At 66.4% G+C, this 57,671-nt stretch carries 50 protein-coding genes, 1 tRNA gene and 1 pseudogene (1 of these 52 only partly in view); 13 read left to right on the top strand and 39 right to left on the bottom strand.

Annotated elements, in window-relative coordinates:
* On the bottom strand, positions 1-695 hold the 5' end (the start) of the coding sequence (locus tag WEF05_02800; protein ID MEX1100829.1) for a nitrite/sulfite reductase. 1,015 nt of this gene lie to the left of the window's left edge; only the first 695 of its 1,710 coding nucleotides appear in the window; the start codon lies at positions 693-695; its stop codon lies off the left edge, out of view.
* Between the two features lie 344 nt (positions 696-1,039).
* Here WEF05_02800 and WEF05_02805 point away from each other — a divergent pair, with 344 nt between their 5' ends.
* Positions 1,040-1,468: a CoA-binding protein gene (locus tag WEF05_02805; GenBank protein MEX1100830.1), complete on the top strand. Its 429-nt coding sequence runs from the start codon at positions 1,040-1,042 to the stop codon at positions 1,466-1,468.
* 11 nt (positions 1,469-1,479) lie between these two features.
* On the opposite strand, the gene WEF05_02810 is transcribed toward WEF05_02805, so the two are convergent.
* From WEF05_02810 to hisG, 9 genes are all read right to left on the bottom strand, one after another.
* Entirely contained in the window at positions 1,480-2,673 is a 1,194-nt protein-coding gene (locus WEF05_02810; GenBank protein ID MEX1100831.1) for a peptidoglycan DD-metalloendopeptidase family protein, read from the bottom strand.
* A gap of 251 nt (positions 2,674-2,924) precedes the next feature.
* Positions 2,925-4,373, bottom strand: coding sequence for a trimethylamine methyltransferase family protein (locus tag WEF05_02815; protein ID MEX1100832.1), 1,449 nt, complete (start codon positions 4,371-4,373; stop codon positions 2,925-2,927).
* Positions 4,360-5,001: a DUF1638 domain-containing protein gene (locus WEF05_02820; protein MEX1100833.1), complete on the bottom strand. Its 642-nt coding sequence runs from the start codon at positions 4,999-5,001 to the stop codon at positions 4,360-4,362. The genes WEF05_02815 and WEF05_02820 overlap by 14 nt, the downstream gene beginning before the upstream one ends.
* Positions 4,998-6,857, bottom strand: a complete 1,860-nt coding sequence (locus WEF05_02825) for an ASKHA domain-containing protein (GenBank protein ID MEX1100834.1) — start codon at positions 6,855-6,857, stop codon at positions 4,998-5,000. The genes WEF05_02820 and WEF05_02825 overlap by 4 nt, the downstream gene beginning before the upstream one ends.
* The gene (locus WEF05_02830) at positions 6,854-7,759 is read right to left on the bottom strand and encodes a dihydropteroate synthase (protein ID MEX1100835.1); all 906 of its coding nucleotides are present in this window, start codon (positions 7,757-7,759) and stop codon (positions 6,854-6,856) included. The genes WEF05_02825 and WEF05_02830 overlap by 4 nt, the downstream gene beginning before the upstream one ends.
* Entirely contained in the window at positions 7,756-8,421 is a 666-nt protein-coding gene (locus WEF05_02835; GenBank protein MEX1100836.1) for a corrinoid protein, read from the bottom strand. The genes WEF05_02830 and WEF05_02835 overlap by 4 nt, the downstream gene beginning before the upstream one ends.
* Positions 8,422-8,634: 213 nt before the next feature.
* On the bottom strand, positions 8,635-9,558 hold the full coding sequence (mmuM, locus tag WEF05_02840; GenBank protein MEX1100837.1) for a homocysteine S-methyltransferase: 924 nt from the start codon (positions 9,556-9,558) through the stop codon (positions 8,635-8,637).
* A gap of 35 nt (positions 9,559-9,593) precedes the next feature.
* Positions 9,594-10,940: an isocitrate lyase gene (gene aceA / locus WEF05_02845; protein ID MEX1100838.1), complete on the bottom strand. Its 1,347-nt coding sequence runs from the start codon at positions 10,938-10,940 to the stop codon at positions 9,594-9,596.
* A 248-nt stretch (positions 10,941-11,188) separates the two neighbouring features.
* A complete protein-coding gene (gene hisG, locus WEF05_02850) occupies positions 11,189-12,064 on the bottom strand; it encodes an ATP phosphoribosyltransferase (protein ID MEX1100839.1) in 876 nt (291 codons plus the stop codon).
* A gap of 126 nt (positions 12,065-12,190) precedes the next feature.
* Between hisG and WEF05_02855 the strand changes: the two genes are divergently transcribed.
* Positions 12,191-12,472: a hypothetical protein gene (locus WEF05_02855; GenBank protein ID MEX1100840.1), complete on the top strand. Its 282-nt coding sequence runs from the start codon at positions 12,191-12,193 to the stop codon at positions 12,470-12,472.
* A 70-nt stretch (positions 12,473-12,542) separates the two neighbouring features.
* Here the strand turns inward: WEF05_02855 and WEF05_02860 are convergent, their stop codons facing one another.
* The 3 genes from WEF05_02860 to WEF05_02870 form a co-directional block, all read right to left on the bottom strand.
* Positions 12,543-13,142 (bottom strand): hypothetical protein, encoded by a 600-nt coding sequence (locus WEF05_02860; protein ID MEX1100841.1) that lies wholly within the window; start codon positions 13,140-13,142, stop codon positions 12,543-12,545.
* A gap of 73 nt (positions 13,143-13,215) precedes the next feature.
* Positions 13,216-14,649, bottom strand: a complete 1,434-nt coding sequence (locus WEF05_02865; GenBank protein MEX1100842.1) for an ATP-binding protein — start codon at positions 14,647-14,649, stop codon at positions 13,216-13,218.
* Positions 14,646-15,347: a response regulator transcription factor gene (locus tag WEF05_02870; GenBank protein MEX1100843.1), complete on the bottom strand. Its 702-nt coding sequence runs from the start codon at positions 15,345-15,347 to the stop codon at positions 14,646-14,648. Before WEF05_02870 ends, WEF05_02865 begins: the two co-directional genes overlap by 4 nt.
* A 118-nt stretch (positions 15,348-15,465) precedes the next feature.
* Between WEF05_02870 and WEF05_02875 the strand changes: the two genes are divergently transcribed.
* Positions 15,466-15,867 carry a hypothetical protein gene (locus tag WEF05_02875; GenBank protein MEX1100844.1) on the top strand — a complete coding sequence of 134 codons (402 nt, stop codon included), beginning with the start codon at positions 15,466-15,468 and terminating at the stop codon, positions 15,865-15,867.
* A 69-nt stretch (positions 15,868-15,936) separates the two neighbouring features.
* Here WEF05_02875 and hisI read toward each other — a convergent pair whose 3' ends face one another.
* The 8 genes from hisI to WEF05_02915 are packed head-to-tail and all read right to left on the bottom strand — an operon-like array spanning position 15,937 to position 21,515.
* Positions 15,937-16,296 (bottom strand): phosphoribosyl-AMP cyclohydrolase, encoded by a 360-nt coding sequence (hisI, locus tag WEF05_02880; GenBank protein ID MEX1100845.1) that lies wholly within the window; start codon positions 16,294-16,296, stop codon positions 15,937-15,939.
* A 13-nt stretch (positions 16,297-16,309) separates the two neighbouring features.
* Positions 16,310-17,083 (bottom strand): imidazole glycerol phosphate synthase subunit HisF, encoded by a 774-nt coding sequence (gene hisF, locus WEF05_02885; GenBank protein ID MEX1100846.1) that lies wholly within the window; start codon positions 17,081-17,083, stop codon positions 16,310-16,312.
* Positions 17,080-17,787 carry a 1-(5-phosphoribosyl)-5-[(5-phosphoribosylamino)methylideneamino]imidazole-4-carboxamide isomerase gene (gene hisA, locus WEF05_02890; protein ID MEX1100847.1) on the bottom strand — a complete coding sequence of 236 codons (708 nt, stop codon included), beginning with the start codon at positions 17,785-17,787 and terminating at the stop codon, positions 17,080-17,082. Before hisA ends, hisF begins: the two co-directional genes overlap by 4 nt.
* Complete coding sequence (gene hisH, locus WEF05_02895) at positions 17,784-18,395, bottom strand: imidazole glycerol phosphate synthase subunit HisH (protein MEX1100848.1); 612 nt, start codon at positions 18,393-18,395, stop codon at positions 17,784-17,786. Before hisH ends, hisA begins: the two co-directional genes overlap by 4 nt.
* Complete coding sequence (hisB, locus tag WEF05_02900; GenBank protein MEX1100849.1) at positions 18,392-18,985, bottom strand: imidazoleglycerol-phosphate dehydratase HisB; 594 nt, start codon at positions 18,983-18,985, stop codon at positions 18,392-18,394. The genes hisH and hisB overlap by 4 nt, the downstream gene beginning before the upstream one ends.
* Positions 18,985-20,040 carry a histidinol-phosphate transaminase gene (hisC, locus tag WEF05_02905; protein ID MEX1100850.1) on the bottom strand — a complete coding sequence of 352 codons (1,056 nt, stop codon included), beginning with the start codon at positions 20,038-20,040 and terminating at the stop codon, positions 18,985-18,987. Before hisC ends, hisB begins: the two co-directional genes overlap by 1 nt.
* On the bottom strand, positions 20,037-21,332 hold the full coding sequence (gene hisD / locus WEF05_02910; GenBank protein ID MEX1100851.1) for a histidinol dehydrogenase: 1,296 nt from the start codon (positions 21,330-21,332) through the stop codon (positions 20,037-20,039). Before hisD ends, hisC begins: the two co-directional genes overlap by 4 nt.
* Positions 21,333-21,515, bottom strand: a complete 183-nt coding sequence (locus tag WEF05_02915) for a hypothetical protein (protein MEX1100852.1) — start codon at positions 21,513-21,515, stop codon at positions 21,333-21,335.
* 179 nt (positions 21,516-21,694) lie between these two features.
* Between WEF05_02915 and WEF05_02920 the strand changes: the two genes are divergently transcribed.
* On the top strand, positions 21,695-24,256 hold the full coding sequence (locus tag WEF05_02920; GenBank protein MEX1100853.1) for a M14 family zinc carboxypeptidase: 2,562 nt from the start codon (positions 21,695-21,697) through the stop codon (positions 24,254-24,256).
* A gap of 2 nt (positions 24,257-24,258) precedes the next feature.
* On the opposite strand, the gene WEF05_02925 is transcribed toward WEF05_02920, so the two are convergent.
* From WEF05_02925 to WEF05_02955, 7 genes are read right to left on the bottom strand one after another with little or no spacing between them, the layout of a single operon-like run.
* Positions 24,259-25,872, bottom strand: coding sequence for an FAD-dependent thymidylate synthase (locus WEF05_02925; protein MEX1100854.1), 1,614 nt, complete (start codon positions 25,870-25,872; stop codon positions 24,259-24,261).
* Between the two features lie 50 nt (positions 25,873-25,922).
* Positions 25,923-27,749: a Stk1 family PASTA domain-containing Ser/Thr kinase gene (gene pknB, locus WEF05_02930; protein MEX1100855.1), complete on the bottom strand. Its 1,827-nt coding sequence runs from the start codon at positions 27,747-27,749 to the stop codon at positions 25,923-25,925.
* Between the two features lie 9 nt (positions 27,750-27,758).
* A complete protein-coding gene (locus tag WEF05_02935; protein ID MEX1100856.1) occupies positions 27,759-29,282 on the bottom strand; it encodes a penicillin-binding protein 2 in 1,524 nt (507 codons plus the stop codon).
* On the bottom strand, positions 29,275-30,651 hold the full coding sequence (locus WEF05_02940) for an FtsW/RodA/SpoVE family cell cycle protein (protein MEX1100857.1): 1,377 nt from the start codon (positions 30,649-30,651) through the stop codon (positions 29,275-29,277). The genes WEF05_02935 and WEF05_02940 overlap by 8 nt, the downstream gene beginning before the upstream one ends.
* Positions 30,648-31,901: a Stp1/IreP family PP2C-type Ser/Thr phosphatase gene (locus tag WEF05_02945; protein ID MEX1100858.1), complete on the bottom strand. Its 1,254-nt coding sequence runs from the start codon at positions 31,899-31,901 to the stop codon at positions 30,648-30,650. The genes WEF05_02940 and WEF05_02945 overlap by 4 nt, the downstream gene beginning before the upstream one ends.
* The gene (locus WEF05_02950; protein ID MEX1100859.1) at positions 31,898-32,365 is read right to left on the bottom strand and encodes an FHA domain-containing protein; all 468 of its coding nucleotides are present in this window, start codon (positions 32,363-32,365) and stop codon (positions 31,898-31,900) included. Before WEF05_02950 ends, WEF05_02945 begins: the two co-directional genes overlap by 4 nt.
* A gap of 1 nt (position 32,366) precedes the next feature.
* Positions 32,367-33,125: a DUF3662 and FHA domain-containing protein gene (locus WEF05_02955; protein ID MEX1100860.1), complete on the bottom strand. Its 759-nt coding sequence runs from the start codon at positions 33,123-33,125 to the stop codon at positions 32,367-32,369.
* A 152-nt stretch (positions 33,126-33,277) separates the two neighbouring features.
* Here WEF05_02955 and WEF05_02960 point away from each other — a divergent pair.
* Positions 33,278-33,361 (top strand) — tRNA-Leu (locus WEF05_02960).
* A gap of 294 nt (positions 33,362-33,655) precedes the next feature.
* On the opposite strand, the gene WEF05_02965 is transcribed toward WEF05_02960, so the two are convergent.
* The 3 genes from WEF05_02965 to WEF05_02975 form a co-directional block, all read right to left on the bottom strand.
* A complete protein-coding gene (locus WEF05_02965; protein ID MEX1100861.1) occupies positions 33,656-34,330 on the bottom strand; it encodes a DUF3800 domain-containing protein in 675 nt (224 codons plus the stop codon).
* A gap of 786 nt (positions 34,331-35,116) precedes the next feature.
* A complete protein-coding gene (locus tag WEF05_02970; GenBank protein ID MEX1100862.1) occupies positions 35,117-36,133 on the bottom strand; it encodes a restriction endonuclease in 1,017 nt (338 codons plus the stop codon).
* 151 nt (positions 36,134-36,284) lie between these two features.
* Positions 36,285-36,512 (bottom strand): hypothetical protein, encoded by a 228-nt coding sequence (locus WEF05_02975; protein MEX1100863.1) that lies wholly within the window; start codon positions 36,510-36,512, stop codon positions 36,285-36,287.
* 1,211 nt (positions 36,513-37,723) lie between these two features.
* On the opposite strand from WEF05_02975, the gene WEF05_02980 reads away from it, so the two are divergent.
* The 3 genes from WEF05_02980 to WEF05_02990 all read left to right on the top strand — a co-directional run bounded on the left by WEF05_02980 (position 37,724) and on the right by WEF05_02990 (position 41,344).
* Positions 37,724-38,815, top strand: coding sequence for an adenine-specific methyltransferase EcoRI family protein (locus WEF05_02980; GenBank protein ID MEX1100864.1), 1,092 nt, complete (start codon positions 37,724-37,726; stop codon positions 38,813-38,815).
* Position 38,816: 1 nt separating this feature from the next.
* Positions 38,817-39,953 (top strand): DUF262 domain-containing protein, encoded by a 1,137-nt coding sequence (locus WEF05_02985; GenBank protein MEX1100865.1) that lies wholly within the window; start codon positions 38,817-38,819, stop codon positions 39,951-39,953.
* Between the two features lie 713 nt (positions 39,954-40,666).
* Positions 40,667-41,344: a hypothetical protein gene (locus WEF05_02990; GenBank protein ID MEX1100866.1), complete on the top strand. Its 678-nt coding sequence runs from the start codon at positions 40,667-40,669 to the stop codon at positions 41,342-41,344.
* A gap of 438 nt (positions 41,345-41,782) precedes the next feature.
* Here the strand turns inward: WEF05_02990 and WEF05_02995 are convergent, their stop codons facing one another.
* Positions 41,783-42,793 carry a PD-(D/E)XK nuclease family protein gene (locus tag WEF05_02995; GenBank protein ID MEX1100867.1) on the bottom strand — a complete coding sequence of 337 codons (1,011 nt, stop codon included), beginning with the start codon at positions 42,791-42,793 and terminating at the stop codon, positions 41,783-41,785.
* A 117-nt stretch (positions 42,794-42,910) separates the two neighbouring features.
* On the opposite strand from WEF05_02995, the gene WEF05_03000 reads away from it, so the two are divergent.
* From WEF05_03000 to WEF05_03015, 4 genes are all read left to right on the top strand, one after another.
* Positions 42,911-44,416, top strand: coding sequence for a HEAT repeat domain-containing protein (locus WEF05_03000; GenBank protein ID MEX1100868.1), 1,506 nt, complete (start codon positions 42,911-42,913; stop codon positions 44,414-44,416).
* A gap of 157 nt (positions 44,417-44,573) precedes the next feature.
* Positions 44,574-45,392, top strand: a complete 819-nt coding sequence (locus tag WEF05_03005; GenBank protein ID MEX1100869.1) for a hypothetical protein — start codon at positions 44,574-44,576, stop codon at positions 45,390-45,392.
* 551 nt (positions 45,393-45,943) lie between these two features.
* Positions 45,944-47,146 carry a hypothetical protein gene (locus WEF05_03010; protein ID MEX1100870.1) on the top strand — a complete coding sequence of 401 codons (1,203 nt, stop codon included), beginning with the start codon at positions 45,944-45,946 and terminating at the stop codon, positions 47,144-47,146.
* A gap of 608 nt (positions 47,147-47,754) precedes the next feature.
* Positions 47,755-47,916, top strand: coding sequence for a hypothetical protein (locus WEF05_03015; GenBank protein ID MEX1100871.1), 162 nt, complete (start codon positions 47,755-47,757; stop codon positions 47,914-47,916).
* A gap of 632 nt (positions 47,917-48,548) precedes the next feature.
* On the opposite strand, the gene WEF05_03020 is transcribed toward WEF05_03015, so the two are convergent.
* Positions 48,549-50,861, bottom strand: coding sequence for a DUF3631 domain-containing protein (locus WEF05_03020; protein ID MEX1100872.1), 2,313 nt, complete (start codon positions 50,859-50,861; stop codon positions 48,549-48,551).
* A 303-nt stretch (positions 50,862-51,164) separates the two neighbouring features.
* On the opposite strand from WEF05_03020, the gene WEF05_03025 reads away from it, so the two are divergent.
* Positions 51,165-51,590: a hypothetical protein gene (locus WEF05_03025; protein ID MEX1100873.1), complete on the top strand. Its 426-nt coding sequence runs from the start codon at positions 51,165-51,167 to the stop codon at positions 51,588-51,590.
* A gap of 32 nt (positions 51,591-51,622) precedes the next feature.
* Here WEF05_03025 and WEF05_03030 read toward each other — a convergent pair whose 3' ends face one another.
* The 6 genes and pseudogenes from WEF05_03030 to WEF05_03055 all read right to left on the bottom strand — a co-directional run bounded on the left by WEF05_03030 (position 51,623) and on the right by WEF05_03055 (position 57,231).
* Positions 51,623-52,348, bottom strand: a complete 726-nt coding sequence (locus WEF05_03030) for a site-specific integrase (protein MEX1100874.1) — start codon at positions 52,346-52,348, stop codon at positions 51,623-51,625.
* Between the two features lie 51 nt (positions 52,349-52,399).
* Positions 52,400-52,624 (bottom strand): hypothetical protein, encoded by a 225-nt coding sequence (locus tag WEF05_03035; GenBank protein MEX1100875.1) that lies wholly within the window; start codon positions 52,622-52,624, stop codon positions 52,400-52,402.
* A gap of 146 nt (positions 52,625-52,770) precedes the next feature.
* Positions 52,771-53,055 (bottom strand): hypothetical protein, encoded by a 285-nt coding sequence (locus WEF05_03040; protein MEX1100876.1) that lies wholly within the window; start codon positions 53,053-53,055, stop codon positions 52,771-52,773.
* Positions 53,056-54,544: 1,489 nt separating this feature from the next.
* Positions 54,545-55,055: pseudogene (locus WEF05_03045) on the bottom strand (transposase).
* Positions 55,056-55,543: 488 nt separating this feature from the next.
* Positions 55,544-56,095: a hypothetical protein gene (locus tag WEF05_03050; GenBank protein MEX1100877.1), complete on the bottom strand. Its 552-nt coding sequence runs from the start codon at positions 56,093-56,095 to the stop codon at positions 55,544-55,546.
* Positions 56,096-56,688: 593 nt separating this feature from the next.
* Complete coding sequence (locus WEF05_03055; GenBank protein MEX1100878.1) at positions 56,689-57,231, bottom strand: hypothetical protein; 543 nt, start codon at positions 57,229-57,231, stop codon at positions 56,689-56,691.
* Positions 57,232-57,671: the final 440 nt, after the last annotated feature.

A 57,671-nucleotide genomic window follows, 5' to 3' on the forward strand; every position in this document is an offset into this window, starting at 1 on the left:
TTGACCTCGTGTTGCGCGCACTGCTGGCGGCACCCGGAGATCGACGTTTTGTACTTGCGAGGCAGGTTGCTGAACGCCGGGTCCCCGACGAAGCGCGCCTCGGTCTGCAGGATCGCGGGCGTCGCGTCGAGGATCTCGGTGCGATCGACGCCGGCGAGTGGGCAGCCGAGCATCACGCGGGGCGTGTCACCACACGCCTCCTGCGTCGAGAGCCCGACGCCCTCGAGTCGTTCCCAGATCGCGGGAACGTCTTCGATCCGGATCCAGTGCAGCTGGACGTTCTGACGGTCGGTGACATCGGCGACGTCCCGGCCGAACCGCGTAGAGATCTCGCCGATCGCGCGCAGCTGCTCGGAGGTCAGCAGGCCCCCGGAGATCCGGATCCGCAGCATGAAGAACTCGTCCTCGAGCTCCTCGGGCTCGGCCATCCCGGTGCGGCCGCCCGGCACCCCCTGGCGGCGCTGCGTGTACAGGCCCCACCACCGCATCCGGTTGCGCAGATCCTGCTTCGTGATCGATCGGAATCCCTGCTGCGCGTAGATCCGTTCGATCCGATCGCGGACGTTGAGGCCATCGTCCTCTTTCTTGATCTGCTCGGCCGGGTTCAGCGGCTCGCGGTAGCCGAGCGCCCACTGCCCCTGCCCGCGGGGGCGCGGCTTCTTCGGTGTGCGCTTGGGCTGCTGGTCGTCGGCCATGGAGATCGTTCCGCCTCGGTGTCCTCGTCGGTTCGGGCTGGTCGGGCAGGTGCGGGTGGTCCGGGGAACGCGAAAGGGCCGCTCGCGCGGCCCCACGTGGTTCCCGGTCGGATCGAGGTGGCTACCGCACGTGCCCCCCAGCGTCCCGCATCGGGACGCCGGACGCGAGCACACAACAGAGGCGACTGGGCATCATGGCGCCCACCAGGCCTGCCGTGCGTGTGCAGATCATCGCGATTCCTATCCTTCCGATCGGATTTGCAGATGCAAACCCTACTGCTGACCTGCAAGAACCGTCAAGGCGGGTCGTGACGTTGCGCGCCGTCGGTGAGACCCTCGCGGTGATGGCGACCGTCGAGACGGATCCGGAGCTGACCAAGAAGATCCTCGAGCGCGCGACCACGATCGCCGTGGTCGGCGCCTCCGCGAATCCGAACAAGCCCGCTCACACCGTGCCGGCCCGGATGCAGCAGGCGGGGTTTCGCATCCTCCCGGTCAACCCCACGGTCGAGGGGGAGTTGTTCGGCGAGAAGGTGTACGCCTCGCTCGCCGAGGTCCCGGAAAAGGTGGACGTCGTGGACGTGTTCCGGCGCTCCGAGGACACGCCGGAGGTCGCCCGAGCCGCCGTCGAGATCGGCGCCGGCGCGATCTGGCTCCAGCAGGGCATCGTGTCCGAGGAGTCTCGGCGCATCGCCGAGGAGGCCGGCATCGACTACGTCGAAGACCACTGCGTCGCGGTCGAGCGCGCCCGGTACCGGATCGACAAGTCGTAGCGGCGTGTCCGTCAGCAGACTGCCATCAAGTACGGGTAGGGGTTGACCGCCCCACCGAGTACCGACTGTCCGTAGGGGCTGACCGGCACGTTCGAGGGGATCGAGGCCGGGTGCCACTCGAAGTGGTTGTGCGGGCTGGTGCCGGCGGCATTCCCGGTGGTGCCCACGTAGCCGACCACGTCTCCTGCGCTCACCGAACCGAGCTGCCCGATCTTCGACAGGTGGGCGTTGTAGACGTAGCCCTTGCCCTCGTTGCTCGTGACGTTGACGGCGAGTCCGCCGAGGGAGTTCGAGGAGCTCGACGCGGTGCCTGAGAAGGGCGCCACGATCGGCGCGCCGCTCGAGGCGAAGATGTCGACGCCCATGTGCAGGTGGCCGACCCGGGCGGCGCCGAAGCTGTTCGATATCCCACCGCTGGGAACGGGGCACGCGTCGAACGGGCTGGACCCCGCCGGAACCGAACCTCCTCCGGTCGATGGGGCGGCCTGGGCGGCGAGCTCCGCCTGGTGTTCCTTCCACTCGTCGTAGCGCTTCTGGCTGTCGGCGAGGATGTCCTCGGCCTCGGCCTCGAGATCGGCGAGACGGTCGCGTGCCGCCGCGGCGGCGTCGAGCTGAGACTGGAGCGCGTCGCGCTGACGGCGGCGTTCCTCGACCAAGGCCTTCTGCCGCTCCCGGATGCCTTGCATCTCCGCTCGGTCTTCCTCGAGCAGGGCGCGCTCGTTCTCGACGGCCACGACGAGATCCGAATCGTCACCGGCGATCGCGTCGAGGAACTGCACGCGATCCGACAGCTCGGCCATCGAGTTCGATTCCAGGATCACGCCGAGTTCGGTGGTCCCGCCGCCCTCCATGAATCCGATCGCCGCGCGCTCGTCGAGCCGGGCGCGGAGCCGCTCGTACTCGGCACGGGCGATGTCGATGTTCTCCTGGATCAGGTCGATCCGCGCCTCGATGTCCTCGAGCTCGTTCTCGGCTTCGCCCAACGCGGTCGCGGCACGGGTGAGCTCGGTCTCGATCCTGGCCAGCTCGGACTGCTGCGCGGCCAGCTCGTCTTCGATCTCCGAGAGCCGGCTCTGCGCCGCCTCGAGCTCCTCTTTCGGGGTCGCGGCGCCCATCGCCGGCAGGGCGACGAGGAACGCGAGGATCACGGCCAGCGCAGCGGCGAAGCGGAACCGATTGTCGATCGCCGGGGAAGTCAACGACATCACCTATCTGTGGGGTTGGTGGGGGGTGCGAACCGACACACGGTACGTGCGGGGCCCCACAGGACTATCGTGCTGGGTGGGAAGTGTCAACGAGTGTTCGATAGAGGTGTCACTCTCCGCAGGAACTCGTACGACTCCGTCATACAGCGTCAGGCACGCCCCGTCAGGCGGCTGACGGATCATCCAGAGCCGGACACCGCCCAGATCGTCAGGCGGTTGACGACTCCCCTCGGTTCACGGCCTCGCCGCGGCTAGTCCTCCGGATCGGGCGGATCGGCCTTGCGCTTCTCCATGTACGCGACCAGCTCGGCGTCCACGTCCGCATCGATCCCGGGATCCTCGTACCGCTCGAGCAAGGCCTTCCACGAGGCGTTCGCGCGCTCGGCAACGGTCGGCGACCCCATGCCCTCCCACGTCGCGAAGTCCTGCGTCTGGAACAGCGGCGACATGTACAGCCACTCCTTGAAGTGCTCCATCGTGTGCGGCGAGGCCAGGAACATCCCACCCGGCCCCAGCTCGGCCAGCGCGTCGAACCCGAACTCCTCGTCGCTCAGCCCGATACCCTCGCGCAGCGTCGAGAAGATCGACAGCAGCTCGAGGTCGAGCGCGAACTTCTCGTACGACGCGCACAGGCCTCCCTCGAGCCAGCCGGCCGCGTGCAGAACGAAGTCGGTCCCCGCGAGCAGGGTCGCCCACAGCATGTTCTGGGTCTCCGCCGCCGCCTGACCGTCGACCGAGTTCGCCGACGCGAGTCCGCCGCCGCCGCGGAACGGCAGCCCGTAGCGCCGCGCGATCTGTGCGCCCGCGAGGATCCCGATCACCGACTCCGGCGTCCCGAACGCCGGGGAACCCGTCCGCATATCGGTTGCGGTGAAGAACGATCCGTACAGGCACGGCGCCCCCGGCCGTACGCTCTGCGCGATCGCCACCCCGCTGAGCGCCTCGGCGACCTGGATCGCGAGGGCGCCGGCGACGCTGACCGGCGAGGTCGCCCCCGCGAGCAGGAACGGCGTGATCACCGTCGGTTGGTTCTCGGCCGCGGTCTTCGTCAAGGCGTCGGCCATGCGCGTGTCCCAGATCAACGGCGAGTTCGGGTTGATGATCACCATCGTGACGGCGGCGTCGCCCACCTTCTCCTCGCCGCCATGCGCGATCCGCGCCATCCGGATCCCGTCCACGGCCTTCGGCCCGCTCGTTCCGTACGCGGCGAACGGCTTGTCGGTCCATCGGAGCACCGAGTAGTCCATGTCCAACGACCGCGACTCGACCGGCAGCTCCACCGGTTCCACCGCCCCGCTCTGCACGGCGTTCAGCAGGTCCGCGGCCTGCGTGAGCTTCACGAGCCGTTCGTGATCCTCGATCGTGCCGCTTCGCCGGCCGCCGTCCAGATCCGAGCAGAACGGCGGGCCGCCGACATTGGTCCACACCGGCTCGCCCTCGCCGATCACGACGTCGCGCTCGCGGTTCCGCCCGAGCAAGGTGAACGACGAAGGTGCCTGCGCGACGCGTTCGGCGATCCAGCCGCGGTCGAACCGGACGCGCTCGCCGTCGACCTTCTGTCCCTCCTTCACGAGCAGCTCGCGAGCCTCCTCATGGATCACGTCCATCCCGATCTCTTCGAGTATCCGCATCGCCTCGGTGTCGATCCGATCCAGTTGTTCCTCGGTCAGCACCTTCGGGTTGTTCTCACGCTCGAACATCGGCGGCCTCCGCGTCGGTCTGGCTCTCCGGATCGATCAAGGGGGCGAACAGGGACTGCAGGGGCGAGAGCCCCGTGTCGCGGATCTCCAACGGCCGGTCGACGTACGCCGCGATCTCGCGCGCCTTCCGCTCGAGCGCCCCGTCCTCGTCGGGGTCCTGGCGGAAATAGATGATCCGCGTCAGGTGCTCGAAGTAGGTCTCCTTCAACCACGGGAACCGATCGAGGCCGAGCCCGCGGATCACCGCCGACTCCCACGCGCGCACGAGCCAGTCGGTGAGGAAGTACACGCCGATGTCCTCGCTGATCTCGTCGAAGGCGTCGGCGGCGAACCACTGGTAGCAGTGCACGCCCTCGGGACGCTCCACGGTCGGGTAGCGATCGAGCACCTCGTCGAGGCGTCCGCCGGTGCCGCAGTCGCCGTAGACGACGATCACCTTGTCGTAGCGCTCGACCAGATCGGCGAGCTTGCGTTCCACGTCCTCGACGATCTTCGGCGGCGTCAGGTGGTGGACCGCCGACACGCCGTGGATGTCGGCGTCCCAGCCGTTGATCGCGATCAGCTGCTTCGTCTCGCGGGCGAGCGCCCCACACGCGAGGAACGCCGTCCGCGCGCCCGTCGCGGTCACGAGCGCCACCCCACGATCGAGGGCTCCACGCCGACTGCCTCCAGCTCGGGGAAGGCCACGTTACGGATATAGCGGTCGTTGAAGTCCTCGACCGCCGACAGCTCCTCGTACTCGACGAACGCCGGGAGCTCGAACGCGACCTCACGTTCTCGGAACGACATCAAGGCCATCTTCGCACCCTCGCTCGCAGCGTTGCCGACCGCCGAGATCCGCTCCACGGGCACGGCGGGCACGAGCCCGATCACGCGCGCGCTCGCCGGGTTGATGTAGGTGCCGAACGAGCCCGCGAGCATCACTTCGTCCAGGTCGCTCGCGCCCAGGCCCAGCCGGTCCATCACGACCTCGATCCCCGTGGAGATCGCCGCCTTCGCCTCCGCGAGCGCGCGGATGTCGAGCTGCGTGAGCACCACGTCGTCGGTCAACGCGAACGCGCGGATCCCCTCCCGGTCCACGACGCGATCGGCCAGCGGGTGTCCGGCGAGCTCCTCGGCCGGCAGGAAGATCCCGTTGGGGCGGATCAGGCCCGTGAGTCGGAGCTGCGCGACGATGTCGATCAGCGCGGAGCCGCAGATGCCGCGCGGCGTCACGTCGCCGCCGATCACCTGCAGGTGCACACCCTCGTCGTCAAGCACGACGCCCTCGATCGCTCCCTCGGTCGCGCGCATCCCGTGCAGGATCTGGCCACCCTCGAAGGCCGGTCCGGCGGGCGCGGAGGTCGCGAGCACGCGGTCCGCGTTCCCGACGGCGATCTCACCGTTCGTCCCGACGTCGACGAGCAGGCGCCGCTCCCGATCGCGGGCGAGTCCCGTCGCGACGATGTCCCCGACGATGTCCGCGCCGACGTAGGCCCCGATCGAGGGGAACAGGTCGACCCGTCCCTCCGGGTGGATCTGCAGGCCGAGGTCGGCCGCGCGAGCCTCCTGCGCCTCGAGGAACGTCGCCACGAACGGCGAGAGCGCGATCGAGCGCGGGTCCACCCCCAGCAGCAGATGCAGCATCGTCGCGTTCCCGACCGCGACGAGCTCGTAGACCTCATCGCGCACGACGCCCGCCGTGGAGCACACGCTCTCGATCAGCCCGTTCACCGTGTCGACGACCGCATCGCGCAGTTCCTCGATCGCGTCCTCGCCGGTCATCGCGTGTCCCATCCGCGCGATCACGTCGGCGCCGTACGGAGCCTGCCGGTTGATCGTCGACTCGACGGCCGCAGCCGCGCCGGTGCGCAGATCGATCAACGTCGCGACGACCGTGGTGGTGCCGATGTCCAGGGAGATCCCGAACACCCGCTCGCGCGTGTCGCCGGCCTCGACGTCGACGAGATGGTCGCCGACAACGGTCGCCGTCACCCGGGTGTTCTCGTCGGCCGTCGCGCGGGCGAGGCGCGGGAACACGCTGGGACCGGCGACGACCTCGAGTCCCTCGGCGTCCAGGAGCGCGTCACCGACGCGCCGCAGATGGCTCCGCGCGTCATCGAGCGTCGGCTCGGGCAGGTCCAGGAACACCTTCTGCACGTTGGGCTCGAGCAACACGAACCGGTTCACGCCCATCGTCGCGGCCTTCGGCGAGCGGAGCAGGGCGGGGACCTCGCACACCGTGTCCTCGTGGATCTCCTGTTGGCAGCTCAGCCGCCAGCCGTCGGTCATCTCCGGGCTCGACAGGTGCCGATAGTCCGCCACGGTCCGCTCGCCGGCGCCCTCGACGATCCGCACCTTGCACTTGCCGCACGTCCCGCGGCCGCCGCACGTCGAGTCGATCGGCAGCCCCGCCCAGTGCGCGGCGTTGAACACGCTCGTGCCGCCGGGCACGTGCGCGGTCTTGTCGCTCGGCAGGTACCTGATCTCGAGCTTCCGGCTCATCGTGTCGTTCCCTGCGTCGCGGCCGTTTCGGCGCGATGGGCGGCGATCCAGGCCATCGACATCGCGTCGCGGCCGAGCAGCACGTCGGCCGCGAGGATCGCCTTGCGAACCGGACGGTGCAGCGGGTTCGTGATCGCCGCGTTCATCCCCGCGAGGATCGCGTGGGGAACGAACACCGCATCGATCGCCTGGCGATCCGGCATCCCGAACGAGATGTTCGACGCCCCACACGAGCTGTTCACACCGAGCTCGGTACGCAGCAGACGCACCGTCTCGTACATCGCGGTCGCGGCGTCGGGCGCGGCGCCGATCGGCATCGCGATCGGGTCGATCACGACATCCTCGCGAGCGATGCCGTGGCCGGCCGCGGCCTCGACGATCTTGCGCGCGCACGCCAGGCGCACCCGCGGATCCATCGAGGGGCCATCCTCGTCGTTCGCCATGCCGACGACGGCGGCGCCGTGCTTCGCGACCAGCGGGAGCAGGCGCTCCAACGACTCGGCCTCGGCCGTGACGGAGTTCACCAGGACCTTTCCCCGGGCGGCCGGGATCGCGGCTTCGAGCGCCTCGGGCGTCGACGAGTCGATGCACAACGGCACGTCGACCACCTCGTGCACCGCCTGGACGAGGCCCGTCAGCATCGCCGCCTCGTCGTACCCGGGGATCCCCGCGTTGAGGTCGAGCACCCGCGCCCCGACCTCGACCTGCGCCACCGCGTCCGCCCGCGCGAGCGTGTAGTCGCCGGCGATGAACCCCTCCGTCAGCTTGGCGCGGCCGGTCGGGTTGATCCGCTCGCCGATCATGACGAACGGGTGCGTGTCACCGATCCGGACCTCGCCGCCCGGACCGGACAGGACGGTGTCGCCGACCGTCCCGAGCAGCGCCGTTGCCGGCTCGCTCACTGCGCGAGTCCCACGAGCTTCTTCGCGATCTCGACCGCCTCCGGCGCGTTGTTCGCGTATCCGTCGGCGCCGATCTTCTCCGCCCACTCCGGCGTGACGGGCGCTCCCCCGACCATCACCTTGACCTTGTCGCGCAACCCCTCCCGCACGAGGACCTTGATCACGGTCTCCTGGTAGGGAACCGTCGTGGTCAGCAGAGCGGACAGTCCGACGATGTCGGGCTGCATCTCGTTGATCGTCTGCACGATCGTGTCGGCCGAGGTGTTCTTGCCGAGATCGTGCACGTCGAAGCCGGACGTGCGGAGCATCGCGCCGACCATGTTCTTGCCGAGGTCGTGCAGATCGCCCTTCACGGTGGCGAGCACCACGAGCTTGTTCGCCTCCTCGTCGCCGGTCTTCTGAGCGAGCAGCACCGGCTCGACGATCGCGTTGCACTGCTTGAAGACCTCCGCGGACGCGACGACCTCCGGCAGGAACACCTCCCCCCGCTTCCACATCTCGCCGAGGATGAACATCGCCGCGGCCATGCCCTCCTCGAGGATCGTGGTCGGGTTAACGCCGTCGTCCACCAAGCGGTTCGTCGCGGCGAGGGCGAGATCGCGGTCGGCGCCGATCAGCGCCCGCTTCAATACCTCGAGGTCTTCCTGGCTGGACTGCTCCATCGCTGGACTCCTGTCGAACGCGGACCGGACGAGGTGAGCCGCTGACGTGACTTCCGGTCAACAACGGCAACGGTTCGGGACCCCCCGAAGTGTAGAAGACCCAGCCCAATGGCGGAATCCCCCCACAGAGCCGGTAGCGTGACCTGCGGTCATGACGTCGTGCCTGGGAGGCATCCCTCGTCGGCCTAAATGACGCTCTATCTGCTGTCGACGTCACCCGCGAACGGACGTCGCGACTGCGTTGATGCCCGCCGCTCCGATCCCGCAGCAGCCTCCCACCACGTCGGCGCCCGCATCGACCCACGAACGGATCTCGTCGCGGTCGAACCGGTCCCGGGTCGCGGCCGCCCACGACCGCGTCGATGCGTCCCAGACACCTCCGGCGTTCGGGTAGGCGATCAGCGGCTTGCCAGAGGCGCGTCGGATCGTCCGGAGCAGCCCGGCGACCTGATCCGGGGGCGTGCAGTTGACCCCTACCGCCACGATCTGATCGGCCCGGTCGGCGAGGCGCACGGCGTCCTCGATCGGATCGCCGCCGGCCGTCCGACCGTCGCGGCACGTGAACGACAGCCACGCGCGACCCTCGGGGCGCGTCCGCAGAGCGTCGACGATCGCCCCGGCCTCGTCCACGCGGGGAAGGGTCTCGGCGGCCAGCAGATCGGCTCCCGCGTCGAGCAGCACGTCGATCTGCGGCTCGTGGAACGCCGCGAGCTCGGCTCTTCCGATCCCGTCCCCGTAGTCGCCGGTGAACTCCTGACCGCCGGCGAGCATGGCTCCGTACGGGCCGATCGACCCGGCGACGAGGATCGTGCCGGCAGCCGGGCGCTCGTCGAGGAACCGTGCACGCGCCTGGGCGGCGAGCTCGACGCTTCGCCGTAGCAGCAGTTCGGCCCGATCGGCGTCGATCCCCGCGCGGCCGAGCCCTTCGATCGAGGCCTGGTAGCTCGCGGTGATCACGACGCGCGCGCCGGCGCGCAGGAAGTCCAGGTGGGCGGCGACCACCGAGTCCGGGTCGTCGGTGAGGGCGCGGGCGGTCCACAGCGGGCCGCTGAGGTCGGCCCCGTGATCCCGCAGCGCCGTGGACATCCCGCCGTCGAGGATGACGGTCGAGCGCCCGATCATCTGCCGAATGTCCACACCTCGATGGTGGCAGAGTCTCGGAACCAGCGACGCTACTCGCGGGGTTCGATGTCCTTACGGTGGCTCGTCTTCTCCTCTTCGAGGAACTGCGCCTCTTCGGTCGAGCCCTTGAGTGCGAGCGTGGACGACGTTCCGCCGGTGATCACCTGGGAGACCTGGTCGAAGTAGCCGGTCCCGACCTCGGCCTGGTGGCGCGTCGCGGAGTAGCCGTCGCTCTCCATCTCGAACTCGCGTTCCTGCAGCTCGACGTACGCCGTCATCCCCTCGCGGGCGTACCCGTACGCCAGCTCGAACATGCTCGCGTTCAGCGCGTGGAACCCCGCGAGCGTGATGAACTGGAACCGGTAGCCCATCGCGCCGAGTTCCTTCTGGAACTTCGCGATCGTCGCGTCATCCAGGTGCGAGCGCCAGTTGAACGACGGCGAGCAGTTGTAGGCGAGGAGCTTGCCCGGGTACTTGTCGTGGATCGACTCTGCGAACCTCCGCGCCTCGTCGAGGTCGGGCGTGCTCGTCTCGCACCACAGCATGTCCGCGTACGGGGCGTAGCTCAGACCGCGATCGATCGCGGCGTCGATGCCCTCGTTCACGTAGTAGAAGCCCTCGGGTGTCCGCTTGCCCGTGGTGAATCGCTTGTCCCGGGGGTCGACGTCGCTCGTGAGCAGCGTCGCGGCCAGAGCGTCGGTCCGCGCGACGAGCAGGGTCGGCACGTCGAGCACGTCGGCGGCCAGGCGTGCGGCGGTCAACGTGCGGACGAACGCGTCGGTCGGCACGAGGACCTTCCCGCCGAGGTGTCCGCACTTCTTCTCGCTCGCGAGCTGGTCCTCGTAGTGCACGCCCGCCGCTCCGGACTCGATCATGCTCTTCATCAGCTCGAAGGCGTTCAGCGTTCCGCCGAACCCGGCCTCGGCGTCGGCGAGGATCGGCGCCATCCAGTGGGTCTCGGCGTTCTTCGACTCGCTCCACGCGATCTGGTCGGCGCGCTGGAGAGCGTTGTTGATGCGGCGCACGACCTGCGGAACCGAGTTGGCCGGGTACAGCGACTGGTCGGGATAGGTCTGTCCGGCGAGGTTCGCGTCCGCCGCGACCTGCCAGCCCGACAGGTAGATCGCCTTCAGGCCGGCCTTCACGGTCTCGACCGCCTGGCCGCCGGTCAGGCACCCGAGCGCGGCGACGAAGTCGTCGGAGTTGAGGAGATCCCAGAGCCGCTCGGCACCCCGGCGAGCGACCGTGTGCTCGACGGTGAACGAGCCACGGAGGCGAACGACCTCCTCGGCCGAGTAGTTGCGCTCGATGTCGCCCCAGCGAGGCTCGGTCTCCCAGCGCTTCTCGAGTCCGTCCGCCGCACGGCGGATCCGCTCTTCGTTCCCCTGGCTCGTCATCTCGGTGGTCCTTTCCCTCTGATCGCGGTGGCATGCTCGGTAACGAGAAAGACCCCCCGCCGTGGCGAGAGGTCCGGGCGTGCTCGGGCGAGGGGCCCGGCACGCCTAGGCGATGGCTACGAAGCCCCGTCGGACCGCGAGTGCGCTGAACGACGGTTCAAACATGGGTCGATTGTGCAGCAAGGACACCCTGCCTGTCAATCCGACCTTGGGTGGTCGAGCGTCCTTGCGACTGAACGCGAGTCAGCTCAGGGGACGATCTTCGAGATCGGGAGCTCGAGGATGTCGGTGGCGCCGGCCGCCTTCAGCTCGGGGATCAGCCTGTTCACCGAGCGCTTCTCGGCCACGGTCTCGATCGCGAAGCCTCCGTCGGACAGCTCGCTGACGGTCGGCGCCTTCATCGAGGGAACGAGCTCCAGCACCTTGTCGAGGTCACCCTTCCCGACGTTCAGCTTGATCAGCACCTTGCCTTCGGCTCGCAGGGCGCCGAGCAGCAGCGTGACCAAGTCGTCCATCGCTGCCTTCTTGGCGGGGTCGGCGACGGCGTCTCCGTTGGCGATCAGCAGGACGTCCGACTCCAGCAGCGTCTCGATGATCTTCATCCCGTGTGCGCGAAGGGTGCTGCCCGTCTCGGTGATGTCGACGATCGCGTCGACGATCTCCGGCACCTTGGCCTCGGTCGCGCCGTAGCTCCAGACGACATGTACGGAGATCCCGAGGTCGTCGAAGTAGCGCTGGGTGAGGTGCTCGAACTCGGTCGAGATCCGCGTCCCGGCGGGCAGCTCCGCGGCGGCGTTCGCCGGGTGGTCTTTGGGAACGGCGAGCACCACCTTCGTGCCGTGGCCCGTCCCACTCTTCGCGTAGGTCAGGCTCGCGAGCTCGACGACGTCCGATCCGGTCTCGGCGACCCAGTCCCGGCCCGTGATGCCGATGTCGAACAGGCCCTCCTCGACGTAGGCGGGGATCTCCTGGGGACGCAGCACGCTGACGCGGTCGATCCGATCGTCCTCGATCGTCCCGTGGTAGTCGCGGGAGCTCGACCGGCGCACCGTCAGGTCCGCAGCCTCGAACAGCCGCAGCGTCTGCTCCTCGAGGGAGCCCTTGGGGATGACCAGCTTCAGCACGTGGTGACCTGCCTCACAGACGCGATCCGAGGACACAGGCAGTGTATAGGCGGGGCCCGAAGGCTCCGGGACTCCCCGGGGCATACGGATACCGAGTTGACGGGTGAGGTAGGAATCCCACTAACGGTGATCAACCGGCGGGAGACCCGCAGGCTGGCGTGGACGGAGGTCGACGGGTTCGAGGTCGGCGCCTCGTGGGATCCCGCGCAGGGTGGATCGCCTGCCCTCGTCCGGCTCCGAACCGGCTCCAGCGTCCAGCTCCAGGCCGCCGGGAGCCGGTCCGACGCGGCCGCGTTCATCGCACCCCTGCGTGCGGAGTTCGAGACCGCGCTCCGGAGGACTGCCCCGCCGGCTCCGCCGACGTCCAGTGGCTCCGAAGGGGAGGGAGGGCCGAGGCCGCGGAAGTAGCACGATCGTTCGCCCATGTGACAGGCGGCGACCGTCTGGTGGACGCGGGCGAGCCACGCCATCCCTCTGTTCAGTCGTCGCCCGAACCCGGTCCCGAGCTGTCGCCGTCGCCTGAGCCACCGGAGCCGGATCCGCTGGATCCCGAACCGGAGGAGTCGTCATCGTCGCCTCCAGACCCCGACCCAGAGCTGTCGTGGTCGGATCCCGAACCGCTCGAACCAGAACCCGACGAATCCGAACCCGGTCCCGAGTTGTCGTCAGGGTCGTCGCCCGACCCCGGTCCCGAGTTGTCGTCACGGTCGTCCCGGTCGTCGCCCGACCCCGGTCCCGAGTTGTCGTCCCTGCCGTCTCGGTCGTCGCCCGACCCGGGCCCGGAGTTGTCGCCGCGGTCGTCTCGGTCATCGCAGTCCTGGTGGCGCGGCGTTCCGGGCGCGTCTCCCGACCCCTGATCCGGGGTCCCGTCGTCGTCGACACGGCACTCGCCTGGGGAGGGCGTGTCGCTCGGCGAAGGCGTCTCGGTTGCTTCGCTCGTTGGTGAATCCGACGGTCGATCGACCGTCTGGGCGGAGGCGTCGAAGGTTCCCGCCGACGCCAGATACACGACCAGCGCGAGCGCGACCGGGATCGCTATCCCGATCGCCCCGAACAGCAAGACCTTGAGTCTGCTCATCGTCCCGATCCTTCCTCTTCGTCGGACGAACCCAACGTAGAGGGGCCTCTGCAAGCTCCGGGCTGCGCCAAGGTTAAGACTCGGTTCGTTCCTGGAACACGGCCTCGAAAACGGCGCCCGTGCCGGGAACGGGTCGCGCCAGGCCCAGCTCCCCGCCCCACCGACGCACGAGATCCCGGGCGATCGGCAGCCCGAGACCGGATCCTTCACCTGCCGCATGCCCGCTCGCTCCTCGGGCGAACCGCTCGAAGATCTTGCCGCGCTCGGCCTCCGGGATACCCGGGCCGGTATCGATCACGGCCAGCAAGGCCCGGTCGTCGCGGTGGCCGGTCGTCAGCGTGACGCGCCCGCCGGGGGGAGTGGATCGGACGGCGTTCGAGACGAGGTTGTCCAATACCTGTGCGAGGTCGCCGGGATCCGCGTCGATCCGGGCGGGACGACCGTCCGTGTGCGAGACGAGGGCGACATCGGCACGATCGGCGGCGTCCCTCCACCGCTCGATCGCCGCGACGACGCAGGCTCGGAGGTCGACATTCTCCGGCGTGCCGCCCGGCTCGGACGATCGCGCGAGTCGAAGGAGGTCTTCGACCAGGCGTTGGAGTCGATCCACCTCGCGTTGAGCCTTCGCGACGTCCGCCTCTGCGCCGGGGACGCGTTCCAAGGCTTCGAGCCGGAGCCGAAGTCCGGTGAGCGGTGTGCGGAGTTGGTGCGAGGCGTCGGCCGTGAACTCCCGCTGTGAGGTGACGAGCTCTTCGACGGACGCCGCCATCCGGTTGAACGACTCGGCGAGCGATCGAACCTCGCTGGGTCCCTCAGGGACGGCGCGACGATCGAGATCGCCGGCCCCCAAGCCCGCGGCGGCCGATTCCAATCGGCGTACCGGACGCGCCAGCGAGGTCGCGAGCAGCCACGCGACCCCGAGCCCCGCGCCGATCACCGCGATGCCCACCAGCCCGATCGCGAGCCAACCGCGCGATACCCGGTCGTCGACCGCGGCGACGGGCCCGGAGACACGGACGGCGCCGACGACCTCGGCATCGTCGAGCACCGGGACCGTGACCAGCAGCAACGTCGCTCCGAGCGTTTCGCTCGAACGGCGTCGCACGTCGATCGCTCCTTGCTCGAGCGCTGCGGCGAGCTCCGGCCGATCGGAGGTCGCGTAGCGTGACCCTATCGCGCCCGATCCCGAGGAGTCGGCGACGACCACTCCGTCTCGCTCGACGACGAGGATCCGCTCGCTCGGCGCGTCCTCTGCGAACCGCCGGACGATCGTCGCGAGGCGTACCCGCTCCTCACGGCTCTCGGGTTCGTCGATCGGTTGTTCGCCGACCCGCGCGACGTCGTCCGCGATCTGCGAGGCCACGAGCGCAGCGCGGCTGCGGAGGTTCGCCTCGAACTCGGCGGCGATCCTCCGCTGCACGTTCAGGGCGAGCGGCACGGCCAGGGCGATCACGGCGACGCTGAGCAGGTAGCCGGCCGCGAGCACGAGGCGTGAGCGGAGGCTCACTTGTCGCCGGCGTCGGGGGCGACGAACCGGAATCCGACGCTGCGCGCCGTGAAGAGGAACCGCGGGTCGGCGGGATCGTCGCTCAACTTCTTGCGCAGCGTGCTGACGTGCACGTCGAGCGTCTTCGTGGATCCGAACCAGTGCTCGTCCCAGACCTCGTCGATCAGGTCGCCGCGCGGGACGATCCGTCCAGCGTGATCCATCAACATCGCGAGGAGATCGAACTCCTTTCGCGTCAGTTCGATCGGTTCCCCGTCGCGGCTGACCGACCGGGTGCCTCGGTCGAGACGAACCCCCGCGATCTCGAGCACGTCCGCCGATCGCGGTGCCTCCTTGGCCCGGCGCAATACCGCACGGATCCGCGCGATCAGCTCGGTCGAGCGGAACGGTTTGACCACGTAATCGTCGGCCCCCAGCTCGAGCCCCACGACCGTGTCGGTCGGGTCGTCCCTGGCCGTGAGGACGATCACCGGCGTCGAAGCGGTCGCCCGCAGTTCGCGGAGGAGGTCGCGCCCGTCGCCGTCGGGCAGCATCAGATCCAGGAGTAGGAGGTCGGGCGGTTCCGCCGCCAGCTCGCTGCGTCCCTGCTCGACCGAGGAGGCTCGCCGCACGAGGAACTGCTCCCGGCCGAGTAGATCCGCGAGGGGCTCCGCGATCGAGTCCTCGTCCTCGACGATGAGGATCCGCGTGGGGGTCACGTTCGCACGATACCGCCCCTTACCGAACGCTTACGTTGTCGGAACTCGGACTTCACGGGTCTCCTCCTACGGTGACGACACGACAGGGTCGATGGGGCCCAGAGGAGAAGGAGGACCCATGCGCAAGATCCTTGGTTCGGCATTGGCCGCGTGTTGTCTCGCGGTGTTCACCCTGGGCGCGCAGCCTGCGTTCGCCAACGACGACGACGTGATCGTCGAGAAGGACTGCAGCGGTCCGAGCGACCTGAAGCTCAAGCTCAGCCCCGAGCACGGCCGGATCGAGGTCGAGTTCGAGGTCGACCAGAACGTGGTCGGCGACAGCTGGCGAGTCGTGCTCCGCCACGACGGCGAGCGCTTCTTCCGAGGCGTCCTCGTGACGCAGGAGCCCAGCGGGTCGTTCGAGGTCCGGCGGGTCGTCGACAACGAACAGGGCGACGACCTGATCCAGGCGAAGGCGCGGAACCTGGCGACCGACGAGCTCTGTCGGGGAGCGGCGGTCGCGACGTTCGGTACCAGCTGAGGTCACCGAACGCGGCATGAGCTGCAACGGTCCCGGCGGGAGTTTCTCCTCGCCGGGACCGTTGCGCCCTCAGCCCTGCAGCGCCCGGAAGAAGCAGGAACGCTCGCCCGTGTGACAGGCGGAGCCCGTCTGGTGCACGCGGGCGAGCACGACATCGGCGTCGCAGTCGACGCGGAGCTCCTCCCAGTGCTGCACGTTGCCGCTCGTGTCGCCCTTGCGCCACAGTTCCTGCCGGGAACGGCTCCAATAGACCATCCTGCCCTCGGCAAGCGTGTGGTCCAGCGACTCGCGGTTGGCCCACGCGAACATCAGCACCTCGTTCGAGTCCGCGTCCTGCACGATCACGGGGATCAGTCCGCGTTCGTCGAAGCGCAGACCGACGAGATCGACGGCGGATCGGTCGAGAGCGTCGTCGTTCGATTCGCTCATCCCTTCTTCCCCCTCACAGCCGCACCGGGATGCCGCGCTCGGCCATCGAGGACTTGACCTCGCGGATCGAGAGCTCCTCGAAGTGGAACCGGCTCGCCGCGAGCACCGCGTCGGCGCCGCCGTCGAGCACCGCGTCGCCGAAGTCCTCCTTCGCTCCCGCGCCGCCGCTCGCGACCAGGGGGACCGTCGTCGCGGAGCCGACCGCACGCAGCAGCTCGAGATCGTAGCCCTCGCCCGTGCCGTCCCGGTCCATCGAGGTGAGCAGGATCTCGCCCGCGCCCCGCTGGGCGGTCGCCTCGACCGCCCACTCGACCGCCCGACGATCCGTCGGGGTGCGGCCCGCGTCGACCACGACCTCCCAGCGTTCGTCGGCCGACTCACCGGTGGCTCGCGCGTCGATCGCGATCACGATGCACTGGGTGCCGAAGCGGTCCGCGCACCGCTGGAGCAGCGCGGGCTCGCGCACCGCCGCGGAGTTGATCGCCACCTTGTCCGCACCCGCCCGGAGCAACGCCCGAACGTCGTCCTCGGTCCTCACCCCGCCGCCGACCGTGAGCGGGATGAACACCTGCTCGGCGGTCGCGCCGATCACCTCGAGCGTGCTCGCACGTCCTTCGACCGTCGCGGTGATGTCGAGGAACACGAGCTCGTCTGCGCCCTCGGCGTCGTAGCGCGCGGCCAGCTCGACCGGGTCGCCCGCGTCGCGGAGGTCGACGAAGTTCGTCCCCTTCACGACGCGGCCCGCGTCGACGTCCAGGCACGGGATCAGGCGGGTGGCGAGGGTCATCCCCGGACGACCTCCGAGAGCTTGATCGTACCGACGTAGAAGGCCTTGCCGACCACGGCCGCCTCGCACCCGAGCTCGCGGAGCCCCCAGACGTCCTCCGCGTTGCGAACGCCGCCGCTCGCGATCACCGGAACATCTCCCGCGAGCTCGATCACCCGTTCGTACAGCTCGGTATCGGGACCGTCCATCGTGCCGTCCATCTTGATCGAGGTGACGAGGTAGCGGGGAGAGCCGGCCGTGGTGAGCGCGGGGATCGACTCCTCGATCGGCGGGCCGGCCTCTTGCCAACCGCGCACCATCACGCGGCCGTCTTTGACGTCGACGGCGACGACGATCCTGTCGTCGTACTTCGCGACGGCGTCACGCACGAAATCGGGGTTCGCAGCGGCGGCGGTACCGAGCACCGCGCGTTCGGCCATGCGCGGAGCGAGCACCGTGTCGAGCGCTTCCATCGTGCGGATCCCACCGCCGAGCTGCACGGGGATCGCCACCGTGCGGATGATCTCCTTCACGCTCTCGCGGTTGTCGCCGGTGCCGAGGGCGGCGTCGAGGTCGACGAGATGCAGGCGCCGCGCTCCGTCCTCCTCGAACCGCTTCGCCACCTCCACGGGCTCGGTCGCGTACTCGGTCTCGGCCTCCGGGTCGCCCCGGAACAGCCGTACCGCGCGCCCGCCGCGCAGGTCGATCGCCGGGATCACGATCATCGGGATCCGGCCTCCTTCACGAACGTCTCGTAGAGCTGCAATCCGGCCTCGCCGGACTTCTCGGGGTGGAACTGCGTCGCGAACACGTTGTCGCGCGCCAGCACCGATGCGAACACCCGCCCGTGCTCGGTCGTGCCGATCGTCCCGGGCGTGTCGACGTCGGGGGCGTAGGAGTGGACGAAGTAGAACCGTGTTCCCGAGGGGAGCTGGGCCGTGTACGGGTGCGCAGCGGTCCAGGCGACCTCGTTCCATCCCATGTGCGGCACCTTGATCTCGCCGGTCAGCAACCGCGAGGTTCCTTCGAGAACGCCGATCCCTTCTTCCGTGTCCTCCTCGCTCCCGTTCAGGAACACCTGCAGGCCCACGCAGACACCGAACACCGGTCGCCCGGAGGCCACCGCGTCTCGCACGACGACATCGAGCCCGCGCATCGCGAGGCTGCGCTTGCACGCGCCGAAATGCCCCACGCCGGGAACGAGCACCGCGTCGGTGCGAGCCGCCTCGCCGCCGTCGTCGGTCACTCGCACATCCGCACCGACCCGCTCGAGGGCGCGTGCCACCGAGTGCAGGTTCCCGGAGTCGTAGTCCAGGACCGCGATCGAGGTCACAGGGTTCCCTTCGTGGACGGGATCGTGGAGCGGCCGGTCAGGCTCACCGCGTCGCCGAGGGCGCGTGCCAGTGACTTGAACTCCGCCTCGACGACGTGGTGCGGGCTGCGGCCGGAGACCAGCCGCAGGTGCAGCGTCATCTGCGCGCTCGTCGCGAACGCCTGCATGAAGTCCTCGGTCAGCCCCGTGTCGAAGGCGCCGATCGTTTCCGCGGGAACGGGAACCTCGTGCACGAGGTAGGGGCGCCCGGACAGATCGAGGGCGCAGTCCACCAGGGCCTCGTCGATCGGAACCGAACACGATCCGAACCGCCGGATCCCCGCTTTGTCGCCGAGAGCCTCGGACAGCGCCTGGCCGACGGCCAGCCCGATGTCCTCCACGGTGTGGTGGCCGTCGACGTCGAGGTCGCCCTTCGCGGCGACGTCCAGATCGAACCCGGCGTGCTTGCCGAGCTGGCCCAGCATGTGATCGAAGAACGGCATCCCGGTGTCGGCGTTGGCCGCTCCATCTCCGTCGAGCTGGAGCTCGACACGGATCTGGGTCTCCTTCGTCGTGCGATCGACGCTCGCGCGTCGCGGGGCCTCGCTCATCACAGCACCTCCTTCATCGTCTTCAGGAACAGATCCACTTCGTCGGGTGCGCCGGCCGTCACGCGCAGTCCTTGCGGCACCACTGTGGTGAGATCGCGTACGAGGACACTGCGGTCGAGCAGCCGCTGCCAGAGGTCTTTGGCGTCCGTTCCGCCCGGTGGTGTGAACAGCACGAAGTTCGCGTCGCTCGGGAACACCGTTACGCCCACGAGCGCCTGCAACGCCGCGACGATACGATCGCGTTCGCGCCGGATCGCATCCAGGATCGCCACCGCCTCCGTGCGGTGGTGCAGCGCGGTGATGCCGGCGGCCTGGGTGAGCGCCGACAGGTGATAGGGCAACCGCACCACCCGAAGGTCGTCGACCACCTGCGGGTCGGCGAGGCAGTAGCCCACGCGCGCTCCCGCGAGCGCGAACGCCTTCGAGAGCGTGCGGACCACGACGACGTTCGGGCGCGAGGCCACCAGGGGGAGCGCGCTCTCGCCGCCGAACTCGATGTAGGCCTCGTCGACGATCACGAGCGACGTGGGCAGCGCCTCGGCGAGCGCCCGCGTGATCTCGACGGGCTGCGCGTTGCCGGTCGGGTTGTTCGGGGAACAGACGAACACGACATTCGGCTCGGCCGCCACGGCCTGTACGATCTCTTCGTCGCCGATCGTGAACCGTTCCCCGAGCTCGCGGCGGACGACCTCGGTGTTGGTGAGCCACGACAGGCGCGAGTGCAGCGGGTAGGTGGGCTCGAACATGAGTGCGCTGCGGCCCGGGCCGCCGTACGCACTGAGCAGCTCGGTCAGGATCTCGTTCGACCCGTTCGCGGCCCACGTTCCCTCGACCGCGTGGCCGGCCGACGCCGCGAGCCCCTCTCGAAGGCGCGTCGCCTGCCCGTCGGGGTAGCGGTTCAGCGCCAGCTCGGCGACCGCGCGTCCGAGGTCGGCCGAGAAGCCCTCGGGCAGGGGGAACGGACACTCGTTCGTGTTCAGTCGCGCGGCGACGTCGAGCTGCGGGGACACGTACGGTCCGGTGTCGCGGATCCCGGGGCGAGGGTCGGCGCTCATGCGTCCCCGCCTTCCACGGCGCGCTCGTCGCGGACGCGAACCGCACGGGCGTGCCCGACGAGTCCCTCGCTCTCGGCGATCGCCACGACCGACGGGGAGAGCTCGCGCACCGCACCGGGATCCATCTCGATCACCGAGCTCACCGTGACGAAGTCCGCTGCGCGCAGGCCCGACGCGAAGCGGGCGGTACCGGCGGTAGGCAGCACGTGGTTCGAGGCGACCCCGTAGTCGCCGAAGGGAACAGCCGTCCACGGTCCGAGGAAGATCGCGCCGGCGTTGCGCACTCCCGCCACGAACCCGCGAGGATCGGCGACGAGCACCTGCAGGTGCTCGGCCGCGAGGTCGTTGACCGCGTCGGTCGCCTGCTCGAGATCAGCGACCAGGTAGGCGCGGTTACGGGTCAGCGCTTGCTCGACGATCTCCTTCCGGCCGGCCTTGACCACCTCGGCGGCGAGCGCGGCCGCGACGCGCTCGACGAGTCGCGCGTCGGTGGCGACGAGGTTCGTGCTCGCGTCCGGATCGTGTTCCGCCTGGGCGATCAGGTCGATCGCGATCAGCTCGGGATCCGCGTCCGCGTCGGCCACCACCGTCAGCTCGCTGGGGCCGGCGAGTCCGTCGATCCCGACGAGGCCGTTCAGCTGGCGCTTCGCCTCGGTCACGTAGGCGTTGCCGGGACCGACGATCCGATCCACGGCGGGAACGCTCTCGGTGCCGAAGGCCATGGCTGCGATCGCCTGCGCGCCGCCGGTCTTGACCACCGCGGTCGCTCCCGCCCGGAGCGCTGCGTACAGCACGGCCGGCGAAATCGACCCGTCGGCGCCCGCGGGTGTGCACACCACGATCTCCTCGACGCCGGCGACGACAGCGGGAACGACCGTCATCGCCACCGAGGACGGGTACATCGCACGACCGCCCGGGACGTAGCAGCCCGCTGCACTGATCGGGCGAACGACCTCCCCGAAGCGGGTGCCGGCGCGTTCGTCTCGCCACTCGGGGGGGAGCTGGCGCCGGTGCAGGTCGGTGACCCGCTCGATCAGATCGTCGATCGCGACGCGCAGGACCTCGGGCACCTCCACCTGTGCGCGCTCGAACTCTGCGGGGGTTGCGCGCAGACCGGTTCCGCGAAGGTCCGCGCCGTCGAACCGGAGCGCGAGGTCGACGAGGGCGGCGTCGCCCTCGCCGCGCACGCGCGCGATCAGCTCACGTACGGGTTCTGTGACGGCAGGGTCCGGCTCGAGACGTCGAGGCTCGAGGCGCTCCCTCCGCTCGCGGAGGTCGAGGAGCTCGAGCATCTACCGCTCCTCGGACGCCTCGTGATGGGTCGCGTCGGAGGTGGGGTCGCCGGCGAGCGCGGCCGAGGGGGCCCGGTGCGCCCGGCGGTCGCGCGCGAACAGGGTCCAACCGGCGGCCGAGACGGCGATCCCGGCCGCGATCAGCATGCTCATGGCAAGCAGGAAGGTGGTTTGACGGTCCATCGCGGTCCGCACAGCTTACGGGAAACCCCCGGGCCCTCCCCGGGGATGCCGGCTCAGAGAGCCCGGCCCGTCGCTGACTAGTCCTTCGGTCCCTTCCCAACCCCCGGCGACCTGGGCCATGCTGCCGGAGCACGGGAGATCGCGAGGCGGGCGTGGTCCGCCGAAGGGGGAGATCGCTGATGTCCGACGAGACCACCGTTCGCGCACCGCTGACGCGCCGGCGGTTCCTGCAGGCCTCGGCCGTCGCGGCTGCCGCGGCGACACTGCCGATCGCCTCGACCGCCCGCGCGGGCGGGGGATGCGACGTCTTCGACACGCCGGCCGAGTTCATGGGCGTCGTGCCGAGCCCCGAGGACGTGCTCGGGTTCGACGTCGGTGTCGATCGGGAGGTGACGACCGCCGAGTCCGATGCCTACCTCGGCGCGGTGGCGGCGGCGAGCCCCCGCGTGATCACCGACTCGCTCGGCACCTCGTGGCAAGGAAGGCCGATCCGTTATGCGATCCTCGGCAAGCCTTCGAACGTCACGCCCGCCGGGCTCGCGTCGATCCGCGCGGCGACCGCGAAGATCCGCGATCCGCAGACCCCGGACGGCGAGGTTGCCGAGCTCGCGAAGACCACCCCCGCGATCCTGTGGATCGCCGCGAACGTCCACGGCAGCGAGGAGAGCGGTACCGACGCCTCCTTGCAGGCGTTGTACGAGCTGGCCGATCGCGACGACTGCGTCGTGCGCAATGTCTTGAACAATGCGATCGTGGTGTTCGTCCCGGTGCAGAATCCCGACGGACGCGAGCTGGACCAGCGTCGCAACATCTACGGGTTCGACCTGAACCGCGACACGCACGTGCGGACCCAGCCCGAGACCGATGCACGCGTCGAGCTGATGCGTCGCTACCCGCCGTTGCTGTTCCTCGACGACCACGAGTTCGGGTTCTTCCGTTCGTTCTTCCCGCCGAACAACGACCCCCAGTATCAGGAGACCGACGAGACCGTGATCGAGTGGATCGAGGACCTCTACGGTGCGGCATTCGCCGCCGAGTTCGTCGAGCGGGGATGGGACTTCTTCAACGGCAGCGTCTACGACTTCTTCGCCCCGCAGTTCGGCGACACGCTCGGCGCGATGGGCTTCCAGGGCGCCGGGATGACGATCGAGGTCTACAACGGCACGACGATCGAACGCCGGTCGACGAAACACCTCGTGATCCAGTGGATCGCTGTGACCCAGGCGGCCGCGAACAAGGAGCGCCTGCTGAACGAGCTGCATCTGATCTTCGCCAAGGCGGTGCGACAAGGGGAGATCGGGTTGCTGGAGCGCAACCGCCGCTATTTCAACCCGCAGCGGAAGCCGCGGATGAAGGTCGACCGCCGGCCGCTGCGGCACTACTTCTTCCCGCCGCAGGCCGACAAGCAGCCCGAGCTGCGCCGCCTGATCCGCCGGCTCCAACGGATGGACGTGAGGGTCGATCGCCTCGACGCGCCGCTGCAGGTGCCCGACTTCCGCGCGTACGGCCGGGACCCGGCGCCGCGCATGCTCCCGGCCGGGACGTACTGGGTCCCGATGGCCCAGCCGCAGAAGCACTGGATCCAGGCGATGCTCAACGAGAACACCTACATGCCGACGCTGTTCACCTTCAGCCTGAGTGGCTGGAGCCTTCCGCTCCTCGCGAACCTCGATGGCGGGATGTCGGGTGAGGAGCTGCACCCTGCGGCATCGACGGCGCCGGCGGTGGCCGAACCCGCGCCCCCCGGTCCACCCGCTGGGGCGCCGCGGATCGGGTTGTTCCTCCAGTCGAAGGGGACGTTCTCCTACGAGTCCTACCAGGGGACGCGGTGGCTGTTCGACCAGCGATGGGACATCCCGTACACGGAGCTGCGACCCGTTGATGTGAGAGACGGCGCGCTGGAGGACATCGACGTCCTCGTCACACCGGGCTCGGGATCGACGCGGGGCATGAAGCTGCTGAAGCCGCCCGGTCAACGCGCGCTCGTCGACTGGGTGAACGGTGGAGGACGCTACGTCGGCTACCGCGGCGGTGGGGCGCGACTCGCTGCCCTGTTGGGACTGTCGACCGCCCGGCTGCACTTCCCGGCGGCCGACGTTCCCGGAACGCTGCTCCGCTCACGGGTTGACCCCTCCAGCCCGTTGGCGGACACGGTGGGCGAGTTCGCATGGGTGTTGTTCGACGACGATCTGATCGCGAAGGCCGGTCCGTCCGCGACGCCGATCGTCTACCCGAGCGCGGACGACGACGATTGGTTCGCCTCCGGGTACATCGATAACCCGAAGGCGGTCGCGACGACGGCCGTCTGCGTCGACGAGCGCGCCGGCAGCGGCCGGGTCGTGATCTTCCCCGCGGATCCCAACCGGCGCGGCATGCCCGAAGGGATGCAGCGCGTGTTGTGGAACGCGATCTTCGGCCCCGATCCCGCCGGGGGCGTCGCGCCGCGGATCGGTTCAGCCGTCCGCGCCGACGCGGAGCGTCGTGCCCGCGAGGCGGCGGCAGCGCTGCCGAACTTCGACGGACCGCTGCGGTTCTCGGTGGCATCCGCAGACGCGGACGCCGCTGCGAAGGTCGTCAAGGGCTACGGCGTGGCGCTCCGCCGCTATGGCGACGGCGACACGGTGCGCTTCCTGGTCGATAACCCAAAGGAGCTCACGGTCGAGGAGCATCCGTACGCGATCGAGCTGAACGCGAAGCTGCGAAAGCGCGGGATCGGCGTCCGGGGGTTCCGCGGGCCGTAGCCTCAGGCCGGGCCGTCGAGCGCGCGGCGCTTGGCCTCGGTGCGCCGCTCGGCCTCGAGGCGTTCGAGGTCGACGTCGGAGCGGTCGACGTGCTGCATCGCCGCGGCGATCGCGGTGTGGCCCGCGTGGTCGCGGATCAGCTCGTGCATCCGGTGCGCGACGCGCCGGTAGGTCGGGTGGCCCTGGGGTGAGCTGCGCAGCTCGATCAGGTGCATCGCCTCGCGTGCGTTCATCTGCAGTGCGAACCGGATCCGGTACTGCATCGCCACCGCGTACTGCGCCGCGTCGGTGAAGCCCGCGTCGAGCAGCTCACGCTCGAGCGCGGCGGACAGATCGAGCACGTGCCCGACCTCGTGGGCGAAGCCGGCCTCGTCGATCTCGGGCGGCAGCTCGTAGCCGTTCGCGGTCGTCAGCGGCTGCCACTCGACCGTGAGCAGGCGGTGTCGCTGCAGATCGCGGAACGCCCCGTAGTCGCAGAGCACGTCGAAGCGGTACCCGGTGCGCTCGAACGCGCGTCCGGGCTTGTGGCGTCGGTTCGCGCGGTCACCGACGGCCGCGGTCAGCACCGAGGCCCGCTCGTCGTCGCGCATGCCGCGCGCGAGCACGAGCAGACGGTCGTCAGGGAGCCCGCTCGACGCGTACAGCGCCGCCGCCACGACCTTCACTTCTCCCTCGGGGTCGGAATCGGTGAGCGTGACCTCGTCGCGCGCACCCGTGGGAACCCCAGCGGTGAACTTCGCGGCGACGTCCGCCAGCGCTTCTCGCCGTTCGGCGAGGTAGCGCGACCACGCGACGCCACGATCCTCGACGTCGACGCGCTTGAGGAACGCGGGGATCACCTTGCGCAGCTCGGTCAGCATCAGGTCGCCGTACTCGCGCATCTCCTGGAGCGGGTGGGCGCGCAGGCGCAGCAGGAGCTGCTCGTAGGCCTGGCCGGTCGCGTAGATCCCCATGTTCGAACGGGTCGCGGCCGGGAGCAGTCCACGAAGGGTGTCGCAGGTCTTCGCCTGGATCGTGGAGCGGTAGACGAAGTCGGAATCACCCTGCTGCTGCGGGAACCGTTCGCGGTAGTAGGACTGCATCGGCTCGAACAGGCGGCCGTAGGTCTCGAACGCGAGATCGGCGAACGCCGAGAACGTCACCTCGTGCGGCGTTCCCTCGAGCTCGGGGGGCATCGTGAGGCGCCAGCGATCCCCTGGTCGGTCGTCGTAGCGCATGTAGCGGGTGGACTGTTCGAGATAAGCGGCGAGGCGGCCCCACTCGAGCTGCTTGCACAGCAGCTGCGAGGCCTGCTCGCACGCGAGGTGTACCCCGCCGAGCTGGGCGACCGAGTCGTCGCCGTACTCGACGAACACGCGATCGAACAGCTTCTCGGCGCGCTCCTCGCCCATCGTCGGTTCGGGGACGCGTCCGTCGGCGACCTGCTCGGCGAACTCGTCGAGGAACAGCCGACGGATCGACTTCGGTGTCCGCGAGTAGCGCGCGAACAGGGCGCCCTTGACGACCTCGGGCATGTTGATCAGCGCGAAGACGGGCTGATCGAGGTTGGTGAAGTAGCGCGACAGCAGGGCGCGCTCGTCGTCGGAGAACTCCTCGGAAGCGAACCAGAGCGCCATCGATCGGAGCTTACTGCGGGGCGGCGGCACGCCGCCGCCGGATCAGCCGCTCAGCCCTTCCCGGAGTTGTCCTTGTCCTTGGGACCCTTGCCCGGCTTGTCCTTCGGACCCTTGCCGTTGTCCGAACCCTTCCCGGAGTTATCGATCCTCGAGGAGGGCGGCGGGGACGGGGGTTCGTCGGGGGTGACCCAGTACTTGACCGTCGAACCTTCGGGGAGAGAGGAGTCGCCGACCGGCTGTTGTTTGGCCACCCTTCCGGGCCCGCAATCGGGATGCGAGGCCTCTCCGACGTTCTGAGCGACGAAGCCTCTGGCGGCTAGCTTGTTCACGGCCGCATTCTCAGGGCGGCAGACGACGTCCGGTACCACCACGAGCGTTTCCGTGGGTGTTGGTGAGGGCTCCGGGCCGCGCGAGACGAGCAACACGATCGACGACCCCGGTGTCAGGGATGAGCCCTCCTCGGGATTCGTACCGTAGACCTCACCGGCGGGCGCTGGGTTGAAACGGGGCTTGGACCTGACCACGAAGTTGTAGGGATCACCCTCCAGCAGCGCCTGGGCGTCAGCCTCCGAGCTACCCGTGACGCTCGGCACCTCGACGTCGCCCGGCTCGCGGACGACCGTGAGGGTGACCTCGCGTTCGACGTCGATCGTGGTTCCTTCGGCCGGATCCACGTTCGAGACGTCGTCGACCTCGAACTCGTCGTCCGGAACATCGTCCTCACGCTCGACCTTGACGTTTTCGAAGCCGGCCTGCGTGAGCTGGTCGCGGGCGTCCTCCTCGGTCGATCCGACGATGCCCGTCGGGATCTGGGCCCGCCGGCTGCTCCCGTTGGAGTCGAGGACCGAGCTCACCAGCCACCACGCCGCGGCGGCGAGGCCGGCGACGATGATCAGGCCGACGATGATGCCGACGATCCATTTCTTTTTCTTGTCCTCTTCCTCTTCGGGAGGGAGCACGGCCGTCTGCTGGCCCGCGCCCGGCCGGATCACCTGGGTCGTCGCGGCCGCCGCCCCCATCAAGGGGGTCGCGGAGATCTGGCCGCCGTTGCGCAGCGCCTCGAGGTCGTGGCGGAACTCGTTCGCCGTCTGGTACCGGTTCACCGGGTTCTTCGACAGCGCGCGCATCACGACCGCGTCGAGGTCGGGCGTCACCTCCGGGTTCAGGGTCGAGGGAGCGACCGGTTGTTCGTTCACGTGCTTGTAGGCGATCGCGACAGGGGAGTCGCCCGAGAACAGCTGCCGGCCCGTCAGCGCCTCGAACAGGACACAGCCGAGCGAGTAGATGTCGCTGCGTTCGTCGACGACCTCGCCGCGTGCTTGCTCGGGCGACAGGTACGACGCCGTTCCCAGAACGGCGGCCGTCTGCTCGATCGTGTGCTCGGTCGTGACGAGGCGAGCGATCCCGAAGTCGGTGACCTTCACGCCGCCTTCGCGCGTCACCATGATGTTCCCGGGCTTGATGTCGCGGTGGATCACGCCCTGCTGGTGTGCGTACGCGAGTGCGCCCGCGACCTGCTCCACGAGCTCGGTCGCCTTCATCGGGGTCAGGCGTCCGCCGCCGGCGAAGAAGTCGGCGAGGGTGCGGCCCTCGATGTACTCCATCACGATGTAGTGGACGTCGCCCTCGTCGCCGGTGTCGTGGACCCCGACGAGGTTGCGGTGGTTGAGCTTGGCCGCCATCTGGGCCTCACGGCGGAACCGGTCGACAAACGATCGGTCGGCGGCGAACTCGGGTTTGAGGATCTTGACGGCCACGATCCGGTCGAGCTGGGTGTCGAGGGCCCGGTAGACCTTCGCCATCCCGCCCTCGCCGATCAGCGCCTCGAGCCGGTAGCGCTCGTTCAGCACCGACGTGCTCATGTCCCCGTTCGCCATGTGCTCCCTTTACCCGTCGAGCGCCGCTTCGATCATCGTCCGTGCGATCGGCGCCGACGCCTGACCGCCCGTGATCTCGCTGCCGATATCTCCACCGTCGAGAACGATAACCGCAACGGCGACCTGCGGGTCGTCGGCGGGCGCGAACGCGACGAACCAGGCATGGGGGAGATCGCCCGGTCCACGTTGCGCGGTTCCCGTCTTCCCGGCCACGGAAACGTTCGCGATCGCGGCGGCCGAGCCGGTTCCGCCCTCGACGACGCTCACCATCATCTCGGTGAGGTTTGCCGCGGTCTCCGGTGAGGTCGCGATGCTCGCCTCCTCCGGGTCGAACGAGGTCACGACCCGTCCCTGCGGATCGCGTACCTCGGTCACCAGCCTCGGACGCATCAGCACTCCGTCGTTGGCGACCGCGCCCGCAACCATCGCCATCGACAACGGGTTCGTCGCCACGTCCGCCTGGCCGATCCCCGAGAACGCCACGAGGGGGTCGTTCTGCGCGAAGTACTCCTCGTTCGGGAAGCGACCCGCGGTGTACGGGATGTCGAAGGGAACCGTGTCGGTGAGGCAACGGCCACTCGTGGTCGGGTTCCAGAGGCAGAAGCCGAACGCCTCGGCCTGACGGGCCATCCGTCGCGGGCCGAGCTCGGAGGCGATGTGGCCGAAGGTGACGTTGCACGACTGTTGGAACGCGTCCGCGAGCGTGATCCGCGCTGCTCCTCCGGCGCAGTGCGACTCTCCGAAGTTCTGCAAGGTGTTGTCGGTCAGCTCGAGCTCGAGTTCCGGCGGGTTCGGGTAGGTGGTCGATCGCGTGTCGCCGTTCTCGAGAGCGGCCGCGGCGGTCACGATCTTGAACACCGAGCCGGGTGGGAACAGCGTGTCGCTCGCCCGCGAGAGCAGGGGTTGCTCCGGGTCGTCATTCAGTGCGGTGATCTCGCGCTCCGCCGTCTCAGGATCCTGGGTTGACAGCGCGTTCGGATCGAAGGTGGGGTTCGAAGCCGACGCCAACACGTTGCCTGTATCCGGTTCCAGCACAACGATCGCGCCGCCCTCGCGCATCTCTGCGTCGTCCTCGACGATGTCCATCGCGAGCTCCTGAAGTTCCGGATCCAGGCTCGTGATGATGGATGCGCCGCGCTTCGGGCGGCCGAGGACCAGGTCGCCGAGGGTCTGGGACAACAGCTCGGGAGCGTCGCCCGACAGGTGCTCGTTGAACGACTGTTCCAGCTCAGTGCGGCCGAAGAACAAGGAGTAATAGCCCGTCATGTGCGCCCACAGCGGTCCGTCCGGATAGTGCCGCTGGTACTCGAACTCCCCGTTCGTCTGCCGGGAGAACGCCAGCTCGGTCTCCGCGTCGCTGGCCAGGATCCGGCCCCGGTCGACGGAGGACTCCGCCACGATCTGGCGGAACGCGTTCGCCGGGTTGTCGGCGATATCCTCGGCCGCGAACACCTGCACGTAGTTCACACCGGCGAGCAGGACCACGAGCAGCACGAGCAGCCCGACGCCGAGCCTGCGGATCTGTCTATCCACCGGCGAGCGCCTCTTCCTCTGATCGTTCGTTCCCGGCCGACGGTTCCTTCGGCGCCCGTCGCGGTCCGCGGAGGGGACCTCGCTGCGGGGCGGACCCTGCCGAGACCCGCACGAGCAGCGCGAGGATGATGAAGTTGCTCACCAGGCTCGATCCGCCGTAGCTGACGAACGGCAGCGTCACGCCGGTCAGCGGGATCACGCGCGTGACGCCGCCGACGATCACGAACGCCTGGAGTCCGACCAGCGTCGCGAGCCCCGCGGCGAGCAGCTTGCCGAAGTCGTCCGTCGCGCGGATCGCAGCCTGCAGCCCCCGCCCGACGAGGACCACGAACAGCAGCAGGACCGCGGTCGTGCCGAACAAGCCCAGCTCCTCCCCGATCGCCGCGAAGATGAAGTCGGTCTCGGCGAACGGGATCCGGTAGGGAACGCCCTCGCCGAGCCCGCTGCCGACCAACCCGCCGCTGGCCATCGCGAACTGCCCCTCGGCGAGCTGGCTCGCTCCCTCGCGCAGCATCGAGGGATCGAGCGCGTGCAGCCACAGATCGACCCGCGTCTCCACGTGGCTGAAGGTCGCATAGCCGAGGAACGCCCCCGCGCCGAAGAGCAGCACGCCGATCACGAGGTAGGCCGGGCGGCCGGTGGCCACCCACAACATCACCACGAAGATCGCGAAGTACAGCAGCGACGCGCCCAGATCCTTCTGGACGAACAGGATCATCAGGGATGCTCCCCACGCGAGCAGCACCGGGCCGAGATGCCGGGCCTGCGGCAGGCGCAGCGGTCCCCAGCCGCCGGTGCCGACCGCGAGCACCTCGCGCTTGGCCGACAGGTACGACGCGAGGAACACGACGATGAAGACCTTGCCGAGCTCCGCGGGTTGGAACCCGACCGGACCGATCTCCACCCACAGCCGTGCGCCGTTGATCGTCCGTCCGATGCCGGGAACGATCGGCAACAGCAACAGCACCACGCCGATCAGTCCGATCGTGTAGGTGTACGCGTCGAGCTGGCGGTGATCGCGGATCACGATCAGCGTCGCGCAGAACGCGAGCAGTCCGACGATCAGCCAGGTGCTCTGCTCGGCCGCGAGGTTGCCGTCCAGACGGAAGATCACCGCGAAGCCCAGACCCGCGAGCGCCCCCGCCAAGGGGAACAGCACCGGGTCGGCCTTCGGCGCGTAGCGGCGGATCACGAGGAACGCGGCGGCGAAGCCGAGCAGGAAGATCGTCCCGTACAGCGACAGCGTGACCGGCACCTTGCCCCGCTTGCCGAGCCCGACGAGCAGGTACGCGGCCAGCGCGATCGAGAACGCTCCCACCAACAGGAACAGTCCGCGGAGCCGCCGGTCGGCGGCTTCGACCCTGCTCACGCGGTGCCACCCTGTCCGCCGCCCCCGCCCTGTCCGCCGCCGTCGGCGTGGTCTGCGTGGCCTCCCTCGCTACCGGGGCTCAGCTGCGGGTTCTCGGCCTCGGCACGCTCCGCGAGGTCGGTTTCGATCTGGGCGATGATCTGTTCGCCCGCCACCTGCGAGTCGACCGGGATCCCCTCGGCCAGGTCGGCGAAGAACTGGAGCTGACGCGCCGAGTCGGCGGGGATCGCGGTGATCACCTCGGGCTCGTGCAGGGCGACGCCGAGGACCTCGGAGGGAACACCACGCAGCAGCGCGACCCGATCGCCCTCGACACCGACGTACCACTGCCGGTCGAGGTAGGCGCGGCCGCCGACGAGCACCACGACGAGGACGAGCACGACGATGCCGGTCCACAGCGCGATGCGTCGGATCGGGACCGAGCGGCCGGGATCGGACTCGCCCCTCGTCCCTCCCGGTGCCTCGTCCGTCTCTTCCCCGCCGGGCATCGTCGAGGTCGGGACGTTCGCGGTTGCGAACGCGGGAGCGTTCGCGGCCGACGAGGGTCCGGGCTCGCCGTGGAAGTCGACGATCACCGCGGTGATGTTGTCGACCCCCCCGTTCTCGTTCGCTTCGGAGACGAGCGCGCGGACGGCGTCGGTCGGATCCTCCGTGTCGCGCAGCACCGCGAGGATCCGATCCTCGCCGACCATCCCCGTGAGCCCGTCGGTGCACAGCAACAGACGATCGTTGTCGAGGAGATCGACGATGCCCTCGTCGACGAGCACGTCGGGCTCGGTTCCCAGGGCGCGCGTCAACACGCTGCGCTGCGGGTGGCTCGCGGCCTCGTCCGCGGTCAGCTCACCGCGCAGCTCCATCTCGCGCACCATCGTGTGATCCTCGGTCAACGAGCGCAGCTCCCCGTCGCGCAGCAGGTACGCGCGTGAATCGCCGACGTGCGCGAGTCGCAGCCGATCGCCGTCGGCGACCGCCGCGGTCAGGGTCGTTCCCATCCCCGCGACGGCGAGATCGCGCAGTGAGCGTTCGAACACCGCGCTGTTCGCCTCGGTGACCTGTTCCGACAGCGTTCCACGCTTGTGTTTGAACAGCGTCTCCAGCGTCTCGAGCGCCAGGTGCGACGCGACCTCCCCGCCCTGGTGACCGCCCATCCCGTCCGCGACCGCGACGAGGGGAACCTCGACGACGTAGGCGTCCTCGTTCCCGGAACGCACCTTCCCGATGTCGGTCGCGGCGGCGACGGTCGCCTTCACGCGCGCAGCTCCAGGATCGTCGTGCCGATCCGGATCCGGTCGCCGGCCCGCACCTGGGGACGTCCCTCGATCCGTCGCTCGTTGAGGAACGTTCCGTTCGTCGATCCGAGGTCTTGTACTACCCACACCTCACCGTCGGGTGACAGCCGCGCGTGCGACTGGGACGCGAACGTGTCCTCGACCGTGATCGCACAGTTCGCCGCGCGGCCGATCTCGAGAGGTTGGTCTTCCAGCTTGAACGTCGCGGCCTTCTTGCCGTTCTTGCCGAGGATCACGAGGCTGCGCGGCGCACCGCCGGCCTTGCGTCGTCGCTGCTTCGGCGGGGCCGGGGGAGCCGCCGCCTTGGGAGCCGGGGGCTGCCGGCCCGAGATCCCCGTGGAGACCGACCGGACGGCGCGCCAGATGAACAGGTACAGCAGCACGAGCAGTCCGAGCTGCAGCAGCGTCAACGCGAAGCGGGACACCTCAGTCTCCCCGGACCTCGAGGACGGTCTCGCCGATCGTGATCCGGTCGCCGAGCTGCAGGCGGTAGGTGGTCACGGGCTGATCGTTCACGAGGGTGCCGTTCGTCGACCCGAGATCGCTCAGGACGTACGCGCCGTCGCGCTGCTCGATCTGGGCGTGGTGCCGCGAGGCCCCCGCGTCCGCGACGACCACGTCGCATTCGGGCAAGCGTCCGATCGTCACTTTCGGCTTCTGGATGCGCACGGTCTTGCCGGCCGCCGCTCCACCGTCGTCGAGGAACGCGAGCACCACGGGGCCGTGGGGCTCACCGTGACCGGTTCCCATCGCGGGTGTCGCAGCAGCGGCAGCGGGCGGAGCCTGCTGCATCTTCCACGGCTCGAGCCGTTCGACGCCCTCGACGAGGGCGGCGGCGCATCGGAACCGACCCTTGCCCAGAGCGTCATCCACCTCGAAAGTCACCTCGGGGGGACCGAGGAGGCCCCAGTTGCGTTCGATCGCGTGTTCGCGGCAGACCTGTTGGAGCTCGTCCGCGAGCGCTCCCTCCGCTTGTTGGAACCGTTCGTGGTCGGCCTGGGAGACGGTGAACGCGAACCGGTTCGGCGCCCATATCTCACGAACACCGACGGTCTTGCCCGAGTCCATCTCGCGCAGCACGCGCTTGGCCAGCTCGACGGGTTGCAGCCCGCCACGGAACACCTTGGCGAACGAACCCTCGACGATGCCCTCGAGTCGGCGTTCGAAGTCTCGGAGGATGGCCATGCGGACGGGCTCCGGGGTCGGGGTCGCGTGCCGGATCGTGCCCGGGCGATGTGCGTCCGCCCGGGGTTCGGCCCATCCTAGCAATGAGCCCCGCGACGCCCGGGAGCAGGCACGATGCGCGGGAACGCCCTGTTACCATTCCCGTTCCACTCGGGCGAGTGGCGGAATTGGCAGACGCGCAGGATTCAGGTTCCTGTGTCCGAAAGGACGTGGGGGTTCAACTCCCCCCTCGCCCACTGCTTCTGACCTGCGCCGGCGAGCCGCTTTGGTATGTGGTGAGCCACGGCTCTACTCGGGTTGGTGACACCGTGGTGACGCTTGAAGCGAGTCTGAATTCTGCTGTGATCGCCCGGCATGAAGAATTGGCATCAACCACAACCCGAATCTGGTCCGGACTGTCATCAGAGTGGGGAGCTTCAATAGGAGCAGCCGATCCGGGCTAGGTCTTGACAGCGTTGGTATCTTTGTCTCGAACTGATGAGAGGGTCCTTGGCCCCGTAGGGGGCGCTGGGGCCCTCTCGTTCTTTTTGTCATTGGTGGAACAGGCCCCGCTCGATCTCATGAATGTGGAGCACCTGGGTGGCAAACGCTTGTTCCTCGGCATCCGCCTTGCCCTCTACGATCCGCCTCGCCAGACGTGTGAGCAAGTCGACGACCTGCACCATCTCGACGTACTGGGAGTCTACGGTCGTCACGTTTCCGATTGGTTGCAGGTTCCAGTTGTTCTTGACGTAGTTCTCCAGGTTCACACGTTGGGACTGACTCATGCTCCATCGATCGAGAACAACGTCCAGGTCCTTCCCCCACTGCCTTCTTGCTCGGTGGCGCTCAAGCAGCAGCCGAATCTGGAAGTGCCGAAAGAGCGTGGTTTGCCCTGGTTGCAGGTACGGCCCTCTGTTCGCTTGATACTTGGCCTTGTTCATCCACGTCGCGGTTATCGCTACATCACCGTTGCCGACACACGCCCCCAGGTATCCCATCAACGACCGCCACTGCTGCGTCCGCGGGGACTTCACGAGCCCACCCCAGTCCTTGAATTCTCGGTTGACGCCGTGGAAGTAACGGAAGCTCGAAATGTGGGCCGTTATGTCCCGATGCACGGCTTCGGACATGTGGGCCGCCGCGAGGATGTAAATCGGGTTTGCTCCTGGGAAGCCCGGGTCCCCCGATTCGTCAATAAACACATACTCACCCGAGCCACCCATGGCGGTGACCCTATCCGATACCGCCGTAGGGACGTTTCGGCGTGAGCTTGTGTGCGGAAGGCCGAGCTGCACAAGAAGCCCTGGCGCGGGAGATTTGCCCGAGTGCCCCACTTGATCCCGGGATCGCCCTCGCGGTGAAGCGGCTGCGCGATATGGGTATCCACACCACGGGGTCGTGCGAAGGGGGCCGGGTCACTCAGACCCGACAATCTGCTTCAGCGGCACCGCTCCTGACGGGTGGCGGGGGCTCTACGCAGCCCAAAACGATGCGGCTGCCGGTTGTTGCTCTGTCCCGTGTGTGGGAGATCGAACGCGGCGAAGCTTCGGGGCCATCGTGGGAAATGCGCTTCTCGCCGAGTGTCACCCGTCAAGGCGCTTGCAACTGCCGCACCTCGTGTAGCCCTCCGGCTTCCCCCAACGCTTGTTTTCCTCCGGAATCTGCTGCCCATTCGGGCAGTCCGAGTAGTCATGCCACCGGTCCGGGTCGGTCGGGTCAATCGAGTAATACGCCGCAGATGGATTCGCCATGACGGGCCCCCTTTGGTTGCCTGCACCCGCAACGAATCCTGGTGCTGCAGTGCGTCGGAGTCAACCCCACAAGCCAGGCACGTACCGCCCTGGAAGGGATAGTTCCCCAACCCTTGCTAGGTCACAGTGGCAAGTGCTGCACGCTGAGTCGTTCGCGATCGAGGGCTGGACGGCTCCTGAGAGGGCAACGGCAACCAGCGAAGACTGTTGCCACGGGAGAGTTGTGCAGAGCGTTCACCGACCGAAATCGAAGATCGCTTAGTCCGACGGGAAGTACACGCGGCGCAAGGGCACGAGAGCCTGAGCATCCGACTCCAGTCGGTCGTAGTACTCGACCACGAGGCTTCTGAGGCGATCCCCATCGATGAGCACTAGACGTTGTGAGGACGGGTGGAAGGCTACTTCCTTCGTAAATCCACCCGTCGATACAAACATTCCTCGCTCGCCTGTCCCCACATTGCCGGCCAGCTGAGCGACCTCTGGAGCGCCCGTCTTGGTGTTTGGACGAGCCTTGACCTGGACCTTCACCGGTTGCTCCAACCCGAGGGGATCACGAGAGGCGACGATGTCCACGCCTTGGTCTGTCCCTGGAGGTGAGACCTGCGTGTGGAACCCCATCGCTTGCAATACTCCGGCGACGAGATCCTGCATCTCGTAGGCATCTAGGTGCGCGATTTTCGCCGAGATCAGTTCCTCGCTTCGGGACTGAAGGTCGGCAAGCAGATTATCCTCCGCGCCAGAGTCGCCAACATCTACGGCACCTACGGTCCCCTCGTCCGACTCCGGCACAGGCTGGTTGTTCACAAGAGCCGTGAGCTCTCTGGGCCAACCCGGTTGGAACACGGTGGCCAGAGACCCGAGGCTGTACAGCACTCGCTTCGGGAGCAAATCGCGGCTTCGCCGTCCGAGCCATTCGACCTTGCGGTAGTGAAAGAAGCCGCCCACGATCGGTGTCTCGTGGAACTCGTACGGGCTCGTCACTCTTCCGAAGAGGAGCTCTCGGGTTCCGGCGTCGGGCGTAATGACAAGATCGCCCACATCGATGTCGTGGGCGAAGCGGAAGAGTTGACCGGCACGTCCGGCGATTGTTCGGCGCGAGTCGCCATCGGACTGATTCTTCAAGCGCTCCTTGATCTCGTCGCTTGACAGCGATGCCAATGAATGCGGGACGACTGTCCCGATTCCGACGAGGTCACGCTCCTCGAACTCGGACGCGTACTTGCCAGCCGTTCCCGCTCTCACGACCCATATGTCCAGAGCTGGGCTCCCGTCCATCAGTTGGTACTCTGCGACATCCGACCCCAACTAGGCAACGCAGCAGCTTGCGCGCACGGATGTGAATCAAGCCGGGTTTATCGGAGGCTCGGTTCTGTGTCCATCGGTCTCGTCGATCCTTGAGGGTCGACTTCCAGTACCCCCGAGCAATTCACGAGAGCGCATCAGGTAGGTGTTCGGTGAGATACCTCAACTTTTTGAACTGGCGGACGACCGGTCGTAGTCGGCTGAGGATTGGTCCGAAGATGCTACGGATCTCCTCACTGTCGCCCACCGACGGGTTCACGACTACGAGGCTCTCGAGGTCGTGATTGCTGACTAGCGCGACCCGGAACGATCGCGCGGTCGAAACGGTCGGCGACGACTTCATCCGGAACATCGTCCGCATCCTGGCCGAGACCCAAGCGGGGTTCGCCGTGATCAGCCGAAGGCGTTCGTCGAGGTCGACCTGTCAGCCTAGGACGTGATCGGGGCGGGGTTTCCATAGCTTTGCCCCCTACCCGCCGGTGGGGTACTCGTAAGCGATGTCACACGCGAGCTCTTCCCAGTCGAGGTACCTGCCTGCGTCGACTCGTGTCCACGGTCCAAGGTCGGAGTCTCCACGCGTCCACTCGTATCCAGTGGTATCTCGGTTAATGAACCCGCCTCCACCGAGCTCGTCGTGGTCGATCCCTGAGTACTCGTGTCGAGTCAACTGGAACGTGGCCGAGTCAGCTTGACCTCGATAGCCATAGCGGACCTCCGCGTCCCGACTGGACGACAACTCGCCAGTTTCACCACTCGACGCGATGCTGGCTTCGGCGGTTCGCAATCCAGCCACATCGGCCGCCGGGTATGTCGTAACAACGCAGTCCTCAAGTGCCTCGGTTTTGGCTTCGGCCGCCCATGCTTGCTTCTGCTCCAGTGTTGGTGGTCCCGTGTACCTTGGCGTCGAGGGTTCGCCCTGCCCGCAGGCAGGCAGCACGAAAATCGTTGTGACCCCCGCGAATACTCTTCTAGCTGTCCTCAAGCCGACTCCTCCGTGCTACGAGCAGGGGGACGTGACGCGCCGCGAACTCGCGCAAGCCGCGCACCTGTCGGAATCTCGCATCGACGGGATCCGCCGAGCAGGAAGGCGGCCTCATCCACGTCCGCACCTTCGGGTGGTGCGCTAAATGACCGCGTTCGCGAATGTACCCAGGGGGCAGCGGCGCTGGAAGCTGTCAGCCGGGTAGGGTTTCACCGTGAAGCCGACAGTCGACCACTCCAGTCACCTTCCATGGTCACCTGGACGCGCGCAGGCATCGGGGAACGTCCGGGCCATGCGGCAGGCCCCCGACGACGTTCCGGCGAGCACTACCACGCCACCTCTAGGGTAGCTCGCGTGAACCCCGCTTCGACGCCTCCGTGAATCGAGGGGGCAGATCGAAAAGGTCGGGTGGCTGTCTGTTCGAGGGGAGGAGGCCGTCCTCCAACTGATTGAACGCATCTTGGGAGGGTCCTTGGGCCTCTGGACGGCGATGCGTAACATTGAGGCTTGGTCGACGAAGAAGGACCCGGGAGCAGATGACGGCAACGACAGGTGGCCGAAGAGGCAAGACGAATACAAACATGGGCGCTGCCCGAATCGCAAAGATGGACGAGTTCTACACGCAGCTCACGGATGTGGAGAAGGAGCTCCGTCACTACAAGCCGCACTTCCGCGGCAAGGTCGTCTACTGCAATGCTGATGACCCCCGCGTCTCGGCGTTCTTCAAGTACTTCGCGCTCAACTTCGAGGCGCTTGGGCTCAAGAAGTTAATCACGACCTGCTACCGCAGCCAGGCGCCAGATCTGTTCAGCAAGAACAACTCTGACCACGCGGTGTTCCTTGAGTACGAGGGTGACAAAAACTCAAACCGCGTACCCGACCCTGACGAGATTGAGGTTCTTCCTCTCACAGGGGACGGAGACTTTCGTTCGGAGGAGTGCATTAATCTGCTGAATCAGGCCGACATCATCGTGACGAACCCTCCGTTCTCACTATTCCATCAGTACGTCTCTCAGTTGATCAAGCACGACAAGAAGTTCGCCATCATCGGCAACCCCAACGCCACCTCGTACAAGCAGATCTTCCCGCTGATCAAAGATGGAAAACTGTGGTGGGGCGTCAAGCCGAGCGGCGGAGAGAATCAGTTCTTCGAGACGACCGATGCGTTCGCGCAGCGTGTTGCTGCCACGAAGCCGCAGGGTGCCTGGTGGCGAAGAGGGTCGAACGGCAAGATCCTGGTTGGGATGAAGACGGTCTGGTACACCAATCTCGACTTCCCAAAGCGTCATGTGGATCTAATCCTCTATCGCAAGTACAACCCGACCGATTATCCGTCGTACGACAACTTCAATGCCATCGAGGTCGGCAAGGTCAGCGAAATCCCTGCTAACTACGACGGCGACATGGGCGTGCCGCTCACCTTCCTCGACAACTGGAATCCCGATCAGTTCGAGATTGTGGGAATCACTCAGTCGTGGGACAAGTGCGCCACAAAGATCTACCCCGGACAGATTCAGGTGAGCGCGGACGGCTCCGAGAGTCAGGTGACCAAACTCAACGACGGCGCCGCTATCAAGGTGGCCGCGCCACCCGCCAATAAGACGTACTACAAGGTGGAAGGCGAGATGTTCGTAAAAGCGTACGCCCGCATCCTCATCCGCAGAAGGAAGTGACATGGACATCGTTCCCGTCAAGGTCACAGTCCGTGACCTGACCAAGGATTACGTCGACAATGCCGAGCAGGGCGTCGCGGCCTACGGCGGCAAACTCGACGTACGGCCGCCGTATCAACGAGAGTTCGTGTACAAGGACGACCAGCGCGACGCAGTGATTGACACGATCACCAAGGGCTATCCGCTCAACACGATGTACTGGGCGGTGCGCGATGACGGGACTTTCGAGGTGATGGATGGGCAACAGCGCACCATCTCGATCGGCCAGTACGTGACTGGTGACTTCACCGTAGACGGTCGTGGGTTCAACAACCTTCAGGACGATGAACGGGCGAGGATCCTCGACTACGAGCTGACGGTCTACCAGTGCGAAGGCAAGGACTCCGAGAAACTCGATTGGTTCAGGACGATCAACATCGCGGGCGTGGAGCTTAGCGACCAGGAACTTAGGAACGCGGTATACCACGGCAGTTGGGTAACCGACGCGAAGAAGCGGTTCTCCAAGCGCGGCTGCCCGGCCTACGGTATCGCCAGGGACTACCTCTCTGGTGAGATGAACCGGCAGAAGTGGCTCGAGACGGCCATCAAGTGGATCAATGACGGCAAGGTCGAGGAATACATGGCCGTGCATCAGCACGACCCGACGGCGATTGACCTGTGGAACTACTTTGCTTCGGTCATTGAGTGGGTCAAGACCACGTTTCCGACCGTGCACCGAGAAATGAAGGGGTTGTCCTGGGGGCCGCTGTACAGCAAGTACAGCTCGACCAAGTTCGACCCCTCGGCGATGGACGCCGACGTCAGGAGGCTCCGTGCTGACTCCCAGGTGGAGAACAACAAGGGCATCTACGAGTACCTGCTCAGCGGCAAGACCGACACCAGACTGCTCTCCATCCGAGTATTCGACGACAAGACGAAGGCGGCGAGGTATCAGCAGCAGACCACGATCGCAGAGGAAGCCGGCCCGTCGAATTGCCCGCTTTGTGCTGTCGGGAACAATGCCAATCGAACTCGCATCTACGCCCAGGACGAGATGGACGCTGACCACGTGACCGCCTGGTCGAAGGGCGGGAACACCGACCTCAAGAACTGCCAGATGCTGTGCGTCACCCACAACCGAGCCAAGGGCAACAGATAGTCAAGCCGTGGCGAAGACGCCTCCGCCTACGTGCCGGGCGCATCGTGATGCCTGAGGGCACTGATTCGGCCAAGGCTCGACCATCGCGGGACTGTCGCTGCTTCTGGGAAGGTTCACGGCGGTTGTCGAGAGTAAGCGACCCGTGCTTTCTCGAATCTCCGCTCGCATGGGCGACGATGGTGCGTGACTCAGACGGCTTGCCCGGGGTCGACCGGCAATCGATGTTCGTCGCCTGCCCGCGAAGCCTCGCCAATTCGGCTCGTCCTCCTGGCCGTTGGACTTCCAGTGGCCTTTCTTGCCCCAGAAGAGGCCTTCCCTTGACTTTGAGACGTCTTTCGGGCATCAGATGCCGGAAATGGATTCTCCCGGTCTCGGAGATACCTTCCGTGGCCAAGGAGACATGTCTCGTCCTACCGGTAGCCTTCGAGGGGAGCTGCAACGGTGTCAGAGGGGTCCCGTAGCCTCGCGCCGTGACCGAAGACCTCTACCTGCGGATCCTGTGGGCGCGATTCGACTTGTGGGCTGGCTGGGTGGAGCTTTACCCGGCGTGCTGCATCGCGCGCTACACGTTCGAGCAACTTGTATCGCCCGGACGCCGCCTGGCGTTGGAGCGAGTAGGAACATTTCGCGGGCAAGGGTATGTGCCGTGCGGCATCCTGCACGGAAGTGGCCCCCGGGCGCTACCACGGACTCGAACGGGAGAGGGAGATCGCATGCTTGACGCGGATGAAGAAGCGCTGGCGCGTGCCCAGGCTAGCGTCGCTGGTATCAGTGAAGAGGATGTAAGGAATCACGAGGTGACGTGGTCCTCTGATTGGCCTTCATTCCTCGACAAGAGCGAGTTGGAGGATCTCTCGCCAACCTACGCGAGACTCGCCGGATCGCTTCGCGGCACCATCAAGCGCGGGGACGTTTTCGACATTGCGAATGGTGTTGAGCTCGGGGAGTGGAGTGGGCGTGAACTGTTGCTGGCGACGTTCCTATGGGGGTTCGGAAATGCGAGCGCGAATCGCAGGGCGACGATCGTTCCGAAGGCACTTGCCCGAGAGAACGACGGTGTGATATCCCGCTTGTTCGAGCGCGCTCGGACTAGTACTGGAACAGACGCAGCCAGGGCGCTCCATCGTGGTGACCGCGACCACGTACCGGAACTCGGGATCGCGTTCGGTAGCAAGTTCCTTTACTTCGCGGGATTCGAGTCTGGAGGACCAGTTCCGCGCCCTCTTATCCTCGATGAGAAGGTCGCCGCCTTCCTTGGGCGCAAGCCTGACGTGGGTTGGTACGGGGAGTACCTCGAGCTCATGTACCGCTGGGCACAGACGCCTGGGTGGCGAGTGTCGCGCGTCGACGCCATCGAGATGGCGATGTTCCTGAGCCAGCAGAACCGTTAGCAGCCCCTGCGTCGTCGTCGCCCCTTGACCTTTCGTGGAGCGTCGTCAGAATTGTGATTGTGAGTCACTCGGTATCGCCACTTCAGCTGGCCCTTCCGACCAAGTTCGAAGAACCGGAGCAACCATCGATCGACGTGCGATGCGAACATTGCGGAGGGGTTGGCGTCCTCCGGCTCGAGCCAGGCACGGTTCGCCACCTCTGCGGCCTAGATGAATGGATCTTCAGTAGAGACTGGATCTATCTCGTCAACGCGGACGGGCAGGGGTCGTCGAGTCGCGCACATGTCCCCCTTCGGCCGTGGGGCATCCGCGTACAGGAAGACCCGGACGCCTAGCGCATGAGAAAGCGATACAAGCGCAAGCGTCACTCGTGCAAGGTGTGCAAGCCGGGGAAGATGGGTCTGTCTGTCAGGTGGTCACCGCGCGAAGAGTCGAGGCTCAAGGAGTTCGAGCGGCAGAAGACTCGCGGCGACTGGGACTAGGTGCGCGAAACTGACTGCCCTTGCGTTGCTTTCGGCCCTCTTCGAGCCAGTCTTGCCCTTGTTTGCACTCGGGAAGGGCCGAGCAGAACGAGCAGTACGAGCCGGGACTAAGGTCGGCATCGCGTTCTCCAAACTCTAGTTGCGCCATCCGGCTGATCGCATCCACGGTCCGCCTCGAAGCGGACTCAATCGTTCCCTCGTCAACCGGCTGAGATCGGGGTGTGCTGCTATTCAAGTAGTAGGAGCCGATCATCACGGGTGGCACCCCGGTCTTGAGCAGTTCGAGCAGCGCGTAGAAGCGCAGATCCTCCATGTGCTCCTGATGTTCGTCGCCAGACTTGAGATCGACGATTGAAACAGGGTCCTGCCCAGGCCGACCCAACGCTAGGTCGTACTTGCCGGCGAGGGTGATTGTCCCGTCGCAAAGGTCGACTCGAACTGAGCACTCGATCCGTGGTGTCATGCGCGCGTTGATCGGAGGAAAGTCGTTGAGGAAGGTGGTGAGCAGATTCGAAGAGTCAGCGACAAGCTCCGACTCACTTCCGGGATCACATTGGTTCAAGTAGTCGCTCAGACCATCATCCTTCGACTTCAAGGAGGTCAGGGCAATGTCAACGAGCTCCATCGGTGGCAGCTCACCGCGACGCGCCGTGAGCGTCATTTCGATCGCTTTGTGCACTAGCCGGCCTCTGGCCACCGGGATTGACCATGTGAACTCATCGGGTGCGACCCACGAGCCCTCGCAGCGGAGCACGGCCGCGATGCGATGCTTGCTCGCGTAGAGGTTCCGGCCGGACTGAGCGTGGCGACGGGCCAGTGGCCAAAGCCGCTCTTCCAGCTCAGCGCGTACCCGGTCGGCGAGGTCTGGTTCGTTCGAAGGCGCCGGGGATCGCGGTCGCAGCGACTCGTCCCACCCCAGCAGGTCCCGAACCACACGGAGCCGGTTGGGGTGCCATTCGACGCTCATAGGAGGAGTGTTGCACGGGGGTGTGACACGCTCAGATGGAGCGCGCTGGGCAAGCGCGATGATGTCAGCCCCCTGTGTTATCAACGTTGCCTACGCAGTCGCGGGAATGAGGGGTTGATGGTCCCAAACTCCAAGACGAAGTCGTTTGATGAACTCGTCCGGGATCTCGAGGCGCCCGAGAGCGGAACTCGATACTGGGCGATCCAGCACTTGTCGGAACGGGGAGCGCAGGCGGTCGAACCTCTTGTCGCCTTGCTCGATGGGCCACAGAAGACTGACTGGGGTGATGCTGCGCGGGCCCTAGGGAGGATCGGAGATCCCCGCGCTGTCCCGGTCCTCACACGCCTGTATGTCTCGGACACGAGCAGAGTAATGGGAAATCCGCATCGCGCCGCAGGGGAGGCGCTGCGCCGGATCGGCACCGCTGAACTTCCCGTGTTGGTCTCGGCTCTTCGTGACGAGGATTCCTACAAGCGACAGGAAGCTGCCGATCTCATCGGCGATCTGCGTTTGGTGGACGCCTCCGCCGACCTTCTCGCCGTCGCCGCGAACACCGTCGCGGCAGTACGTGCTCTCGGACAGATCCGAGCGAACGCAGCTATTCCCTCGCTTGTCCGGATAGCGTCCACCTCAGAGGAAGAGTTCATGCGCGTGGCGGCGGTGAGCTCCTTGGGAAAGCTCGGGAACCCAACTGCATCCAGTGTCTTGGTCTCGGCCTTATCCGACTCCTCTGAGCGCGTCCGGAGTTCAGCGGTGCTTGCGCTGAAGGCGATGCCCACTGACGCAGTTCTCGATGCGATCCGGGGGCGGCTCACCGACGAGGCGGTGACTGTTCGGGCGAGCGCGGTGGAGGTCCTCGGAGAGATTGACCCGGCGGGTAGTTTCGCCAACTTGGTCGCGGCGACGAACGATGCTGAGCCTTCAGTGAGGCGCGCAGCGTGGCGGGCTCTCCAGTCTGTTGCGGACCCCGATTTGATCGAGCGTGCCGCGGCCCTGTCTGAAGAGTTCCGGATTGGAATGCTTCCTCGGTTCGAGAATGCGCTGCGGGCAGAGGGGGTGGGTTCGGATCAAGGGGGGTTCGCACTCGCGGACTGGATGCCCTTGTCAAACGTCTGGGAGGGGCTTCAGGAGCCGGTCGAAGGAGAAGACGAGAGCGAACCAGAAACGTCGTGGCTTGTCGCGAAGGCAGCGCGCATGATTGGAGCCACTCCTGAACTCGTGCTTACGGTGGGCAACCTGAGCTCTCGCACGAGCGGGGTTTGGTCGCTGTGGACGTTCGATCTGGGTCAGCTCGCTGTCCTCGTGTACGAAGAGGATGAGGCTGAGGAACTGTGGGCTGTCGGGGCATGGCCTCGCGGCACAGGCCAGGCGGCGATCGAGGAATGCTTCATCCAGGTGTGTGAGCGATTCGGAGGCGCGATCTTCTTCGGGGCTGACGACGTCCCCATCGTGAACGAGCCGCTCAGCGCCGACCTGCTGCGGGTCGGACTTGTGAGCGCAGTCGAGAGTGATGACGCGTTGTTCGCACGCATCCTGGAACGGCTCGACATGGCCGAAGGAACCGATCGCGGCCAAGCTGCTCGTGAACTCTGGCGCGTCATTTCTTCGGACGCGGGCTGTTAGATGTCCGCTCTCGTGGTCAGCGCGCTCGAGAGTAGTGAGTTTTTAGGAAGCGGCGGTTCTGCAGTCTTTGCTTCTTAGGCACCGTGGCTCCATTCTACGTCTCATGCGCGACCCGTTCGATGGTGCGTGGGCGAAGCTAGACCGAGCGCATGATCGGTTGCGCGAACTGGACGTATTTGTCCAAGACTTCATCGATCTGAAGCCGTACGGTTTTCATGCCGAGCTGGACCGTCAGGGATCTAGTGAGGTGGCAATAGCAGGGGATGTCTACCACCGCTTCCACCATCGCGTTGTCCTCAGGGGACGGGTTTTTCACCCTGTTCCCGTCGTGGAACTCGGCTCGCTGATCGGGGAACTCGTCCACGATCTTCGCTCCGCCCTTGACCACCTGGTTTGGGAGCTTGTTCTCGCCGAGGAGGCAGAAGCCCCTCCGTTCCCGATTCCCAGAGACAGTTCCTGGCTTGGGGTTGGGTTCCCGATCTGCTTCTCGCCAGAGTCCTGGGAAAGCAGCTGGAAGCGGCGCATTTGGGGCATACACCCCCAAGCAGAGCTCTTCCGTGCGCTGCAGCCGTACGTGACAGGGCCGAACGACCCGGTGCGGGAACCGTTGGCGGTACTTCACAACCTTTGGAACATCGACAAGCACCGGGCTGCTCCGGTCGTGGGTAGCGTCCTGTCCATCAGCGGGGTGGGAACGATTCCGCCGGCGATCGATCTCCCTCTTATCAAGACGCGTCTCGTGCAACCCCATTTCGGCCCGTTCGAAGAGGACGACGTACTTGCGGAAGTGGATATGACGACGAGCGGGCTCATTGGTCGAGCGTTCGCGCAGGACTACCTCGACCACTATCTCGGCCGATCCTTCGGCGTAGCTTTCGGCGATGGACCGCCTGCCTACGGGGCCGAGGTCCGAGACGTGGGCGGCCGAATGTACGAAGCGGTGCGGTCGATACTCGATGGGTTCGAGCCCGCCTAGCCCGACTTACCGCCGGGGAATGGATAGTTCCCTCGTATGAGACGGATCGGCTTCTTAGCGCCCCCGCGAGTGACAAGCCGAGTATGTTTCGGGCGAATCTTGCGCGCCCAATAGGCGCCGTGATTGTCTTGAGCCCACCTCAGTTGTTGGGCGAGCGAGGCGAACATCTTGAGGATAGAGCGAGACCCCCTCGATCGCTTCCCAGGCATTTGGTGGTGGCGCAGACGGGCTAGCCCAGACACCAGCGCTTGGACTTGGGCCGCGAGGGCTGTCGAGGGCGATGGATGAGATCAGGCTCGATCACGCCTGGGAGTGCGACGTTAGTCGGCACGGAGTATGAAGTCCTCGTCTGGATGAACGGCGCGCAGTTCAAGACCTCGACTACGTGCCGCCGAAGGTCCATGCCCACACGTCAAACGTTGCCGCGCGTAGGCGGATGCGGCTGGCCGTGGTGGCGATCGAACGATTCTCGAGTCAGCGAATGCGCGGAGATTGACCCGGATCGGAAGAGGTGACAGGGTCGCACATTGATGCAACAGAGGAGGCTCTTCATGCGAGGCAAGGATTCGAGGTTCCGGCTGCGGATCTTGGGGGGACTCGCGGTATCGCTCACCATTGTGCTCTACCCGGCATCCTCGTCTGCCCAGTCGGTGGATTGGGTGAAGCAGTTCGGAACTGAACACACCGAGATGGGCACCGGCATCGCTCGAACCAAGTCGCTGGTGTTCGTGGTCGGCAACGCGACCCATGGCCTCCCAGGCTCGACCGCAAACGGCGTTGGGTGCTTCGTGCGCGCCTTCGACTATGCCGGCAACACAGTTTGGACGAACACGTTCGCGTGTGACTCAGGTAGTCGGGCGTCGGTGTCCGTTCACAAGGGCGGCATCTACGTGGCGTCGTCGATTCCTAGCGTTGCGAGCGTTCAGAGATTCGACATGAGCGGCGAGTTGGTCTGGCAAAGGCTGCTGGGAGCCGATACCCAGCGAGGAGCGATCCCGTACGCGATCTCGGCCACCGGCTCTGGGGTATATGTCGGCGGGGAGGTCACTGGGTCCTTCCACGGCGAGACAGGTGAGGGAGGGGCGGACGCGTTCGTGACCAAACTCAGCCTGACGGGCGCCCGGATGTGGGTTCGTCAGTTCGGGACCGACGGGAACGACGTCGCCTTCGGCGCTTCGGCAACCTCGAGCGGTGTGTACGTGGCTGGGCGGGAGGCCTCACCAGCAGCCGAAGCAGGATTCCTTGCCGCCTACTCGCGGGGCGGGCAACAGCAGTGGTATCAGGGTGGCAAAGCGGAGTTCCCTGAAGGTTTGCATGCAACGAGCGAGGCCCTCTTCGCGACTGGATTCGTCCAAGTGTCGCTTGGTCACTCGGCCTTCGTCCAGCGAACCGATCTGTCGGGCGATGTCGAATGGACGAGGACACTGGCGGGAGTCAGTGAAGGTGCGCCGCCCGGTACGGACGCCCGCGCGATCTCAGTGATCGGAAAGCGCGTCTACATCGCAGGCTCGACCAGCGGTGAGTTCGAGGGTCAGACGCAACTAGGCGAAACGGACTCGTTCTTTGCCCGCTATTCGACTGCGGGAAGGAAGCGTTGGGTCCTTCAGGCCGGCACGGGCGGCGGGCAAGACGGGGGATGGGCCGCCGTAGCTACGCCTTCGAGCGGAGTGTTCTTCGCTGGACGCACGACCGGAGCGTTCCCCGGGTACACGCCGCAAGACTACGACGCGTATCTGCTCCACACGACGCCGTAGCTAGGGGGTAGTGCTTGCTCACAGGAGAACAGTCGCGCTCCTCCCAGCCCAAAGTGTCTGCGGCTAGGATCGGTTTGATATCCGCGAGGACGGGAGGACAAGATGAGCTCCGAACGTGCGCCTCTGTCTGGAGGGGACCGCTCGCCGTTGGCCGCCGGTCCTCGGCCACCCAGATACGAGCCCTACCCAGCTTTCGAGGACTCAGTCACACAGCTTGCCTTCAACCGGATCGACGATCATCTGAGGAAGATTCGCCTTTACGTTGGAATCTTCGCCGGCATCGCATTAGGACAGGTCGCACTCGTTGCGGTGCTCGTGGTGGTAAACGTGGTGGTGAGCCTTTCGGCCGACTAGCTTGCAGCATTTTCATTCCTCAGCGATGCGGACCTGTTCCACCATCTCGCCTAGCGACAGTCGTGGCAGGTGTTTTCAGAGGGATGCGCAATGAGCTGGTGATCTCTCGTCCATTCAGAATCCTCGCCTCCCAAGTGGGTCACACGAGACATCGCGGCGAGTGGAAGTGAGGTTGCTTCGCGACGATGACACCAAGACCTGAAAGAGAGCCGATGATGCCGAGGAGAACAAAACAAGGAAACCGTACGAGGGATGTGACCTTCCAGGTCGTGGAGAATCCGAACGGCCAGATCCAGATGTGGCCCAAAGCGGGGGCAGCCAAGAAGGTGTTCGGAGGTCCCGTCAATGTCAGTCGCGTAAGCGGCCGGAGCGGCAACAAGCTGTGGGAGAAGCTCAACTCGGTGTTGGACCTGTAGGCGAACTGGGCGGCCATTGGGGTCTGCGGTGACCTCTCGGAGCAGCGGATCAGGCATTTACCCTTATGGACCCTTCGCGAAGGTCGGCACCATATCCCACCTTGACCAGCGTGCTCTGAGAATCCCTTGAACATTGACCCTTGGAAATGTCATCTCAGGGGTCAACGCGCTTCGAGTGATTCGGATCCTCCGCGTCGCTGATCCTGCGCGTCCGCGATCTGAGTCGCTTTCCGAAGTGGGGTGGGTACCGTGGGCCCGACGTGAGATGCCACCCCGGGCATGAGGTGCATCGATACTTCTGCCAATCAGGCCGCGTCTCAAGCATCGAGAAGCCCTGTGCAGCCCGATGTCGATCGAGGGCCTCCTCCGCCGCCGCCTCGGTTTGATACGGCACCTTTCCCGATGGGCAGATCATCGCGTCCTCCCCTGGGAGACGGCGAGGCCCGTGTGGCCGAGGCGAACGAGGGTGGACGGATGGACGGGTTCGGCCCGTCCACGCGGGCAAGGACGCCACGCAACGCATCGCGCGCTTCCGAGCCCGGTTGACCTTCCAGGAGGCGAGCCGACTCGCACCGATGTCTCCCCGACGCCCCGGGGACGTGTCCCAGCCGTCCATCCGTCCAGCGCCGTTATCACCGGCTCCACCGATCGATCGCTTCCCGGATGTCGGCCGTTGCGTACCCGCGTTTCGTGTTGTGGTCGAAGCGACCCGGTCGAACGCCGAACTCCCTGAGCAGGTCGGCGAGCTTCTTTGCGTTGAGTCCCTGTCCGTTGCGAAGGTGGGGCCAGGGCCGTTCCTCCAGGGAGCTGAGACGAGCCAGCAGCGTGTCGGTTCCGAGATGGGTCGCGCTGGCGATCGGCTCCTCCTCGAACAGATCCTGAAGGTCCTCGAGGAGCATCCCTCCGAGATCGTTGGCGCCATGCTGCCCCTCTCTCGTTGTCAGCGCAACGGCGGCCGTCCGAAGGCGCGAAGGCCAATCGGCACCAATCATCTCGCCCACGACGAAAAGAGGCTCCCAGCAGTCCTGGGTCCGATCCGACATCCCCTCCGGGAACTGTGGTTCCAGGTCGAAGCCGTCCGCGTTGTCAGATACCCACCGCTCGGCCTTGCGCTTCCACTCGGTCGCCTGCAGGCGCAGCTGCTCGCGCTGGCGTCTCGCATAGCGTTCGGCTTCTTCGCCGCGCTTCTTGCGCACCATCCTTATCTCGATCGATCGACTCGCGATCGTGTCGGGGATCCTCCCGATGCCAGCAAGCGCCTTCGGGCAATACGGGTCGTAGGTGGCGGGGCTCATCGAACCGTCGGGCTGGGGATCCATTCGGAGGATCGGCTTATCCCTTGTATAGCCGTTGTTCAGCACTTGTCGGACCGCCTCGCTCGAGTCGCTGTTGAACTTGAAGATGGTGTCGACCTCGTCGATGAGCAGGGTCGGCTTGAAGGCCTCGACCGCCCGATATAGGACGGCCGCCGAGAGCCCGCCAGCGAACAGGGCCCGTCGGGAGAATTCCTCGAGGATCTCGAGCAGACGGGTCTTCCCGCTCATGAGCGACGGCGCGGTGACGTGCAGGTAGGCGGTCGTGGGGAACTGGTCGTAGATGAAGGTGTGTACGACCCAGGCGGCCAAGACATCGTAGACGTAGTCGTCGGGGACGAACACAAACCGCTGCAAAGCGCTCCGCGCTTCTTCGATGAGTTCGAGACCGTCAACGCTCTCCGGCCACGGATCGCATGTGGCTAGGCGCTCAGCCACCTCCGCGTACTCGTGTTCGATGGCTACCCGCGGCGCGGTCCTGATGAACGCGTCGGCGATCCTGACGCTGTGCCCCGCTTGCTTCAGTTGCGCCGCGAGCCTGTCCCGGATCAACAAGGCGGTCAACTCGTCCGAGGGAACCGGGGGGAGTTCGCGGAGAGTTCGCTCGAGCTCTACCTGATCCATGCCGGCGCGTATCGAGCCGAGAACGCGCACGACATCCTCGCGCTCCAGCCAGTGAGCGTCTGTCCCGGTCTGCCCGCGTTCGCGTTCAGCCTGCTCGACAAGTTCATCCCAGGAGGGCGGGGGGTCCGCCCACCCCCACGCGTCGCGCACGAGCACTTCGAAGTCTTCCGCGTCGTCGTTGCGGTGCGAGGGGCTCGTCAGCAGGTCCGAGGCGGCCTCGCAGAACCTGACCCAAGCATCCTCCGACCAGTACCAGCGGTTGCGCACCCACCCTAGGAACTGTGCCAGCCCGTCGTGCCGGCCCGGGCGCGTGTACATGGTCCAGTTCCGCCCGGGAGCGGATTCGAGCGTCCTTACTATTCCCGCGTTGGCTAGCGCTCTGTGGTAGGCGGCCCCCCACGTGTGCCGCTCGTCGGTGATGCCGAGCTCGGTCGACTTCTCCTCTCGAGTGGCGTGCTTCCACACCTCGATCTGCGATTCGGGGATCGGCCAGTCTCCGATCTCCAGATTCTCAAGGACCTCGTACCGGCCGGGATGGGGCTCCTCCTCTCCGAGGACGGAGCCGGCGGCCACAACCAGTCCGCCGGCGCAGCGAATGTCGAGGCCCGGAAGGAACCCGACGCGATTTCGCTGGTCCGTCTGGACCCGGAAGTAGCGATGCTCGCCGCCCGACGGGGTGCGGACGGCCAGGGTCCGGGGAAGTTCGTAGCCATCGGCCACGATCCTGTCCAACGAAGCGAATCCGTCCTCACCCTTCACGTCGATATCGAGGACGAGCAGGCCGTTCCCCGTCCTGATGCCGACGTTGGCTGTCGGATTCTGTTTCCAGAGCCGGTCGATGTCGGTTCGATCGGTGGTCGCCTCTTTCTGCCAGTCGGAGTGGAGGGGGACCTTGCGGCCCGGCCGCAGCGGGAAGACCGATCCCCACTCCGCTGCGTGCTGAGCGGCCGCGGACGGCGGCGTCTCGAGGCGCTCGTTTCCCCGCGGGTCTGTTTGATCCGTGTTCAATCAGGTTTCCTTTCTTGTCACTCTCGGAGGCTTGTCCTCCGAGAAAATGGCGGATGTTGATTCGCTAGACCTTCCCGGTCGGGCTGCATCGGCCCCCCTCAGGACGCTCGGCAGGGCCAAGAGTCCTGTTCTCCAGCCTTGTGACCTGGGGTCGAGTGGTCGCTGGTGACACCGCTGGTGACGAGACCGCTTCCGAGAGGTCTTGTCGAAGGCGCCGTATAGGTCGGTTGACAGATGTGCACCGAGGTATACACTACTGTCCACAGGCCTGGACCGAAGTACACCGACTGAAGGAGGAGAACCATGACGCAGGAGACCATCGCGGTCCCCGCGACGATCGCCCGGCGGTTCGTCGAGCTGGCCGAAGAGCTGCGGCCGTACCTGAAGAACGGCGCCGAAGTCGAGACCGTCGTCGTGCCCAAGCAGGGGGAGTGGACGCGGGATATGGTCGAGCGATTGCGCCGCCCCGTGTCCGCCTACCCTGCGGCCGTCGCTCTCCTCGACCTCGCCGCCGAGAACGCGGATCAGGTCGTGAAGTTCCCAGGGGTCGTCGAGCGGGCGGGGATCGACGAGCGCCAGGTGCGGTCGGACTTGGGCGCCATGACGAAGCTCACGAACAAGTTGTTCGGTCGGGGGACGTGGCCGCTTCGTGCGTGGCAAGCTGGAGGGGACGGCGTCATGAGCTACACGATGCCTCGGGCGATCGCGGACTGGTGGCTCGACCGGTAGCGGCATGAGTTCGCGTGGCGGGTTCCCGGCCCTCACGGTCGGGGACTCGGCGCGCTCCGGTCGTCCTCACCCCCCAACGCGAGGTCCACCGCCGCCATCGCCTGGGCCGAGGTCCCCGGGAGGAGGTGGCTGTAGATGTTCAAGGTGGTCGAGGGTTGGGAGTGCCCGAGCGCCCTGGAGACGATCGTCACCGGAACGCCGGCGGTTAGGGCGAGGCTCGCGAAGGTGTGCCTCAGATCGTGAAGGCGCCCCGGCCGAACGCCGGCCCGTCGAACCGCCTTCTGAAACTCCCTCGAGGCCGTGCCCGGCGACAGGGGGGCGACGCCGTCGGGTCCCGTGAACGTCAGGTCCCCGAACGATCCGGGTCGCTTCCCGGATACCAGGCGTTCCTCTGTTTGGAGATGCCTGGCCGTCACGAGGGTCTCGAGGACCGACGGCGGAGCGTCGACAGTTCGTCGGGACTGGGGCGTCTTCGGGGAGAGGACGTCGCCTCGAGGAGATCTCCCAGCGAGCCAGCCTCGTCTCGGATCCCTCGTCGGGTTAGCGCGAGCTGTTCGCCGACCCACGCCCGGGCGTCGCGCTCGGTCGCGAACCCCTTCCGAACGACGGTACGGCGGCTCCCGTCGGGGCCGGAGGGCGCGGGACACCACGCATCCCACACCGTCCGGCGCCCGTCGGAGCGCGGCCGCTTCATCTTGCGCTTCCGGACGTGGCCGCGGGCCACCTGCACCTCCTCGGGTCTCTCCCCAAAAAAGCACAGGGTGATGACCAGGGACCAGCCGGTTGCTTACAGCGAACTGGTCGTTGGATCAGGGTCGGCTCAGTTCCATCTCCGCCCACTCGATCGCGGTCTCGACTTCGGTGAGAACGTGGGGGTCGGCCTCGACCAAGCGTTCCATGAGTTGAATGCGGCGCGCGATCGGTGCCGTCCATGGGTCCTGACCGTCGACCCATTCCGGGAACGCTTTCGCTTCGATCCGAACGGTGTAGCCGAGATCGCAGTCCTCTCCGTGCTCTCTGTCTTCTTTCTTCACACACTTCTCCAATCTCGTTGCGGAACGCGATCTGCGCTCCGGTGTTTTCAGGGAAGGAGTTCTTGAACCTGTACCTATGTCGGTCGGGCCGGATCTCACGGGCCCGACTCCCTGTGTCGTCGGCGTCTCGCCGGGGAGGGCTGGGATCAGAGGCAGCCCTCGTTCGGCAGGTGGAGTGCCTCGAGCATGAGCGCGACGACCACCAGGCGGCGGCGCTCGGTGACCTGGATCACCGGGATTCCGTGTTCGCCGCCGGAGGCCAGGTACTCGGCCGCCCAACGGCGGGCCGTGCGTGGGCTCACCCCGTAGAAGTGGGCTGCCTCCTCGATCGGGATGAGGTGCCGCCCACGAAGGGATGTGCCGGGGTCGCGTGTCGGGGAATCCCCGTACTCAGTGATCCAATCCCCGCGCACTACAGATGTGTTGGACATGCCCCAATCGTCCCGGGCGAAGTCGGTCACGTGTCGCTTCTGGTATCCCTTTCAATATGTCGATGCCGCCCGCAGCAACCGGAGACGGGCGTGCGCTCGGGGTCGAGCCCTGGGCGGCACCCCTCAACCTCGCCGCGACCAGCTCGTGGCTCACCTGGCAAGAACCCATCGACTCACTACTGGATGATGATCCGGACGCGAAGAGGATCCGATCCTTCGACCGCCTGCTTGCGGACTTCGGCCGTGTCGCAGAGGACGAAGACGGCCAAGAGATTCTTGCGTTCGCCACGCGGTGGGGACCCCTTGATTTGTGTCATCACGGCCTGCCACGAAATCACCCCGGGGTGCCGTCCGAGAACTTGGCCCTCGTGGTGCTCCAAACGTCCGGCAATCCCTCGACCTCACAGGGAAAATCGCGGTGCCAGGGCACTTCGCAAGGCGAATGGCGCGCCGAGCCATGTTCCGCGTGGCGTCGAATGGCGTCGGTCTTCACCCTGATGCAACGGGCCGTCATCGCTGTCGTCAAAGATGAGGCACCGAACCCGGAGGTGTGGGGAGGGCTCCATCCAAACCTTGCCCGGATCTCAGACCTGAGCAGTTTCCGTGGGGTTCCGCCAACCAAGCATTCACTTGCGCAGGGCACATCGGATCCGATGCCACCTGAAGCGCTTCCACTGTCGACCGATCAACAGGCAGATGAAGCGCGTCGATACGTCGAATTCTTGCTCGACGATCTGCTTCTGCTCACCGACTTTCGCCTCACGTTCCAGTGGCCGGAGCGAGGCCCGCGGCTCGCACTCCGTTCTGTGGGTGGTCTCTTCGACGCGCTCGTGATGCAACTCCACCTGAGTGCTACGAACGGGGTCGGATTCGCGATCTGCTCTGCGTGCGTGCGTCCTTATGCTCCGTCCCGGCGTCCTGCAGCTAGTAAGCGCAACTACTGCTATGACTGCCGAGATCGAAAAAGGGACAAACGTGACGCGAAACGTGACGACCGGGCGCGCCGCCGCTCAGTGTGAGGTCGAGCCCGACATGGTGACGACGTGGTGACCTCGTCTCCGACAGAAGCGGACACGCGTGGCCATCTGCGCCTCACATGTCCCGCTGGGGGGACTGCCCGTGACCGTGGCTGGCCGCTTCCATCCCCGGACAGCCGTCGAAACACAGCCTTCAGGTTCCTGTGTCCGAAAGGACGTGGGGGTTCAACTCCCCCCTCGCCCACCAGCAGCGACCTGCGGCGGAGGGTCGCCTCGGTCCCATTGCGGGCCACGACATTGCCCGTGTTGGTGACGGCGTGGTGGCCGCCGCCGGAGGCATGTGCGGATTGACGGTCCCGGAGCACGTCGTCGACGATCGCCGTTGCGCTGGAGAAAGTCTCACTTCAGCCTTCACTGCTTACGTTCTCGGCGTTCGGCGTTCCACGCCTCGGGCATGTCGCTTCGTTGGCCCTGGTCGTTGACCCGATGCGAAGACCGTCGCGACCGAGCTCTACCCGCCCGTTCTGACGGACCTTGTGGGACGTGGCATCCAGCCACACGTAGGGGTGCTCACCTTCGATGGGGTGCGAGCAGAACGCGCGGACCTCTGAGTCGAGACCTTGCAGATCCTGGATACCTCGTTGCGCGAGATCCCGTCGATGCCCACGCCCTCACCGGGTCATCGACCTTGGGTGTCGAGACGCCCTTCACGTAGGCCTCCACGACGACCGCGTGAAGGGCCTTCTCGGAGCGCCGGCGAGGCTCCAGCAGCGACGTCAAGTAGGCGCCGGCGCTGACCTGGGGGATCTTCAGCTCGATCGTGCCGACCCGCGTGTTCCAGGTCCTACTGCGGTAGCCGATGCGGTAGAGGGCGCGCTCGGAGCTCCGTTCGTAAGGCGCGGCTCCGATCTGACCCGAGACCTCGGTCTCCATCACGGCCTGGGCGAGCACCCTGACGCCTTCACGCAGCAGATCCACATCCGTTTCCTCGAGCAGCTTGCCCACGAACGACGTGGTGTCCATCCTGGATGCGGCCACCGTCCCTCCTCGTTGACTGTCCTGTCGTTGGGGATGGCGGTGGCCATCTACGTCAACGGTGTCCACGCCCGCGCCTAGAAGCAGCCACGAGGTCAGTGAATCAGAGTTCCACATGTCGCCGGTGCTCAGCTCGTCTCGGCCCAGGCGGGAATAGGGACGGACCGCACCAGATCAAGGACTCGCGCCGCGAGCGAGGTCGTCGCCACGCGAACCGGGCTCGAGACGGCCTCATTCGCCATTGGGGATGGTGCCTTCCCCCCCATCGGCGGATCTCGTAGCGGAACACCGGAACCGCCCGGCCCAACTCGTTCCGACCGCGCCTTCGGCGACGATGCCACGTTCTCGTCCCTTGGTGTCCCGGGGGCACGTCCGGGGTGGGAATACCTTCTCCCGGGGCGAACGTGGGTGAGCGATGCCGACCCACGTTCCCACGGCTGACTCAGGCTAGCCCGTGACGCAGTCGGTTTGCTCAGCTAGTCATCGTTGAGGTTCTCGGCCATCTCGGCAATCTCCTCAGCGGTTGGTGACTTCCCGAGGAGCTTCTGGCCGATCACCCAGGCGTCCACCTCGTTGTCCGCCACAATGCAGTAGAAGTGATCATCCACCTCCTGCAGCACGACGGCCTTGCCCGTATCCTGAGGACTGCAGTCAGAAATCCTCGTCCCGTCCAAGACAAAGCCGTCCGCTGTGATCTCGCCGATATCTCCAGGCTCAAACGGATGGCTCTCGAGTCCGTATTGGCTCGCGACCTCTTCCTCGCCCGTACCTGAGCTCGTCTGCGCGACTGCAAGCCCACCAGCGGCGAAGAATGCGGCGGCCACCAGCACCATTGTTGCTGACCTCTTCCTCGACCGCCGACCTCGTCTGTCCCGAGACGTCGACATCTCTACCAGCCTCTCTTCCTGACGAGCCCGCGGACTGGCTCGGGTCACGTTGCGAAGGGCCCCCTCGACCTCGGCGTCGGTTGGCGCGAACCGCGCAGCGGCGCTGTCCAGCAGTTGGTCGATGTCCTCCGTCTTCCTCATGTTGCACCTCCTTCGTGTGGGTGATCCTTCAGCGCGCGACGAAGCGACCGACGGGCTCGATAGATTCGGCCCCGGATCGAAGCCGGGGCAACCCCGAGAACAGCCCCGACCTCGGTCGAGTCGAAGCCCAGCCACTCGACGAGGATCAGCGCCTCTCGCTGGTCGGCCGGCAAGCGCCGTAGCGCCCGGATGACGTCCAGCCTCGCCTCAGCCGGAGCGATGACATCCCCCGAACTCAGCGAATCGAGCTCGACCGCTTCGGTTGGCCGAGGCGCCTGCCGCCATCTTGAAAGCAGATTCAGGGCAACGCGGTACAGATATCCCTCGGGACTTTGCATTTGAGCCACCCGATCCCAGCGCTCGTAGACCCGGGTGAATGCCTCCTGGGCTATGTCATCAGCATCCGCCAAGTGGCCCGTCAGCAGATATAGCGTTCGGCCCAACCTGACGTACTGGGACCGAAAGAAGACCTCGAACGTTCGCGTCCTTGGCTCGGGGCTCGGCCCTGCCCTGTCCCTATGCCTGCCTTCAGAGAGTGCCATCACCTATGTAGAGTCCTCGGTCGGACCATCTGTTTGCACGAATTCCTGCGCCTAATCGAGGATAACGGTCTCGCAGCCATCATTCCCGGGCCCAGGATCAATGATGAAGGTATCGTTGCCCGAACCACCCTCGCACCGGTCGCTGGTACCGGGTCCCCCATGTAGAAAGTCGTTTCCGGCCTGGCCCTTCAGGTCGTCATTGTCGCCATCATTGCCAAACAGATCGTCGTTGTCTGAATCGCCAAGGAGTTCGTCGTTCTGGTCCTGGCCCTTCATGACGTCGCGTTGGTTGCCGCCGTCGAGCTTGTCCGCTCCGCCCCCTCCGAGGAAGAAGCCGCCTCCTGGCGCCTGCGCAGTGCCGTCCTGTCCGCCATCTCCACAAAGCTTGTCATCGTCGCCCTTGCCGTCAGCTGAGTCATCTCCGCCCAGGCCGGACCAGACATCAACACCGCCGGTCCCATCGAATGAATTGTTTCCGTCCCCGCCGTGCTGACCGCTGGTTCCGAAGCAATTGTGATCGCCTGAGGCAGACACAGGCAGTGCGACGATCGCCGCTGTCAGCAAGATGACAGGGGTGATTCTGAATCCATTCATGCCCGTCCTCCCTTCTCTCCCCTTCTTGTGACGTACGCCATCGCGGGGAATCAACCAGTGATCGACACCTTCTACTGGAACGTGAACTCGACGAAGGGGGTGATCTCGATCGCTCGGGCATCATCAGATGTCGCTGCCCTTCCGCCAGTCCTAGTCACTTGCGCACGCCCGCTTCACGTGTCGGTTGCGTCCGCCCAAACAGGAAATGTGCGTCTCTTCAAGACGGAGGCCCATCAGGATCCTGTCGCGCTCGGCTGTCACCGATCAAGAACGAGGCTGAGACAATCCCGTAACCGGGTACGGCGCAATGGGCCGACGGGATCGATCCTTGGGCTGAAACGCACCAGGGCGTCCTGGGTCCTGGCGGTTGCTCAATTGAAGGGATCCCGATCAACGCAGACCAATCTCGGCGTCCCTGTACGCGGCAAGGATGAAGCCAT

Source organism: Actinomycetota bacterium (genome assembly GCA_040881665.1).
Classification (GTDB): Bacteria; Actinomycetota; UBA4738; order UBA4738; family HRBIN12; genus JBBDWR01.

Excerpts from the sequence above, each read along its gene's own strand:
- WEF05_02805 (MEX1100830.1), top strand. The coding sequence starts at position 1,040 with ATGGCGACCGTCGAGACGGATCCGGAGCTGACCAAGAAGATCCTCGAG.
- WEF05_02810 (MEX1100831.1), bottom strand. The coding sequence starts at position 2,673 with ATGTCGTTGACTTCCCCGGCGATCGACAATCGGTTCCGCTTCGCCGCT.
- WEF05_02815 (MEX1100832.1), bottom strand. The coding sequence starts at position 4,373 with ATGTTCGAGCGTGAGAACAACCCGAAGGTGCTGACCGAGGAACAACTG.
- WEF05_02825 (MEX1100834.1), bottom strand. The coding sequence starts at position 6,857 with ATGAGCCGGAAGCTCGAGATCAGGTACCTGCCGAGCGACAAGACCGCG.
- WEF05_02835 (MEX1100836.1), bottom strand. The coding sequence starts at position 8,421 with ATGGAGCAGTCCAGCCAGGAAGACCTCGAGGTATTGAAGCGGGCGCTG.
- aceA (MEX1100838.1), bottom strand. The coding sequence starts at position 10,940 with ATGACGAGCCAGGGGAACGAAGAGCGGATCCGCCGTGCGGCGGACGGA.
- WEF05_02860 (MEX1100841.1), bottom strand. The coding sequence starts at position 13,142 with ATGAGCAGACTCAAGGTCTTGCTGTTCGGGGCGATCGGGATAGCGATC.
- WEF05_02875 (MEX1100844.1), top strand. The coding sequence starts at position 15,466 with ATGCGCAAGATCCTTGGTTCGGCATTGGCCGCGTGTTGTCTCGCGGTG.
- hisI (MEX1100845.1), bottom strand. The coding sequence starts at position 16,296 with ATGAGCGAATCGAACGACGACGCTCTCGACCGATCCGCCGTCGATCTC.
- hisF (MEX1100846.1), bottom strand. The coding sequence starts at position 17,083 with ATGACCCTCGCCACCCGCCTGATCCCGTGCCTGGACGTCGACGCGGGC.
- hisA (MEX1100847.1), bottom strand. The coding sequence starts at position 17,787 with ATGATCGTGATCCCGGCGATCGACCTGCGCGGCGGGCGCGCGGTACGG.
- hisB (MEX1100849.1), bottom strand. The coding sequence starts at position 18,985 with ATGAGCGAGGCCCCGCGACGCGCGAGCGTCGATCGCACGACGAAGGAG.
- hisC (MEX1100850.1), bottom strand. The coding sequence starts at position 20,040 with ATGAGCGCCGACCCTCGCCCCGGGATCCGCGACACCGGACCGTACGTG.
- hisD (MEX1100851.1), bottom strand. The coding sequence starts at position 21,332 with ATGCTCGAGCTCCTCGACCTCCGCGAGCGGAGGGAGCGCCTCGAGCCT.
- WEF05_02915 (MEX1100852.1), bottom strand. The coding sequence starts at position 21,515 with ATGGACCGTCAAACCACCTTCCTGCTTGCCATGAGCATGCTGATCGCG.
- WEF05_02920 (MEX1100853.1), top strand. The coding sequence starts at position 21,695 with ATGTCCGACGAGACCACCGTTCGCGCACCGCTGACGCGCCGGCGGTTC.
- WEF05_02925 (MEX1100854.1), bottom strand. The coding sequence starts at position 25,872 with ATGGCGCTCTGGTTCGCTTCCGAGGAGTTCTCCGACGACGAGCGCGCC.
- pknB (MEX1100855.1), bottom strand. The coding sequence starts at position 27,749 with ATGGCGAACGGGGACATGAGCACGTCGGTGCTGAACGAGCGCTACCGG.
- WEF05_02955 (MEX1100860.1), bottom strand. The coding sequence starts at position 33,125 with ATGGCCATCCTCCGAGACTTCGAACGCCGACTCGAGGGCATCGTCGAG.
- WEF05_02965 (MEX1100861.1), bottom strand. The coding sequence starts at position 34,330 with ATGGGTGGCTCGGGTGAGTATGTGTTTATTGACGAATCGGGGGACCCG.
- WEF05_02970 (MEX1100862.1), bottom strand. The coding sequence starts at position 36,133 with ATGGACGGGAGCCCAGCTCTGGACATATGGGTCGTGAGAGCGGGAACG.
- WEF05_02975 (MEX1100863.1), bottom strand. The coding sequence starts at position 36,512 with ATGTTCCGGATGAAGTCGTCGCCGACCGTTTCGACCGCGCGATCGTTC.
- WEF05_02980 (MEX1100864.1), top strand. The coding sequence starts at position 37,724 with ATGGGCGCTGCCCGAATCGCAAAGATGGACGAGTTCTACACGCAGCTC.
- WEF05_02985 (MEX1100865.1), top strand. The coding sequence starts at position 38,817 with ATGGACATCGTTCCCGTCAAGGTCACAGTCCGTGACCTGACCAAGGAT.
- WEF05_02990 (MEX1100866.1), top strand. The coding sequence starts at position 40,667 with ATGCTTGACGCGGATGAAGAAGCGCTGGCGCGTGCCCAGGCTAGCGTC.
- WEF05_02995 (MEX1100867.1), bottom strand. The coding sequence starts at position 42,793 with ATGAGCGTCGAATGGCACCCCAACCGGCTCCGTGTGGTTCGGGACCTG.
- WEF05_03000 (MEX1100868.1), top strand. The coding sequence starts at position 42,911 with ATGGTCCCAAACTCCAAGACGAAGTCGTTTGATGAACTCGTCCGGGAT.
- WEF05_03010 (MEX1100870.1), top strand. The coding sequence starts at position 45,944 with ATGCGAGGCAAGGATTCGAGGTTCCGGCTGCGGATCTTGGGGGGACTC.
- WEF05_03025 (MEX1100873.1), top strand. The coding sequence starts at position 51,165 with ATGACGCAGGAGACCATCGCGGTCCCCGCGACGATCGCCCGGCGGTTC.
- WEF05_03040 (MEX1100876.1), bottom strand. The coding sequence starts at position 53,055 with ATGTCCAACACATCTGTAGTGCGCGGGGATTGGATCACTGAGTACGGG.
- WEF05_03050 (MEX1100877.1), bottom strand. The coding sequence starts at position 56,095 with ATGAGGAAGACGGAGGACATCGACCAACTGCTGGACAGCGCCGCTGCG.
- WEF05_03055 (MEX1100878.1), bottom strand. The coding sequence starts at position 57,231 with ATGAATGGATTCAGAATCACCCCTGTCATCTTGCTGACAGCGGCGATC.